Origin of the sequence: Sporosarcina sp. FSL K6-6792, from assembly GCF_038004885.1 — a bacterium.
GTDB classification, from domain to species: domain Bacteria; phylum Bacillota; class Bacilli; order Bacillales_A; family Planococcaceae; genus Sporosarcina; species Sporosarcina psychrophila.
In genome coordinates this window covers 2,425,001-2,482,671 of the sequence record NZ_JBBOSA010000001.1, presented here as the reverse complement: position 1 = coordinate 2,482,671, position 57,671 = coordinate 2,425,001, and the positions used below count along the sequence as shown (strand labels likewise).

The 57,671-nt window shown below is 39.6% G+C and carries 47 protein-coding genes and 5 riboswitches (2 of these 52 running past the window's edge); of the genes, 30 read left to right on the top strand and 17 right to left on the bottom strand.

Annotated features, from left to right (window positions below; all coding sequences use genetic code 11):
• The 3 genes from MKZ26_RS12045 to MKZ26_RS12035 all read left to right on the top strand — a co-directional run.
• Positions 1-1,449, top strand: the 3' portion of a protein-coding gene (locus MKZ26_RS12045) for an ABC transporter ATP-binding protein (RefSeq protein WP_340767649.1). The gene continues 243 nt to the left of window position 1, outside the view; 1,449 of the gene's 1,692 nt are visible here — the last part of the coding sequence; its start codon lies beyond the left edge, outside the window; the stop codon is at positions 1,447-1,449.
• Positions 1,450-2,067: 618 nt separating this feature from the next.
• Positions 2,068-4,296, top strand: coding sequence for an S-layer homology domain-containing protein (locus MKZ26_RS12040; RefSeq protein ID WP_340766344.1), 2,229 nt, complete (start codon positions 2,068-2,070; stop codon positions 4,294-4,296).
• Between the two features lie 432 nt (positions 4,297-4,728).
• Positions 4,729-6,056, top strand: a protein-coding gene (locus tag MKZ26_RS12035; protein WP_445683419.1) for an IS3 family transposase whose coding sequence is annotated in 2 segments (ribosomal slippage) — positions 4,729-5,101 and positions 5,101-6,056 — 1,329 coding nt in all. Because the reading frame shifts where the segments join, the coding sequence is not laid out codon by codon here.
• Between the two features lie 294 nt (positions 6,057-6,350).
• Here the strand turns inward: MKZ26_RS12035 and MKZ26_RS12030 are convergent.
• Together MKZ26_RS12030 and MKZ26_RS12025 are read right to left on the bottom strand one after the other, a co-directional pair.
• Complete coding sequence (locus tag MKZ26_RS12030; RefSeq protein WP_340766343.1) at positions 6,351-7,013, bottom strand: exosporium glycoprotein BclB-related protein; 663 nt, start codon at positions 7,011-7,013, stop codon at positions 6,351-6,353.
• A gap of 290 nt (positions 7,014-7,303) precedes the next feature.
• Positions 7,304-8,347: a hypothetical protein gene (locus MKZ26_RS12025; protein ID WP_340766342.1), complete on the bottom strand. Its 1,044-nt coding sequence runs from the start codon at positions 8,345-8,347 to the stop codon at positions 7,304-7,306.
• A gap of 323 nt (positions 8,348-8,670) precedes the next feature.
• On the opposite strand from MKZ26_RS12025, the gene MKZ26_RS12020 reads away from it, so the two are divergent.
• From MKZ26_RS12020 to gntK, 6 genes are all read left to right on the top strand, one after another.
• Positions 8,671-9,354 carry a hypothetical protein gene (locus MKZ26_RS12020; RefSeq protein WP_340766341.1) on the top strand — a complete coding sequence of 228 codons (684 nt, stop codon included), beginning with the start codon at positions 8,671-8,673 and terminating at the stop codon, positions 9,352-9,354.
• 187 nt (positions 9,355-9,541) lie between these two features.
• Complete coding sequence (locus tag MKZ26_RS12015) at positions 9,542-10,117, top strand: hypothetical protein (RefSeq protein ID WP_340766340.1); 576 nt, start codon at positions 9,542-9,544, stop codon at positions 10,115-10,117.
• A complete protein-coding gene (locus tag MKZ26_RS12010) occupies positions 10,110-10,406 on the top strand; it encodes a hypothetical protein (RefSeq protein ID WP_067205462.1) in 297 nt (98 codons plus the stop codon). Before MKZ26_RS12015 ends, MKZ26_RS12010 begins: the two co-directional genes overlap by 8 nt.
• A gap of 54 nt (positions 10,407-10,460) precedes the next feature.
• Positions 10,461-11,933: a hypothetical protein gene (locus MKZ26_RS12005; protein WP_340766339.1), complete on the top strand. Its 1,473-nt coding sequence runs from the start codon at positions 10,461-10,463 to the stop codon at positions 11,931-11,933.
• Between the two features lie 320 nt (positions 11,934-12,253).
• Positions 12,254-12,976 (top strand): GntR family transcriptional regulator, encoded by a 723-nt coding sequence (locus MKZ26_RS12000; RefSeq protein WP_340766338.1) that lies wholly within the window; start codon positions 12,254-12,256, stop codon positions 12,974-12,976.
• 2 nt (positions 12,977-12,978) lie between these two features.
• Positions 12,979-14,523, top strand: a complete 1,545-nt coding sequence (gene gntK, locus MKZ26_RS11995) for a gluconokinase (RefSeq protein WP_340766337.1) — start codon at positions 12,979-12,981, stop codon at positions 14,521-14,523.
• A gap of 564 nt (positions 14,524-15,087) precedes the next feature.
• On the opposite strand, the gene MKZ26_RS11990 is transcribed toward gntK, so the two are convergent.
• Both MKZ26_RS11990 and MKZ26_RS11985 read right to left on the bottom strand, forming a co-directional pair.
• Entirely contained in the window at positions 15,088-16,140 is a 1,053-nt protein-coding gene (locus tag MKZ26_RS11990; protein ID WP_187046579.1) for a FecCD family ABC transporter permease, read from the bottom strand.
• Complete coding sequence (locus MKZ26_RS11985; RefSeq protein WP_067205474.1) at positions 16,137-17,135, bottom strand: FecCD family ABC transporter permease; 999 nt, start codon at positions 17,133-17,135, stop codon at positions 16,137-16,139. Before MKZ26_RS11985 ends, MKZ26_RS11990 begins: the two co-directional genes overlap by 4 nt.
• 112 nt (positions 17,136-17,247) lie before the next feature.
• On the opposite strand from MKZ26_RS11985, the gene MKZ26_RS11980 reads away from it, so the two are divergent.
• Positions 17,248-18,204, top strand: coding sequence for an ABC transporter substrate-binding protein (locus MKZ26_RS11980; RefSeq protein WP_340766336.1), 957 nt, complete (start codon positions 17,248-17,250; stop codon positions 18,202-18,204).
• Between the two features lie 88 nt (positions 18,205-18,292).
• On the opposite strand, the gene MKZ26_RS11975 is transcribed toward MKZ26_RS11980, so the two are convergent.
• Positions 18,293-19,471, bottom strand: coding sequence for a YhgE/Pip domain-containing protein (locus MKZ26_RS11975; protein ID WP_340766335.1), 1,179 nt, complete (start codon positions 19,469-19,471; stop codon positions 18,293-18,295).
• Between the two features lie 164 nt (positions 19,472-19,635).
• On the opposite strand from MKZ26_RS11975, the gene MKZ26_RS11970 reads away from it, so the two are divergent.
• Positions 19,636-20,253: a TetR/AcrR family transcriptional regulator gene (locus MKZ26_RS11970; protein ID WP_340766334.1), complete on the top strand. Its 618-nt coding sequence runs from the start codon at positions 19,636-19,638 to the stop codon at positions 20,251-20,253.
• 171 nt (positions 20,254-20,424) lie between these two features.
• Here the strand turns inward: MKZ26_RS11970 and MKZ26_RS11965 are convergent, their stop codons facing one another.
• A complete protein-coding gene (locus MKZ26_RS11965) occupies positions 20,425-20,622 on the bottom strand; it encodes a hypothetical protein (protein ID WP_197485359.1) in 198 nt (65 codons plus the stop codon).
• A gap of 439 nt (positions 20,623-21,061) precedes the next feature.
• Positions 21,062-21,170: riboswitch (SAM riboswitch) on the top strand.
• Between the two features lie 159 nt (positions 21,171-21,329).
• Between MKZ26_RS11965 and MKZ26_RS11960 the strand changes: the two genes are divergently transcribed.
• The 3 genes from MKZ26_RS11960 to MKZ26_RS11950 all read left to right on the top strand — a co-directional run bounded on the left by MKZ26_RS11960 (position 21,330) and on the right by MKZ26_RS11950 (position 27,162).
• Positions 21,330-23,201 (top strand): bifunctional homocysteine S-methyltransferase/methylenetetrahydrofolate reductase, encoded by a 1,872-nt coding sequence (locus MKZ26_RS11960; RefSeq protein ID WP_340766333.1) that lies wholly within the window; start codon positions 21,330-21,332, stop codon positions 23,199-23,201.
• Positions 23,202-23,246: 45 nt separating this feature from the next.
• The gene (gene metE, locus MKZ26_RS11955) at positions 23,247-25,541 is read left to right on the top strand and encodes a 5-methyltetrahydropteroyltriglutamate--homocysteine S-methyltransferase (RefSeq protein ID WP_340766332.1); all 2,295 of its coding nucleotides are present in this window, start codon (positions 23,247-23,249) and stop codon (positions 25,539-25,541) included.
• A 1,054-nt stretch (positions 25,542-26,595) separates the two neighbouring features.
• Positions 26,596-27,162, top strand: a complete 567-nt coding sequence (locus tag MKZ26_RS11950) for an NADPH-dependent FMN reductase (RefSeq protein WP_340766331.1) — start codon at positions 26,596-26,598, stop codon at positions 27,160-27,162.
• 61 nt (positions 27,163-27,223) lie between these two features.
• Here the strand turns inward: MKZ26_RS11950 and MKZ26_RS11945 are convergent, their stop codons facing one another.
• Positions 27,224-27,583 (bottom strand): winged helix-turn-helix transcriptional regulator, encoded by a 360-nt coding sequence (locus MKZ26_RS11945; RefSeq protein WP_187046581.1) that lies wholly within the window; start codon positions 27,581-27,583, stop codon positions 27,224-27,226.
• Positions 27,584-27,866: 283 nt separating this feature from the next.
• On the opposite strand from MKZ26_RS11945, the gene MKZ26_RS11940 reads away from it, so the two are divergent.
• Together MKZ26_RS11940 and MKZ26_RS11935 are read left to right on the top strand one after the other, a co-directional pair.
• Positions 27,867-28,709 (top strand): pirin family protein, encoded by an 843-nt coding sequence (locus tag MKZ26_RS11940; protein ID WP_340766330.1) that lies wholly within the window; start codon positions 27,867-27,869, stop codon positions 28,707-28,709.
• 98 nt (positions 28,710-28,807) lie between these two features.
• Positions 28,808-29,305 carry a flavin reductase family protein gene (locus MKZ26_RS11935; RefSeq protein ID WP_255428568.1) on the top strand — a complete coding sequence of 166 codons (498 nt, stop codon included), beginning with the start codon at positions 28,808-28,810 and terminating at the stop codon, positions 29,303-29,305.
• Between the two features lie 221 nt (positions 29,306-29,526).
• Here the strand turns inward: MKZ26_RS11935 and MKZ26_RS11930 are convergent, their stop codons facing one another.
• From MKZ26_RS11930 to MKZ26_RS11905, 6 genes are all read right to left on the bottom strand, one after another.
• Positions 29,527-30,984: an MFS transporter gene (locus MKZ26_RS11930; RefSeq protein WP_340766329.1), complete on the bottom strand. Its 1,458-nt coding sequence runs from the start codon at positions 30,982-30,984 to the stop codon at positions 29,527-29,529.
• Between the two features lie 82 nt (positions 30,985-31,066).
• Positions 31,067-31,177, bottom strand: a riboswitch (SAM riboswitch).
• Between the two features lie 28 nt (positions 31,178-31,205).
• On the bottom strand, positions 31,206-32,324 hold the full coding sequence (locus MKZ26_RS11925; protein WP_340766328.1) for a 5-methyltetrahydropteroyltriglutamate--homocysteine S-methyltransferase: 1,119 nt from the start codon (positions 32,322-32,324) through the stop codon (positions 31,206-31,208).
• A 46-nt stretch (positions 32,325-32,370) separates the two neighbouring features.
• Positions 32,371-33,555: a cystathionine beta-lyase gene (metC, locus tag MKZ26_RS11920; protein WP_340766327.1), complete on the bottom strand. Its 1,185-nt coding sequence runs from the start codon at positions 33,553-33,555 to the stop codon at positions 32,371-32,373.
• Complete coding sequence (locus MKZ26_RS11915; RefSeq protein WP_340766326.1) at positions 33,552-34,673, bottom strand: methionine biosynthesis PLP-dependent protein; 1,122 nt, start codon at positions 34,671-34,673, stop codon at positions 33,552-33,554. The genes metC and MKZ26_RS11915 overlap by 4 nt, the downstream gene beginning before the upstream one ends.
• A 77-nt stretch (positions 34,674-34,750) precedes the next feature.
• Positions 34,751-34,857, bottom strand: a riboswitch (SAM riboswitch).
• Positions 34,858-34,934: 77 nt separating this feature from the next.
• Positions 34,935-35,690 (bottom strand): ABC transporter permease, encoded by a 756-nt coding sequence (locus MKZ26_RS11910; protein WP_067205503.1) that lies wholly within the window; start codon positions 35,688-35,690, stop codon positions 34,935-34,937.
• Complete coding sequence (locus tag MKZ26_RS11905) at positions 35,687-36,418, bottom strand: ABC transporter ATP-binding protein (protein ID WP_340766325.1); 732 nt, start codon at positions 36,416-36,418, stop codon at positions 35,687-35,689. Before MKZ26_RS11905 ends, MKZ26_RS11910 begins: the two co-directional genes overlap by 4 nt.
• A gap of 149 nt (positions 36,419-36,567) precedes the next feature.
• Here MKZ26_RS11905 and MKZ26_RS11900 point away from each other — a divergent pair, with 149 nt between their 5' ends.
• Both MKZ26_RS11900 and MKZ26_RS11895 read left to right on the top strand, forming a co-directional pair.
• Positions 36,568-36,915, top strand: coding sequence for a PadR family transcriptional regulator (locus MKZ26_RS11900; RefSeq protein WP_340766324.1), 348 nt, complete (start codon positions 36,568-36,570; stop codon positions 36,913-36,915).
• On the top strand, positions 36,905-37,405 hold the full coding sequence (locus tag MKZ26_RS11895) for a DUF2812 domain-containing protein (protein WP_340766323.1): 501 nt from the start codon (positions 36,905-36,907) through the stop codon (positions 37,403-37,405). The genes MKZ26_RS11900 and MKZ26_RS11895 overlap by 11 nt, the downstream gene beginning before the upstream one ends.
• Positions 37,406-37,661: 256 nt before the next feature.
• On the opposite strand, the gene MKZ26_RS11890 is transcribed toward MKZ26_RS11895, so the two are convergent.
• On the bottom strand, positions 37,662-38,573 hold the full coding sequence (locus MKZ26_RS11890; RefSeq protein WP_340766322.1) for a DNA-3-methyladenine glycosylase family protein: 912 nt from the start codon (positions 38,571-38,573) through the stop codon (positions 37,662-37,664).
• Between the two features lie 338 nt (positions 38,574-38,911).
• On the opposite strand from MKZ26_RS11890, the gene MKZ26_RS11885 reads away from it, so the two are divergent.
• Positions 38,912-39,505: a bifunctional transcriptional activator/DNA repair enzyme AdaA gene (locus tag MKZ26_RS11885; RefSeq protein ID WP_340766321.1), complete on the top strand. Its 594-nt coding sequence runs from the start codon at positions 38,912-38,914 to the stop codon at positions 39,503-39,505.
• Positions 39,489-40,001: a methylated-DNA--[protein]-cysteine S-methyltransferase gene (locus MKZ26_RS11880; RefSeq protein WP_445683418.1), complete on the top strand. Its 513-nt coding sequence runs from the start codon at positions 39,489-39,491 to the stop codon at positions 39,999-40,001. The genes MKZ26_RS11885 and MKZ26_RS11880 overlap by 17 nt, the downstream gene beginning before the upstream one ends.
• Positions 40,002-40,038: 37 nt before the next feature.
• Here MKZ26_RS11880 and MKZ26_RS11875 read toward each other — a convergent pair whose 3' ends face one another.
• Positions 40,039-41,082 (bottom strand): AI-2E family transporter, encoded by a 1,044-nt coding sequence (locus MKZ26_RS11875; RefSeq protein WP_340766320.1) that lies wholly within the window; start codon positions 41,080-41,082, stop codon positions 40,039-40,041.
• A 240-nt stretch (positions 41,083-41,322) separates the two neighbouring features.
• Complete coding sequence (locus tag MKZ26_RS11870) at positions 41,323-43,062, bottom strand: ABC transporter ATP-binding protein (protein WP_340766319.1); 1,740 nt, start codon at positions 43,060-43,062, stop codon at positions 41,323-41,325.
• A 127-nt stretch (positions 43,063-43,189) separates the two neighbouring features.
• Between MKZ26_RS11870 and MKZ26_RS11865 the strand changes: the two genes are divergently transcribed.
• The 3 genes from MKZ26_RS11865 to MKZ26_RS11855 are packed head-to-tail and all read left to right on the top strand — an operon-like array spanning position 43,190 to position 47,993.
• Positions 43,190-44,635: an ABC transporter permease gene (locus MKZ26_RS11865; RefSeq protein ID WP_340766318.1), complete on the top strand. Its 1,446-nt coding sequence runs from the start codon at positions 43,190-43,192 to the stop codon at positions 44,633-44,635.
• A gap of 13 nt (positions 44,636-44,648) precedes the next feature.
• Positions 44,649-46,145 carry an ABC transporter permease gene (locus MKZ26_RS11860; RefSeq protein WP_340766317.1) on the top strand — a complete coding sequence of 499 codons (1,497 nt, stop codon included), beginning with the start codon at positions 44,649-44,651 and terminating at the stop codon, positions 46,143-46,145.
• Between the two features lie 36 nt (positions 46,146-46,181).
• Positions 46,182-47,993: an ABC transporter substrate-binding protein gene (locus MKZ26_RS11855; protein ID WP_340766316.1), complete on the top strand. Its 1,812-nt coding sequence runs from the start codon at positions 46,182-46,184 to the stop codon at positions 47,991-47,993.
• 78 nt (positions 47,994-48,071) lie between these two features.
• Here the strand turns inward: MKZ26_RS11855 and MKZ26_RS11850 are convergent, their stop codons facing one another.
• Positions 48,072-48,242 carry a hypothetical protein gene (locus MKZ26_RS11850; protein WP_187046592.1) on the bottom strand — a complete coding sequence of 57 codons (171 nt, stop codon included), beginning with the start codon at positions 48,240-48,242 and terminating at the stop codon, positions 48,072-48,074.
• Positions 48,243-48,417: 175 nt separating this feature from the next.
• Here MKZ26_RS11850 and MKZ26_RS11845 point away from each other — a divergent pair, with 175 nt between their 5' ends.
• The 7 genes from MKZ26_RS11845 to MKZ26_RS11815 form a co-directional block, all read left to right on the top strand.
• Complete coding sequence (locus MKZ26_RS11845) at positions 48,418-49,887, top strand: nicotinate phosphoribosyltransferase (protein ID WP_067205531.1); 1,470 nt, start codon at positions 48,418-48,420, stop codon at positions 49,885-49,887.
• Positions 49,888-49,902: 15 nt separating this feature from the next.
• Positions 49,903-50,727, top strand: coding sequence for an ammonia-dependent NAD(+) synthetase (nadE, locus tag MKZ26_RS11840; RefSeq protein WP_340766315.1), 825 nt, complete (start codon positions 49,903-49,905; stop codon positions 50,725-50,727).
• 143 nt (positions 50,728-50,870) lie between these two features.
• Positions 50,871-51,821: an AAA family ATPase gene (locus MKZ26_RS11835; RefSeq protein ID WP_067205537.1), complete on the top strand. Its 951-nt coding sequence runs from the start codon at positions 50,871-50,873 to the stop codon at positions 51,819-51,821.
• Positions 51,818-53,023 (top strand): DUF58 domain-containing protein, encoded by a 1,206-nt coding sequence (locus tag MKZ26_RS11830; protein ID WP_340766314.1) that lies wholly within the window; start codon positions 51,818-51,820, stop codon positions 53,021-53,023. Before MKZ26_RS11835 ends, MKZ26_RS11830 begins: the two co-directional genes overlap by 4 nt.
• Positions 53,020-55,206: a DUF4129 domain-containing transglutaminase family protein gene (locus MKZ26_RS11825; RefSeq protein WP_340766313.1), complete on the top strand. Its 2,187-nt coding sequence runs from the start codon at positions 53,020-53,022 to the stop codon at positions 55,204-55,206. Before MKZ26_RS11830 ends, MKZ26_RS11825 begins: the two co-directional genes overlap by 4 nt.
• A 31-nt stretch (positions 55,207-55,237) precedes the next feature.
• Positions 55,238-55,338, top strand: a riboswitch (purine riboswitch).
• 187 nt (positions 55,339-55,525) lie between these two features.
• On the top strand, positions 55,526-56,833 hold the full coding sequence (gene guaA / locus MKZ26_RS11820) for a glutamine-hydrolyzing GMP synthase (RefSeq protein ID WP_340767647.1): 1,308 nt from the start codon (positions 55,526-55,528) through the stop codon (positions 56,831-56,833).
• Positions 56,825-56,926, top strand: a riboswitch (purine riboswitch). (Overlaps the previous gene by 9 nt.)
• Before the next feature lie 95 nt (positions 56,927-57,021).
• Positions 57,022-57,671 carry the start of an NCS2 family permease gene (locus tag MKZ26_RS11815; protein WP_067205559.1) on the top strand. It continues 685 nt past the right edge of the window, so the window shows 650 of its 1,335 coding nt (coding positions 1-650); it begins with the start codon at positions 57,022-57,024; its stop codon lies off the right edge, out of view.

Here is a 57,671-nt window from a genome sequence, read left to right as displayed (position 1 = left end):
CGTCAAGATCTATTTGATAAGTTCCAAACATTGTCGTTGCGCTTTTTTGATAAACGTACGCATGGTGACTTAATGAGCCGAGTGACGAATGATATTGAAAGCTTAAACAATGCACTTAGTCAAAGTGTCATCCAAATTTTTTCATCTATTTTAATGGTGTCAGGTGTTGCGATTGCGATGTTTCTATTGAATTGGATGCTTGCAATTGTCTCGCTACTCATTATTCCATTGATCGTTTTTACGACGAAAAAGATTATTAAATATAGTAGCAGTAATTTTATCAAAAGACAGCGTGATTTAGGCGAGTTGAATGGCTTTATCGAAGAAGCCATTTCAGGAAACGAAGTGATTTCACTTTTCGGTCAAGAGGAAACGACGTTCAAGAAATTTGATGTGGTCAATGAAAGACTACGGCAATCGGCAACTGCAGCTGACACTGTTTCGGGATTTCTCGGACCAATCAATAACTTCATTAACAACCTTGGACTGGCATTGATTATTGGCGTAGGGGCACTTATGACGGTGGAAGGTTTGGCTACAGTCGGGATCATCGCTGCTTTTGTTACGTATTCGCGACAATTTTTCCGACCCATCAATCAGTTATCCAATTTATTGAATACTTTTCAGTCTGCGATTGCTGGTGCAGAGCGGGTATTTGAAATTATGGATGAGCCATCAGATCTACAAGATAAAAAGAATACGACTTCAATTGATTCCTTTAAAGGGGATGTTGCATTCTCCAATGTAAACTTTTCGTATGAGGATGATAAACCAGTTTTGAAAAATATTAGCTTCCGCGCAAAAGCGGGTGAGAAAGTTGCATTGGTAGGTCCGACTGGTTCAGGAAAAACGACAATGATCAATCTATTAATGAGGTTTTATGATATAGACTCTGGGGAAATTAATATTGATGGTCGGAGTATTCAGGACTATGAAATTAACCAGTTGCGTGAGAAAATTGGCATTGTGCTTCAAGACACTTTTCTATTTTCAGGGACGATTATGGAAAACATTCGTTACGGTCGTCTAGAAGCAACGGATGAAGAAGTCATTGCTGCGGCTCAAATGGCTTCCGCACACGGGTTTATCAAACATTTGCCTGGGCAATATGAAACGCACATCATGTTTGGAGGCTCCAGTTTAAGTCAAGGTCAGCGTCAACTACTCGCCATTGCTCGAGCAATTTTAGCAGATTCTGATATATTGATTTTGGATGAAGCGACATCGAGCATTGATACGAAAACGGAAATTGAAATCCAACGGGGGCTAGATCAATTATTGAAAGGTCGAACGAGCTTCGTCATTGCTCACCGTTTAAAAACAATCGAAAGCGCTGATCGAATTTTAGTCATCCATCATGGGGAGCTCATTGAATCCGGCACGCACGAAGAGCTATTAGCAATGCAAGGCTTTTATCATGAACTATATGAAAGTCAGTTTACAATTTGAATTTAAAAGATTGCGTACAATAAAAACTATGAATCCCCATTGTATCAAGGGGTAATCCATGTTTCATTATACAAAGGCCGCTCATCAATTCGCTGAATTGGTGAGCGGCCTTATTTTCTAATCCTCGTGGTAAGAAACAGCGTATACATTGAAGTATCTGCAATGGATGACAAGAAGTGATTAGAAAAGATGTAGCTAGATATGAATTGAATCCAACAGATTTTGCAGTATTAGAATTACTCTTATACGGAACTGGACGATGTAAAAAAACAGCCATTCGGTAACTCCTGTGATTTAATGGCGTGTGGAATCGTGAAATGAAAATATTGCATTACGACGAACACCTTTTTTACGGGGATGAAACCGTGAAAAGGTGTTTTTTTCAATGTATTCGAGCCTGAGACAGATAACAAAGTAGGTATGTTCTCATGACAGCAATCATAACATCAATAGAATTGTCTACAATTACCAATAGGGAAGGCGGAGAGTGAATTTCAGTGTTGTAAGAGAAAAGGCGGGCTGGTATCTACAAACAGAGTATTTGAAGAAAACTCTTGTTCACAATTAACCGAATCTATTGTACAATTTATAGACTACTAATTTTGGAGGGAAATTTTGGTGAAATTTAAAAAAATTGGGGTCATATTAAGCTCTTCTGCTTTAACATTTGGGATGTTCGCGTCTGTTGCCACTGCTTCAACCACAACGATTGGACAACCTACCAAAGTACAAATTCAAGTTGCTTCAACGGAAACAGTTTTTTCGAAAAATGATTTAATTAAGAGGTTTCGTACTTTGTTCCCCGATCAGTTTGATTTTTTATCGAATAGTGATTTTCGTGTGGAAAGTAGTTTCTTTTATCCTGAAGATGATACGTTACGTTATGGCCTATCCTTCTTTAAGACAATTGATGGTAAGCAAGTAAATGGTAATATTGGATTTGTCGGAGAGAATTTAGAAATTGAGCAATTTTATTATCAACCTTCGAATGAAGCAGAAGCTTTATTTCCCGCCAAGGTCTCAAAAGAGGAGGCTAAGAAAATAGCCACTAATTTTATCAAGAATATTCTGGATGGAGATGATTTTCAATTAGAAACGGATATCTATAACTATTATCCAAATCAAATGCTAACTGAACCAATACGTTACTCATTCTCTTTTGCCCGGACGGAAAATCAAGTATCCATATCTAATCAAACAATAGGAGTATCTGTTCTTGGCAATGGTGAAGTTGTTAGTTTTCACAGAATTCCTGTGGAGTTGGAAACGTCAACCTTTGATGATCTAAAACAAGTACTTGATAAAAATGAAGTTTTAAAGAAAGTAAAAGAAAATCTTGCCGTAGATTTGCAATATCATATTGATACGGATTATCGAACGGATGATCGCCAAGTTCAGCTTGTTTACCAGCCAACAACAAAATTACAAGGGGTTAACGCACTATCAGGTAAGTGGTTGACTACAGACGGGTACTCAGCGGATTTTCCAGGGAAAACGAAAATTGAAAAAATTACAGCTGATTCACTACCGGCAAAACAGAATGGAATTACTTTAGAAGAAGCAAAGAAAATTGCTGAACAATTACTTGCCATAAAATCAGATAAGGTTAAGCTAAATATTCAATCTATCGATGAAATAGAAAACCAAAACGGACAGGCAGTTATTAGCATTCAGTATATGTATGAATATGCGAATGGTGGAACTGGAACGAATTTGGAATTAGATAAAAATACGGGTGAGATTATACAATACAGTGATATAAAAAGTGACATGCTAGAACGAACTGAAGGCAAACCTGAAAAAGAGAAAGCTTTGTCCCAGAAGGAAGCCCTCGCTCAAGCAGTGAAATATATTAAGGAATGGGCTCCGTCTAATGCACATCACTATGCTATGCCTATAGAGGAAGCACATTTTGTAGAGAGACAAGGTACTTATTACTTTTCTTTCCCGAGAATTGTAAATGGAATCACAGTGATGGGTGATCAAATTGGTGTAAGTATAGCCAGCGATGGTTCTTTAAATAGTCTTAATGTCAGTTATCAAGAGATGGAAAAATGGCCATCAATTAATGAAGTTATTACTGAAGAAGATGCGATTGCTACCTTGAAAGAAGCACTAAGCCTAAAACTTAATTATATGAAACAAGGGAACAACAAAGATAATCATCACTATGATTTAGTCTATTCACCTGTTTTTAATGATGCAGACCTTAGTTTTTTAAATGCTAAGACGGGAGAATGGGGTAGCTTGTATGGTGGCGGAAATTCAACCGTCATTTCACATCCTTGGGCAGAAGAGGAACTTAATTATCTTATTAATGCCAAAATCTTAGACATTAAAGATACTAAAAACTTTAATGGTGATGCCTCTGTATCAAAAGGGGAAGCGATAAAAATCATCATGAGTTCACTTACTTATATTTATTCCGGCAGCTATTATGGAGGAAATGAAAACACGAGTCAGACTTTTGATAATATAGATGCCAAACACCCGCTCTATCAATCGGTCGAACGTGCCGTTGAAATGGGCATTATTAAAGGAGACAGTCAGAGCTTTGATATGGATGCACCCGTCAAAAGAGAAGAATTGGCAGCTTGGTATATACGCGCTCTAGGTCTTGAGCAAGCAGCTAAGCAAAGCAGTATCTATAAACTTGATATTGTTGATGCAAATAAGGTGCAAAAAGAATACACAGGCTATGTAGCTTTGGCAACATCACTGGGATTATTAAAGACTGACCAAAATCACTTTAACCCTGAACGAGAAGCGACGTATGCCGAGTTAGCAGTTTCAATTATTAAGCTAGCTCGAGAAATAACTGAAAAAGGCAGGGGCCTGAATTATTGAAATGTAAGGATATAACTATTTAATAACCCTCCACCGTATGAGAACTCAAACGGTGGAGGGGTTTAGTTTGTCTAATCTATTACCAATTTTTTCAGTTGGTAACACCTGTTTTAAATGAATGTATATCACCGATTACGAATTATCTCCGACTAAAATCGTAGCAACCATCGTATTGGTTACTCTCCTAATTATGGAAATACTATTATCATTCTGATTTGCCAACATCGATGTAAGAAAGCCTTTTATCTATCAAATTTTTAGATAGCTACAAGGTCAATCGTGATCATATTCCTTATTAAAAAGCGATCCTACCTTTAATTTTGAACTGAACCCCAAATGGTAGACACTTTAAAAAAGTGACACCATTTGGGGTTTTTTCTGTCTAAAAGCTTAGGTATACTGAAGATAAATATCCTGACAGGAGTGTTTTCAATGAGTAAAATACTTTTTAATGAACACCAGCGTAGATTATTAGAAGCGAATCCTAATGTGAACTCAGTTTCAGATCGCTCTATCCAATATAAACCTGAATTTAAAGTATTAGCTGTCAAAGAGAATCAGAGCGGTAAAGGTCCTTCTCAAGTTTTTATTGAAAATGGATTTGACTTAGAAATGATTGGTACGAAGAAAGCGAAAGAGTCACTTAGTCGTTGGAGAAAATCCTATCAGCTTCATGGAGAAGAAGGATTCTTTGAGGAGCGTCGCGGAAAAGGAAGTCCTGGTCGTCCATCAACTGAAGGATTATCTCCTGAGAAAAAACTTGAAAAAGCTGAAGCACGTATTAAATATCTTGAAGCCGAGGTCGAATTGTTAAAAAAGCTCGAGGAACTAGAGAGGTAGGTGAAAAAATAATACTAACATCAGCCGAAAAATATCAGGTGATTAATGAAGTGATTCGTAAATTTCAATTACATAGGTTCACAGATCACCTATGTAAAGTCGCAAAAGTACATAGAAGTGGCTACTATGCATGGCTCGAAAAAACTGAGGTCCATGCTATACGTGAGGAAAATGATTATCAAGACTACCTTTTACTTAAATGTGTTTATGATGCGTTCAAAGGGAAAATCGGATATCGTGGGCTTTACATGGCGTTAGTGGAATTACTTGAGATCCCCATGAATCACAAAAAGATTCTTCGTTTAATGCGCAAATTTAATCTCTTTGCTAAAATACGTAGAAAAAACCCTTATAAGAATATAGCTAAGGCTACCCAAGAACACCATACGGTGCCAAACCTCTTAAATCGGCAATTCACTCAAGATGAACCTGGCAAAGTTTTTGTTACCGACATTACTTATCTTCAAATGAAAACTGGACAGACTGCTTATCTTTCTTGTGTGAAGGATGTAGCTAGCCGTGAAATTATCGCTTACGAACTTTCGGTTAGCTTAAGTATGGGTATTGTCTATCGAACTTTGAGGAAGCTTAGCGAAGCACTAGCAGGAAATGTACATCCAGAAGCGATGATTCACTCTGATCAAGGTTTTCATTATACGCACCCCGAATACCAGACACGTGTTAAAGCGATGCAGCTCACACAGTCAATGTCCCGAAGGGGAAATTGTTTGGATAACGCACCTATCGAATCATTTTTCGGTCATTTTAAAGACGATGTAGACTACAAGGAAGCATCCAATCTCTTAGAGTTAAAAAAAATGGTAGATGAATACATGGAACACTACAACTGTACGCGTAAGCAATGGGATTTAAAAAAGATGACTCCGGCTCAATACCGAAGTCATCTCATAGCAGCATAGACTAAAACGTCACTTTTTTTAAACTGTCCATTAAATGGGGCTCAGTTCATTTGCAAAGGTAGGATCGTTTTTTTGCTTCAACTATTATCGAAAGCGTAAAAATCAATTGCTTGATCCATTAAGGCTATAAACTATTTGACTTTCGTCGCATAATCGCTCTTTGGATCGAGTTTTTAGTGTGTTTATATTCTGATGGAAATAAAAACCCCTTTACATTGTTGAAATGAAAGGGGCTACAGCAAAAACAATTGTTTTGTACTCTTCCTTTTGACCTTAGTTTCTACGGTCAGTTGTTTACGAAATAGTTATACCAGCACTTGCAGTACCTATAACAGTGGCGGCCAAAGGAGCACCAGATACTGAGAATACCATTAGCAATCGATCGCCTACCGATACCGGTACGGGTGCGAAACTCGCTGATCCACTAAGTGTAGTGCCTACTGTCAAGAGATCTGTTAGGGTTGGGGCTAAATCTACACTTATACCTGTTGGACTGAAGGTATTACTTCCAGCAGGTGCGCGATAGACTTGTGCATTTACAGTTGCAGTTGTTGCAACACTCAATGCAGTAGTTATTGTGTAAGCAGCGGAAATAGCCGTTAAGCTACCTGCCCGTGGAACTGAAAAGGCTTCATTTATCAAACCTGTCAAGTCTATCGTGGTGCCAAGAACGACAGGGCTCGGAATGGCAGTGCCAAATCCAATGAAAAAGGGGATACCAGCTAATCCACCTACGAGAGAAGTCAATGCAACAGGTACTAGTCCAGAAGCGAATGGAATAATCGAACCAGTGTCAACTGGTGGGATTATACAGGCTGCATCAATAGCTCTGAATGGTCCCAGATTACAATTGACGTGCCCAGTATCGACCCGGAAGCAACCAGAACTTCCGTGACGAGATCCACCAGATCCACCACATCCACTACATCCATGAAGTTTAAAATTATTAGAATTCATTTTAACACCTCCTTTCTCTGTTATCCTATTCAAAACAATTGCAGGGCGGACGGGCAATTAACTAATCGTTAATAATAGTTTTTAACTCATCCTAGCGTAATGTAGATTATTTGGATCAACTGTGTAGCTTTCGAAGTGCTACAGCTAGCTAAATTCCGCTGACCTTCTCATTAGATTTAAAAAAATAGCCATTCTGACACTAAGTCAGAATGGCTATTTTAAATGGGGTATATAATATGCCGAATACAGGAAGTTAATCTGACTAGCAATTATTTTTCAGTAGCTCTAAATTATTGCTTCTTCCGAAAAATATTGAACAGCGATAATGTTTCTTTGTTTTTATGTTGTTGTCGTTTCATTTCATTCGAAATTTCAATTGGGGCTTTGGCCTCCTCAATTGTAGTTGCATTATGCACTTCCTCAGGTTCCGGCGTTACCGTTTCGATAATCTTCGGCTCGCTAGCCGTGAGTAACATATCAGGATCCGGCATCACTGTTTCATTAATTTCAAGCTCGCTAGTCGTGAGTATGGAAGCCGGATTAGGTGTCACTGATTCGTTAATTTCCGGCTCGCTGGTTGTTACTAACAAAGCCGGATCTGAATTCTCGTTTACGTTCATTGGAATCGCTTGTTGTTTCACAACGTTAGTCAGATGAATGGTCAATGGCCTATTTACATTTTTGTACAGCCTATTATGGATTTGCCCAGAATGAATGCCAGTATACGGAAAACTTTGCTTACCGAATTGCTGCTCTGCTGGATATTCCTTTTGAATATCCATACTTACTATAGGTGTTGTATCACTCGAAACTTCTTGGATGTTATTAGCTTTTCCTACCAGATTTTGCAGTTGCCTATAAGATGGTGGGCGATTAGATTTTCTCATGGAAGTATTTGATGTAGTTTCTTCTATATGGACCACTTCTTTTCCCTCAATATTATTGGCAATACTTATAGATCTTGGTACATCAACTGGAGAAATTACTTTTTCTATAAGATCCTTGCTATCATCTTTTATTAATTTATTCTTGACTAAGGAAAAGTTTTGATTCAACTCCTCGATTGTTTGATTAAGGGAGTCCATTTGTACTGAAAAACTTTTAATTTGTTGCTCATACTCCTCCAGTTGTAAACTTTGCTTTTCATTCATTAGTTCCATTACACCTTCTAATTTTGAGACTTTTGTTTTGAAACCATTCGCTTCGATCTTCAAGGCAAGATAATCGTCAACCGGATTTCCAATTTTTAATGTGGTTAGGGTATCTTTGTAAGTCGCGATTTTCTGCTTTAATTTTTCAATGTCCTCAGCGGAGTATAACTTAGAGTCTCCCATCAATTTTCACCCCTTTGCAGTACATTACTATTCTATTAATGATGTTTTCATTGCGTGACAAATTCTTTCCTGTTAGACGTAAAGTTACTCAGTGATAAATTATTTGTCACTTTCAGCCTCGGTTCTATATATGATGAAGAAATGGATTCTCAGGGGACGATATCCTTTCTGAACTACTAAATTAGTATTAATTACTTTCTTCCTCCATCCTTTTTGTGTCTAAGTTAATAAATATCTCGATAAATCATTTCTTTGCCCATACACTGATTTTTCCACATCATATGCTACGAACGAAAGATAAAAAATTTGGAGGTGTCTGCAACATGCAAGGAAAAGATCATTGTGATGGGAAAGAACTAATTTGTATAAATGTCGACAAGGTGTACGACTGGATTGTGAAAGAAAATTCGTTTGATTTTGCACTTCCAACGGGACCAATTGCTTTTACTCCAACGGGTTCAGTACCAACTTCAGCAACTGCAGGACTGCTTACTGGTGCGACAGTTACATGTGAAGTGAGCCCTGCTATTGCGTTTCCAATCGAGATTCTAAGTCGTGAGAATCGCCCGTTTTGTATTGATGGAAAGACTGTTCTTCTTCAACAGCTTCACATTCGTAAGAACTTTGTGGTAACAATTGTCGTGACTTTAACAAACGGAACGGTGCTGAGAAGTGCGGCTATTCCGCTTACCCGTTGTGAACAAGTTACCTTATGTGCACCTGAAGGAACAGACGTTGTAATTACGTACACGGACCTAGACTGTTTCGTGTGTTCTCCTGGGACACTCACTGTTCCAGCGGGTACTGCTGCTGGTTCAATCGTAATTACTGGCTTAAATCTCTCTGTAGCTACTTGCCAAAGCATTCAATCGACATTCCCGGTAACTGTTGAATTTTTAGCTGATTACTGTGAACCAAGAGATGATTTACCAACTGCGTGCCCTCCACCATTGCGCCCGCAACAATGCTCTGTTGTTTTCCCTGATACCGGACATTGCTGCCACTAATGTCGGCTAATGGTGATAACGAGTAAGCCTCAAACATATAATGAAGGGAGGATATTCCTCCCTTCATTTTTTTGTAACGTCAAAAAATATAAGCTCATGAATAACCTTATTAAGCCAATTAGGGCTCTGCTGTCACCTAAAGGCTCGGTAATAGTCGAGTTTTCTAATGGAAAAGGGGGAGAGAATAATGAGTAATAATCACAAAGATTTGGAAACAAAGATTACGCAGCTTCAGCATCAAACAAAATCATATGTATATGAAATTAAAAAGCTGGTAGATAATCTCAATGATTCCGCCAGAATGAATATAATTAGCTATTTTACTTATTCATTAAACATTTCTCACGATCCTGAACAGGAGAGCTTATGCCTAGGAACTTACCATGTACATAATATGGGGAATCAGCCAATCACAAATCCTTATTTGTGTATAAAAATTCCTGAAGAATCTCCATTTTCATTTTCCGGGCGATATGTTTATGAAAACTTCAAACAGTCATTGAAGAATGCCGGTGGATGGGAACGAATAAATGATAAAACGAATCAAGAGGAATTTTGGCTAAAACCTTTGGGTAAAACATCCCTTGAACCTAATGAGACCATTTCATTTTCAAACTTCCAGATAAAATGGTTACCAGTAGAATCATATGCAGGTACTATTATGGGATTTACGTATAGTGATCAACTGAAAGATGGAATAGCCGTGATTAATCCCATCAATCTCAATGGAACTGTACGTCTAGAGGGGGTAGAGAATGAGTAAAACAGATGAAATAGAATTAATAATGAAGCATATAATACGTCAAATTATGAAAGATCAGTTTAACGAACAAACAGAAGATAAACAGGAAAACAACAATAGTTTTGTCTATTTAGAGAAAAGTACATTGAATATGTTGATTATGTATATGTTGATGAATGGTGAGCGTCGGCCTGATAAAGAGGCAAAAGGAGATTCTGACGTGAAGATTTTAGAGGAACTTGAACAGGCAATTATGGCCAACAAAGAGGACTTTGAGGAAATCATCACTCTACTTAAAGAAAGAATCTAAATTCATTTGATACAGCCTTTTGCTTGGAAAATAGCTGCGATAGGAGGGAATGACGTGAATAGTGAGAACGTCAAAAATAACGATCCCTTACAACTTCAACAAATAATCATCTTTTTAAAGGCGGAATTAGCTAAATATAAATACGAAGTTAAAAAGTATCAAGATAGCTATCACTATTCATTAGTAGAAAACCTTGAGCAAGAAAATATACAATTGACTAACGAAAAAAAAGAACTGGCTGAGGAGTTAGTTAAGTTAAATCAAGAATTTGAAAAAAGGGCTATCGATTATAAAGGATCTGTCCAATTGCAAGGATTACAAGGGAAAAGATACATCACTTCTATTGATTCCTTTCAGAAAACAAAAACAGATCTACTACCAATTAGCAAACAGCTAACTGAAGTTATTAATAAATTGAAAGACGGAGCTAATACCGATCAACATAGATACAAAAAACATGACAGGCAAGTTACTTCTCTTCATAAAAAACTTGCTAATAATAAAACGACTATAGAACAGCTCGAATACAAACTTGGTGATCTCATTCAAGAAAAAAATAAACAAGTACACTCGCAACTGGAGAAGTTAGACATAGCCAACAAAGAGCGTACCCAGTCCGAGAAAGTGAGACAACGATTATTAATAGAACTAGAAGAAAAAAATACTACTATAGGAAAACTCCAACATGAAATAGTGAATTTAAAAGAACAACATGAAAAGCACATTGATGCTATTGCAATAGAAGAAAAAAATCTAACTAATAAAACGACTATAGAGCAGCTCGAATATAAGCTCGTGGATCTCATTCAAGGAGAAAATAAACAAGTACACTCGCAACTGGAGAAGTTAGCCATAGCTAACAAAGAGCATACCCAGTTCGAAAAAGTGAGACAACAATACCTACTAGAACTAGAAGAAAAAAATACTACTATAGGAAAACTCCAACATGAAATAGTGAATTTAAAAGAACAACATGAAAAGCACATTGATGCTATTGCAATAGAAGAAAAAAATCTAACTAATAAAACGACTATAGAGCAGCTTGAATATAAGCTCGTGGATCTCATTCAAGGAGAAAATAAACAAGTACACACGCAACTGGAGAAGTTAGCCATAGCCAACAAAGAGCATACCCAGTTCGAAAAAGTGAGACAACAATACCTACTAGAACTAGAAGAAAAAAATACTACTATAGGAAAACTCCAACATGAAATAGTGAATTTAAAAGAACAACATGAAAAGCATAATGAAGCTTTTACAATGCTAGAAATAAAATTGAACCAGAAGAATGATAGTCAAGCAGGGATGGACCATCATTCTTCTACACCTACTATTGATGCTGAAACACTTATCTACTTAGACCATCAAATAAAAGAGGTAGTAGCCAAAACGTTGGATTACGAAGAGAAATTAGATGCGAAGTTGCTTGTTGTTAATAATTTGGAACAAAAATTAGATCAACTTACTGATGAAATTGACGGAATAAAAATTTTTAGTATAGAGGGGAGGGTTTTAAAAGAATTTTGACGATTATTGGTGTGTAATAGGATGGTAGCGAGTAAAGTAGATTGCATTTTGGTATTCTATATTTACCTGAAACTCAATAGGATTACCCATAAGGCTCAACCTTTTCCCGAAAAGTTCTGAGCCTTTTTTGTTATGTTCTATTATAGAGTATGGACATAGCGACTATTAAGCTATCACTAATCCATCTTTTGTAAAAGTAACACCCGCAAAAAAAATGAACCCTCTTTGTTAATCCTTAATCTAAGCGTTTACATTTCGTCACAATTGACCTATCATACTTGTATACAAGTATATCGGGCATCGAGTAGGGAAGTGAAACCATGAGTGAATACAAGGATTTTCTATATCCTGAAAAATGGATTGCGAATGCTTCCATGGGAGTGCGTTTAGCGTGTGAGCTTAGAATGCGGATTATTTCTGGCATGATAGAAAAAGGTACTGTTTTATCGGAAAATAAATTAGCGTTGGAATTTGAATTAAGTCGTTCTCCTATTCGGGAAGCACTAAAAGTATTAGCATCAGAAAATATTATTCGATTAGAAAGAATGGGTGCAGTTGTAGTTGGGTTAACTGAGAAGGATATCAAGGAAATTTACGATGTTCGTTTACTGATAGAAACCTTCGTTTATGAACGGATTGTTAAAATAGATACAAGTGAATTAGTGAAAGAACTTAGTAAAATACTTGAATTGATGGAAGTCGCCATTAAATACGGAGATGCAGATGAATTTTCTTATCAAGATGTTTTATTTCATGAAACGATTATTCGTTCAATTGACCATTCATACATCATGTTGATTTGGAATAATACGAAACCTGTGATGGAAAGTTTAATTCTTTTATCGATGCGAGTGCGTTTAAAGAAGAATTACGATGATTTTTCGCGTGTCTTGAAAAATCATGAAATCTACATTAAAGCCATAAATGTAAAGGATAGAGATGTCATGATTCAAGCATTGCATCAAAACTTCGATGATGTTCAAAGCAAAGTAGCAGACCAATGGATGTCGCAACAAATGCTCGCAAAAGGAAGGGAGCGATAAATATGACGAACTATATGTTAGGTGTAGATATAGGTACAACGAGTACTAAAGCGGTTTTATTTACAGAAAAAGGTGGAATTATTCAACAGGAGAATATTGGTTACCCTCTTTACACACCAGATATTTCGACAGCTGAACAGAATCCAGAAGAAATATATCAAGCTGTAGTACAAGCAATTTCAATTATAATGGAGAAATCTCGAATCTCTCCGGAACAGTTACTGTTCATTTCGTTTAGTAGTGCTATGCATAGCGTTATCGCAATGGATGAAAATGATGAGCCCCTGACGCAGTGTATAACCTGGGCAGATAATCGAAGTGAAGCCTGGACACGTAAAATAAAAGAAGAGCTAAATGGGCATGAAGTGTACAGACGGACTGGAACACCTATTCACCCAATGTCCCCTTTAAGCAAAATTGCTTGGATTGTGCATGATCGCCCTGAAATAGCGTTGAAAGCTAAAAAATATATAGGCATTAAAGAATATATTTTCAAGAAATTCTTTGGGCGCTATGTTGTAGATCATTCTCTGGCTTCAGCAATGGGAATGATGAATCTGGAAAAATTGAATTGGGATGAAGAAGCATTGGAAATAGCGGGTGTCACACCGGAGCAGCTATCTGAACTTGTACCGACAACCGAGATTTTTAACAATTGTAACGTAGAAATTGCAAGTAAGCTTGGCATCAATCCGCAAACTTCATTTGTTATTGGTGCAAGTGATGGGGTGCTTTCTAATATAGGCGTGAATGCAATCGGTAAAGGTGAAGTGGCGGTAACGATTGGGACAAGTGGCGCAATACGAACAGTCATTGATCGGCCTCAAACAGACGAAAAAGGGCGGATATTTTGCTATGCGTTAACTGAGAAGCATTGGGTCATTGGTGGGCCCGTAAACAATGGTGGAATGGTACTTCGCTGGATTAGAGATGAATTTGCATCATCAGAAGTAGAAACAGCAAAAAGACTTGGGATTGATCCTTATGAAGTATTAACGAAGATTGCTGAACGTGTAAGACCGGGATCTGATGGGTTGTTATTCCATCCATACCTAGCAGGTGAACGTGCACCATTGTGGAATCCTGATGTGCGTGGCTCATTTTTCGGTTTAACAATGACCCATAAAAAAGAACATATGATTCGGGCGGCCCTTGAAGGCGTGATTTACAATTTGTACACAGTATTTTTAGCACTAATTGAAGTCATGGACACACCAGTTACCCGAATTCAAGCGACCGGTGGCTTCGCAAGATCAGATGTTTGGCGCCAAATGATGGCCGACATATTCGATTTGGAAGTAATTGTCCCGGAAAGTTATGAGAGCTCTTGTCTAGGTGCTTGCATTTTAGGGCTTTATGCTACAGGGAAAATCGAGTCATTTGACGTAGTATCTGAAATGATTGGTAGTACTTATAAGCACACACCTGTGAATTCTGATGTACAAGAATATAGAAAACTATTACCGATATTCATAAATTTATCGAGAGTATTGGAAAAGGAATACACAAGCATAGCGGATTATCAGAGAAGTTTAAGTAAAAAGTAACAAAAAAGTTTGACCCTAAAAGAAAAAATGTAACATGGACGGTGCTTGAAACGATTATTTCGGAGCAAAAAAAGACTATTAATTAGGTTTGAGAAAAGTTGTATGGCATGTCATTTCCATCTTTAATTAAGTAATAAAAAATGATCTTTCATGAGTTCACATTGAACTTACGAAAGATCATTTTTTATTGTTTATTGCATATCAAAGCTGCCCTATTGAACGAAGAAGAGATGGTGGAGCCAAAAACAAAAACGTGAAGTCCGCTAGCCCCAAACATCCCATGTAGCCTCCATGGACCATTGCCACAATTCTAGCGCACTCTGTATTGTATTCCAGACTGGAAATAGGCATAGGTGAAAATCGCTGCCAACAAACCAATACGTTTTCCGAATATAGAGTTAGTGACAGCTAGATTTGAATTATCTAGAACTTCTTTCATATCTACTAAAGTGTCTTGTCTTGTCATGGAAATAAAAAAATCTTTAACATGGAAAGCGACATGATCTATGTGCAGAATCGTCGTATGCGTTATTTGGAAATTGTCTAAACTTACTTGTCCTCTTTCTATCGACTTCTTTGTTTGATAAGCAAATAGATAAAGTAAGGTGCCCCTATTACGGCTGTCCATACACCTGCAGGCACTTCAATCGGTGCAAAGGCAACACGAGCAATCCAGTCTGCAACAACAACGAGAATTGCTCCAATGATTGCGGATAAACCTACCATTGAACCAAAGGTAGGGCCGACAATTCTTTTTGCAATATGTGGTGCGATTAACCCAACAAACCCAATACCGCCGGCAAAAGAAACGGAGGCACCCGTCAAGGCGGCACAAAGTAAAAGGAAAATAATTCGGTTCTTTTGAACTGGGGATCCAGCACTTTTCGCCAAGTCATCACCAAGTTCTAAAACGTTCATCTCCCTCGTCATGGCAAGCGTGATGAAAAAAAGAATAGTAATCCATATCGCAATCATTCGAACTTCAGTCCAATTTGAACCGTAGATACTTCCAGTGATCCAAATATTCGCTTGGCTCGCCTGATGGATTGGTCCAACAAGCATAAGTACGGTTGTTCCAGCATGCATAAATGCTGAAATTCCAATCCCTATAAGTAACATTCGGAAGGGGGCAATGCCGTTTTTCCAAGATAACGTGAACACAATCGCGGCTGTAATCATCGCACCACCGAAAGCAAATAACGGCATCCAATCTTGACTCACTGTTAGCGCATTACTTTCATTTGAAAACAATGCTAAAAATAATACAACTGCAAATGAAGCTCCTGCCGTAATCCCAATGATATCTGGGGAACCAAGAGGATTTCTAGATACACTTTGCAAAATGGCGCCCGCCGTCGCTAAGCCGATTCCAACTAAAATGGCCATCATAATACGAGGTAGCCGAAATTCAAAGATAATCGTTTGATCAAACGATTCTCCAATCCCTAAAATAACTTTTAAGACATTTAAAGGTGAAATGAAAAACTCACCAGAACTCATTGATAGAATAGCTACTAACCCTAAAAGCAACGTTGCAATCATCGTTGTAAACAAAGATTTCTTATCTAAAATAAACGAAGCAACATTTCCTATTCGAACTGTCACTTTATTTTTCATGCCCCAAATCTCCTTCTTGCCACATAAATAAAGAATGGAACACCGATTAATGCAGTCATGACTCCAACCGGCACTTCCTTGGGCATTATAATGTATCGGGCTGCAATATCAGATACGAGTAAGAGAATTCCACCGTATAATGCACAAAATGGAAATACCCACTGGTGTTGGATCCCGATGAATGATCGAACGATATGAGGAATAATGATTCCGATGAAGCCGATAGGACCCGCAATTGCTACAGAAATACCTGCTAATACAACTACAATAAGAGAAAAAACAAATTTTAATAGCACTACATTCTGACCTAATCCAGACGCAACATCGTCACCCATTGCTAGTAGGTTCATTTGCTTCGCCAAAACAAAGGCTACCAGCAATCCAATCACCATATAAGGCAATCCTGTAATTAATAGACCGATAGGCCGATTGGCTACGGAACCTGCGAGCCAAAATAATACTTGATCGAGTGCTGTTTCATTAATTGTTAGGAATCCTTGTGTCATGGATGAGAATAAAGCGGAAACTGCTGCTCCTGCTAATATAAGCTTCATTGGCGTTAACCCTTCTCTGCCAATACTACTTAAAACAAAGACAATCCCGAAGGAAACGGCCGCTCCGACTAATCCGAACATCATATAAGATTGAAGGCTTTGTACTTGGAAGAACACAACCCCAATTACGACAAAGAAAACAGCACCAGCATTAATACCTAGAATACTTGGAGAGGCTAATGGATTTTTCGTTATGGATTGCATAATTGCACCTGAAGTGGCTAAACAAGCTCCAACAGCTGCAGCAATTAATGCACGTGGTAAGCGTACATTTTGAATGACAAGATGTTCAGTTGATCCGTCATTTTCTTTAAATGCGGAAAAGGCAGTGGACCAGCTTGTATCTGTATAGCCGTATACAATACTAGAAAAAAAACAAAGAATGAAAACTAAACTACTTACGATAAGGGCAATCCACTTACCCCTTGATGTATGTATCATGACTTCCTCACTTCATTGAGAATTATTTTCAATTCACTGTTGACATGAAATATATTAGCATATAGCATACTAAGTGTAAATGATTTTCATTCTCAATTAACAGGAGGAAATAATGTACATGCGAAAAATATCATCCCTCATACTTATTATGAGTATTCTTGTATTAGCGGCTTGTGGGGCTACTAAGGAGTCAAAAGATTCAGGTGAAAGTGCACAACCAACTGATGTGGAAACATATACTGTCGATCATGCAATGGGAAGTACAGATGTAAAAGGAACACCAAAACGCATTGTAGTCTTAACAAACGAAGGTGCTGAAGCCCTTCTATCAATAGGAATTCAACCTGTAGGTGCAGTTCAATCACCCGCTGAGAAAATTTGGTATGATCATATGGACATGACAGGTACTGAATCTGTGGGTATTGAATCAGAACCAAGTTTAGAAAAGATAGCATCTTTAAAACCAGATCTGATCATTGGGAATAAAATGCGTCACGAAGCAGTTTACGAACAGTTAAGCAAAATTGCCCCAACTGTTTTTGCAGAAACACTTCGCGGGGATTGGCAGGAAAACTTTAAATTATATGCGAAAGCAGTAAATCAAGAAGAAAAAGGTAATGAAGTATTAGGAGAATACAATAATCGCATTGAAACAATAAAGGCTGATTTAGGAGACCAAAAGAAGAAAAAGATATCAATGGTTCGCTTTATGGCGGGAGATGTACGCATTTACCATAAGGATTCCTTCTCGGGTGTGATTCTAGATCAACTTGGATTTGCGCGCGCAGATGGACAAGATGTGGACGATTTTGCTGAAAAAGGCCTCACGAAAGAACGTATTCCAGCTATGGATGGCGATGTGCTCTTTTACTTCACTTATGAAACTGGAGATAACGAAGCAACGAAGCTTACAAACGACTGGATTGAGGATCCATTATTTAAAAATCTAAATGTCGCGAAAAGTGGAAATGTCTCACAAGTAAATGACATCATTTGGAACACTGCTGGTGGTGTATTAGCAGCGAACTTAATGCTAGATGATATTGAGGAGTATTTCTTGAAAAAGTAATTTAAATGGAATGAAATAATAAAAAGCTGAAAACAGCCCGATGATGCGATATTTACTCGCTTCACTGGGCTGTTTTTGTATACATAATTTACTGTTCAGCTGCGTCTTCTTTAGGTCCTTTTTTAAATACAGAACCGAATAATACAACAATACTTCCGAGACCTATCCATGTCAGCATTTGAACTGAATGACTCCAGCCAAATCCTTTGCCAAAGAAGAACAGTTCACGAAGACCTTCAATCATATGGCGCATTGGAAGCCAAGAGTTAATCCAATCGCGATAGAAGGAAGACATGAACTCTGGTGGCATCGCTAGAAGTGGCGCTCCGAAGAACAGCATAATGACGAAAATAGGAATGCCTTTGATCCCAAGCCACATGAGAACTGCTGAAATCATTAGGAAGAAAGTGAAGTAGGTGAGTGATAGAAATAGGCCGGTATCACCAAACTTCGGAATGTTCAAGCCTAGCATCGTACTAGCTAGCCACGTTAACCCAAATCCAGCGATCAGCGCAAGAACTGCACCTAGTAATACCTGGATCGAAACGCCTACCAACTTATCTTTACGGTTTCTAAATACGGTCTTGCTAATTGTCATGAAAATAATAGCCGCTCCGGCAATGCTACCCATCCAAATTGGCTGAAACATTGTGACAGGGGCATTCCCATTCGCGCTTTTTGTTCCGATTTCGTTAACATTGATGACCGTTTTCGTAATTGGGGAGACAAGAAGAGCCGCCTGCTCTGTTGTAATCGTCCCGCCCTGCATTTCGAAACCTTCCAATAGCTGTGTTCGGACATTAGCATTTATTCCATCGACCATTCCATTTAATACCTGTCCTGCCGTATTAGCCGCCAACGGGTTCATGCCCTGATTCAAGAAAATCTGGATTTCAGGTGAAACCGGCTCCGGCGTTTGAAGGGAAACCTGATTTTTACTGAAGTCCGATGGAATCATTAATGCAGCATAGTATTTCTTTTCATTCAATCCTTTTTGAACTTCAGCAAAGCTATTCACTTCAATCCATTTGATTGGTGAATCTTGACCGGGGATGGCTTGTGAACGAATATTTTCGATAATTGTGTTGCCCATGTTCATATCTGTCTTATTCGGAAGAGTAGCACCTTGGTCTTCGTTGACTATTGCAACGGGCATTTCTTTAGGTGCTGGACTAATGGAAGGAATAAGCGTTAATGAAAAAATGAAAATAATGGCGATTACAGCAATGGGTGAAATAAATGTCAATTTATTTTTTAAGACATTCATTGTAAAACCTCCTTTTAATGAACACGTTGTTGATTAGTGACCTACGTGTATATTATAATTGAATTACTAATAACATCAATAATCAATTGACTGAGGTCTGTTTATTAATCAACAAATAGAAGAAATACGTTCAATATCAGCTTGAAAAAAGGAGAGTGATTGTCATGGAAGGGAAGAAAATGGATCGGAGAATCATCCGAACCAGGCGGATGATTCGAGACACGTTTACACAATTGATGGAGGAAAAAGGATTTGAGGCAATAACGGTAAGTGATTTGACGGAAAAAGCTAACATCAACAGAGGGACATTCTATCTACATTACAAAGATAAGTATGATTTATTGGAACAAAGTGAAGAGGAAATTTTTGTGGAACTGGATAGAATTGCAGAAGAAGCTTGGAATGCAGTGAACCAAAATTATGCAAACGATGTTAAAGTTGAGGAGCCACTTCCATTTGTAATCAAGTTATTTGAATTCCTCGAAGAGAATTTTGAATTTATGAAGGTTATTTTAGGACCGAATGGGAATCCCTCTTTTCAAGTTCGATTAAAGGGATTCATAAAAAAGAAAATGCTTCATAAGTTTAGTGATTTCTTGAATGAGGAAAATATGGTGGTTCCACTTGATTATTTAGTAGCTTACGTAAGTTCAGCGCATCTAGGAGTCATTCAATGTTGGCTGGAGAGTGGAATGGATAGATCACCACAAGAAATGGCACATATTTTATCACAAACGACGTTTTGGGGCCCTGCTCATGTGGCTGGATTAAAAAAAGGCTAACTACATTAAGCTTAAATAAAGAATCCCTTCAAATTTGCTACGGCGTCTTCGCCTAGTAACTATAGGTATTCATTTGTTCAATATATAGTAAATCGTAAGCATACAAATCAAATAAAAAAGGTATGTATGGTAGGAGCCCAAACATACCTTGAAGTATCATTAATTATCCGGCTACTGGAACATCGTGATTAATAATACGATGGCTCCAAGCAGGATTGAAATCCATGCCAATGCTTTTTGTGGAGAAGCTAAACAGACTAAGCCTAAAACGAGTGCGCCACCACCTAACCAATAAGGAGCATAAAAGAACCCTATAGCCGCTAAAATTATTGCTAACCAACCAATCCAGATGCCCAAGGAAGTTTTCAAGTCAATGACCTCCCTTCAATTTGATGGGAACAACAACTGAGTAAACGGGTCGTTCGTTATTGTTCTTATAGTTTATTATATGCAGGGTTACAGAGGGGACAGTGGTTAATGGACTCATTATTAATATTATTATTATGTGCATTTAGCTCACTTAGGATGGGGGAGTAAGAGCGGTGGGTTATGCAATCAATTCTGGAAAAGGATCAATTGACAAAAGTGACTTATTGGTACCTTGATTGACCTTTTTAAGCTAAGAGGGACGTAAGAATTTAAATGAAGGATGGCGAAAGGCTGTTTAGCAACTATGTTGTTTAAAGTGATAAGCAATAGTCTGAATCTGTAAAATAAATTAATTACTTTCCAAAAAGGTGTTGCTAATTTTCCAACAATGATGTAAAGTCTGTAATAACGTAACTAAGCAAATCCAATTTAATAGTTTTTCTTATCTAGAGAGGTATAGGGACTGGCCCGATGACACCTCAGCAACCGCCATTTTATGGCATGGTGCTAATTCCAGCAAGTTGATAACACGACTTGGTAGATGAGGAGAAGACTTATTCAGATTTAGAGTCTACTTCCTTTATTCAACATAGGAAGAGGCTCTTTTTATTTTAACTAATTTTCCCATTAAGTAACATATTTTGAAGAATGATGAAGAGTATTTCCGGAACGGGACTTTGGGAAAGTGAAAGGAGCAAGTGATAGTCGTGAATTTACTAGATACTATGAAAGAACGAATTTTGATCGGTGATGGTGCAATGGGAACTCTACTTTATTCACACGGTGTGGATCTTTGTTTTGAAGAGCTGAACTTGACACATCCAGATCAAGTGCTTCGCATCCACCAAGCCTATATAGAGGCAGGTGCGGATATTATTCAAACTAATACGTATGGTGCGAATTATATCAAGTTAGCACGTCATGGGTTAGAGGACAGTGTAAAAAAGATAAATAAAGCCGCAGTTCAAATTGCAAAAAAAGCAGCGGGTAAAAATACGTTCGTCCTTGGAACTATCGGGGGTATTCATGGATCTCGAACATCCATTGGAACAAAGGATGAAATCAAGCGCAGTTTTAGGGAACAACTATATTGCTTACTTCTTGAGGGAGTGGACGGCCTACTTTTAGAAACTTATTACGATTTTGATGAATTAACAACCGTGCTCAAAATTGCACGTGAGGAGACAGATATCCCAATTATTACGAACGTTTCAATGCATGAAGCGGGGGTGCTCCAAAATGGAATAGAGCTCATAGATGCTTTACAGCAGTTGGAAGATTTAGGTGCAGATATAGTAGGCATTAACTGTCGCCTTGGCCCTCACCACATGCTGAAGTCATTAGAAACTGTGCCGTTGATGAAGCGTGCTTTACTCTCGGTGTATCCGAATGCTAGTTATCCAGGATATAAGGATGGGAAACTTTTTTACGAAAATGAGCCTGAATATTTCGAGAAGTTCGCGCTGAGTTTTCGGAAGGCAGGAGTTAGTTTAATAGGAGGATGTTGTGGGACGACGCCAGAACATATTAGGGCCCTAGTGAAAGGACTTACAATTCGGGAACCAATTCAAGAAAAGCTTGTTAAGAAGAAGGAGGTAAAGACAGAGGTTGTGGAGTCTGAATTGAAGGAATCTCAACCGCCAACATTGCTTGAGACAGTGAGAAAAAGACATTCGATAATTGTTGAACTTGATGCGCCCAAACATTTAAACACGGGCAAGTTCTTTGAGGGGGCTCAGGCGTTAAAGGATGCAGGCGTGGATGCCATTACACTGGCCGATAATTCCCTAGCGACGCCGAGAATTTGCAACGCTTCAATGGCTTCGCTTGTTAAACAAAAGATTGGTGCAACACCTTTGGTCCATATTACATGCCGAGATCGCAATCTAATTGGATTACAGTCGCATCTCATGGGATTACACACACTGGGTATTACTGAATTGCTAGCGATTACGGGGGACCCTACGAAAATTGGAGATTTCCCCGGAGCAACATCCGTTTTCGATGTGACATCCTTTGAATTGATTCAACTCATAAAGCAATTCAATGAGGGCATTTCAAAGTCTGGAAAGTCATTGCAACAGAAAACATCCTTTACTGTGGCAGCGGCCTTTAATCCGAACGTGCGTCATTTAGATCGCGCTGTGGAGAGATTAGAGAAAAAAATAGAAGCAGGAGCCGACTATTTTATTACCCAGCCTATCTATAGCACGGAGAAGATAATAGAAGTATACGAGGCAACAAAACATATTGAGACGCCAATTTACATCGGAATTATGCCGCTGACTTCATCGCAAAACGCCGAATTTCTACACAATGAGGTACCAGGCATTAAGTTGACGGATCAAGTACGTGCAAGAATGGCTTTATCTGATGGTAATCGTGAGCAGTCTACGAAAGAAGGCTTACAGGTTTCGAAAGAATTGATCGATGTGGCGCTGGAGCATTTTCATGGCATCTATTTAATCACTCCCTTTATGCGCTATGACATGACCGTGAATTTGACGGAGTATATACACAGTAAAGTGGATGTGATTGTAGCAAGGGAGGTGGTCCAAACCGAGAGTATCGTGTATTAAAACAGATTGAAAAAATACTATAAAAAATAAAGGGGCTAACATACAATGGTAAAAGTACAAAGTTCAACTAGTGGATATCCAAGAATCGGTGGAAAACGTGAATGGAAAAGGGCGTTGGAAAGTTTTTGGAATGGGGCAACATCAGAAGAACAGCTACTGAAAACAACGGAAACGCTTCGTTTAGAAAGTCTACAGAAACAAAAAGAATTCGGTGTTGACCTTATCCCGGTTGGAGATTTTTCATTATACGACCATGTGCTGGACACATCTATTATGTTTGGTGTCGTACCAAAACGCTTCGAGTATGCGGGTGGTAAAGTACCTTTGGAAACATACTTTGCAATTGCGCGTGGAACTAAAGATGCGGTTGCCTCAGAGATGACAAAATGGTTTAATACAAATTATCACTATATTGTTCCGGAACTAGAAGGTGTAACGCCGCAATTAGTAGAGAACCGCCCGCTCGCTTTTTATAAGGAAGCAAAAGAAAAGCTGGGTATTGATGGCAAGCCGGTTATCCTAGGCCCAGTTACATATATTAAACTGGCAAAATCTTTTGGCGAAGAGAATTTTTCTACTTTATTGCAACAGTTTACGCCGTTGTACATTGAAGTATTGAAAGAGCTTGTAGTGGCAGGCGTTGAGTGGGTTCAGATTGATGAGCCGATTCTTACAAGTAAGTTGACAGAAGAGGATTTCCAACATGTGCAACAGGCATACGCAGCAATTCATGAAGCAGTGCCACAATTAAAGATTATCATACAAACTTATTTTGAAAAAGTAGCTAATTATGAAGCGGTTGTTGCGCTGCCGGTACACGGATTTGGTTTAGACTTTGTTCATGGCGATTCGCTTGAATTGCTACAAAAATATGGTTTTCCTCAAGACAAAGTACTTGCGGCGGGTGTCATTGACGGTCGAAATGTGTGGCGTGCGGATCTGGATAAAAAAGTAACGCTATTAGAAGAAATTCAGTTACATGTTGATAAAAGCCGTTTGATTGTTCAACCTTCCTCTTCACTTCTTCATGTTCCTGTCAGTACGGAAACTGAAGAGAAATTGGATCCGATTATTAAAGGGGGTCTGTCATTCGCTGATCAGAAGCTTGCTGAAATTGTGCTCCTTAGTCGGGGGATTCACGATGGCACTGAAACGATTGCGACAGGACTTGAGGAGAGCAGGAACGCACTTGCTCGTCTAAATAACTCGAAGTATCGGCAAAACGTTGAAGTGAAAGAAACGATTGAAAATCTAACTGAGCAAGATGTAAATCGCTCATTGCCATTTGCGAAACGAATTATCGAGCAGCAAAAACGTTTTAATTTGCCTCTTCTGCCGACAACGACAATCGGGAGTTTACCGCAGACGTCAGAAGTAAGACAGACAAGATCTAAATGGCGTAAAGGGGAAATTACAAACGAGGCCTACGAGCAATTTATCAAAGATCAGATTGACAAATGGATTGAAATTCAAGAAGACATCGGCATTGATGTTTTGGTCCATGGTGAATTTGAAAGAACAGATATGGTTGAATACTTCGGTGAAAAGTTCGAAGGATTTGCAGTATCACAGTTTGGCTGGGTTCAGTCTTATGGTTCGCGTTGCGTCAAGCCACCACTCATTTTAGGTGATGTTGCGTTTAGTGAACCAATTACTGTGAAAGAAAGTGTCTATGCTCAAACGTTAACAACGAAGCCTGTAAAAGGTATGCTGACGGGCCCTGTAACGATTTTGAATTGGTCGTTTGTCCGAGATGACATTCCTCGTTTTGACGTATTGAACCAAATTGCATTTGCACTTCGTAAAGAAATTGAAGAGCTTGAAAAGAACGGTATTCGCATGATTCAGGTAGATGAACCTGCGCTTCGAGAAGGTCTACCGTTGGATCAAGATAAACGCGAAAGTTACTTAGATGCTGCTGTCTATGCATTCAAATTGGCAACTTCTTCTGTTGAAAACGACACGCAAATTCATACGCATATGTGTTACTCGGAATTCAGCGGTATTATCAAATCCATTAGTGCATTGGATGCGGATGTTATTTCAATCGAAACGTCAAGAAGTCATGGCGAAATTATCGCTGCATTTGAGAACAATACGTATGATAAAGAAATTGGCTTAGGCGTTTATGACATCCACAGCCCACGTGTTCCAAGCAAGGAAGAAATGAAACAAAATATTAATCGTGCACTCAAAACAATTAATCCAAAACAATTTTGGATTAACCCGGATTGTGGCTTGAAAACAAGAAAAGAAGAAGAGACAATTGGCGCTTTGAAAATCATGGTTGAAGCGGCGAAAGAAGTTAGAGAAAGTCAATTAGCTACGCTTAAGAATTAATTATTTAAGTTGAAATAAAGATTCCTTTCAAATCCGCTTAGGCTATCCCAGTAAGGCACCATTGCTTTGTTAGTACATGTATTCATATGTTCAAAATAAAAAAGGTATCTTCCCGTGCATGAATGACGGGGAGATACCTTTTTATTGTGGTCGGGGGATTATTGGTTTGCGAAGTATATGCTCGGTTGCGTGAGGGATATGATCGGTCGTGTGAAGTATATGCTTGGTTGACGGGATATATGATTGGTCGAGAGAAGTATATGCTTGGTTTACGGAGGATATGATCGGTCGCTTGAAGTATATGCTCGGTTGTCGTAGGATATGATCGGTCGGGAGAAGTATATGCTTGGTTGGCGGAGGATATGATCGGTCGCGTGAAGTATATGCTCGGTTGACGGGGTATTTGATCGGTCGCGTGAAGAATATGCTCGGTTGTCAGAGTATATGATTGGTTGCGTGAAGGATATGCTCGGTTGGTGAGGGATATGATTGGTCGGGCGAAGAATATGCTCGGTTGGCGGTATATGCTTGGTTGGTGAGAGATATGATCGGTCGTGTGAAGGATATGCTCGGTTTGCGGGGTATATGATTGGTCGGGAGAAGTATATGCTCGGTTGTCGGAGGATATGATCGGTTGCGTGAAGTATATGCTTGGTTGGCGAGGGATATGATCGGTCGGGGGAAGTATATGCTTGGTTGTCGGGGGATATGATCGGTTGGCGGTATATGCTTGGTCGGGTGAAGTATATGCCTGGTTTGTGAGGGATATGATGGGTCGCGTGAAGAATATGCTTGGTTGACGGGGTATTTGATCGGTCGCGTGAAGAATATGCTCGGTTGGCAAGGGAAATGATCGGTCGCGCGAAGAATATGCTCGGTTACGCAGGAAAATATGATGAGCTTAGGTCAGCAATTTCACTTTTGTTCTAGTGGTATCCTTTCATATACTATGGCACTTTGAAGTGCGTACTACCTAATTTGATTTACTTGTGTATAATTAGTATAGGAAGCTGAATTACAATCACAATTATATATAATAGAGGAGTTTTACATCATGGCAATTAAAGTTAAGGCAATTATCGGTAGTACAAGTTCAACTTCATTCAACTTAAAAATAGTTGAACATATGAGAAGTCGTTATGCAGATCAATTAGACATTACACCTGTCTTTATCAATGATCTTGATATGTTTTCAATTGATATAGAAAGCAACCCATCTGCAAACGTAGTTGATTTTAAAAATAATGTAAAAGATTCAGATGCTGTATTATTTGCAGTTCCTGAATATAACTTCTCTATTCCAGGCGCAATGAAAAATGCTATCGACTGGTTATCACGTGGTGGCGATTTCACACTTAAAAACAAACCTGGCTTCATCGTAGGATCATCTATGGGAGCATTCGGAAGTATCCGTGCGCAACTCCACTTAAGAGAAATCCTGTCAAACCCAGCGTTAGCTCCTGTCTTACTGCCAGGTAACGAAGTATACATCGGTTCAGTTCATGAGAAAATGAACGAAGCTGGCGAACTTACTGATAAAGCTACGATTGATTTCTTGGATTCAGTAGTCTTTAACTTTATTGAGTTCTATAACAAAACAAATACTACAGTTAAAGCTTAAGAAATCTCCTGATCATCAAAAACAGACACTCCCTGGAGAGTGTCTGTTTTTGATTTATCCATTATAGTGCGTCGCTGGTATTCTGGCTAATTCTTTTCTTTTCAATATGTGTGGCATGACCGGTGCCCCATTCGTGCATAATTGCTAAGATGGGCTGTAAGCTTTTTCCGTAATCCGAGATAGAATACTCAACTTTCGGTGGGACCTGTGGATAGATGACTCTGTTAATAATATCTTCATCTTCCAATTCCCTTAATTGCTTGGTCAACATTTTTTGGGTAATCCCTGGCATTAATCTTTTTAATTCACTAAACCTCTGTGTTCCTTCAGTAAATAAATGCAGTAAAATGATTGGTTTCCATTTACCTACCAAGATACCTAAAGCTTCGTCAACTTTACATAGTTCAGGCTTTATCCCCATAATAACCTCCATTAGTATCTTTTTGTATACTATAGCACTTTCAAGTGTGTACTTCACATTTTGGTGAATTTATTCCATAATAACATATATAGTGATTCATTACTATTCGGTAAAATTTAGCTATATATGCTGAACAAATGAACAGCTTTCTAAACTTAGCGAAAGCACCTTACAAGGGGCAGCCGAAGCATGTCTTAGGACGGGGCATTCCTTAGCACCGTAGCAAATACAATGGGATCTTTTAATTCAACATATATATCCAAAACAGAAGGAGGAATTTAATATGAATAATAAATCGGTCTTTTCAAGGGGAATCAGAAGTGTAAGGGATGTCGTTTATCAGGAACACTCGCCAACTCATAAAGTAGGATTGGTCATTGAACCGGGAAACTGGGAAGAAGTCGATCCATTTCTATTGATGGCTGAAGACTTTTTCGTGCGTGGAACATTTGGTATGCATCCTCACCGTGGTATTGAAACTGTTACGTACGTCATTGATGGGACGCTAGAACACTTTGACAATAAGACTGGGGGAGGGGAACTACACCCTGGAGACGTTCAATGGATGACAGCGGGTAAAGGGATCATTCATACAGAGGATCCGGCTGTTGGGGAAACGGTCCAATCCTTGCAACTGTGGGTCAATCTTCCAAGTGATAAAAAAATGACGGAACCGCGTTACCAGAACATGCGTGCACAAGATATGTCGGTCCGTCATGAAGACGGCGCTACGATACGTGTCTTTTCCGGTTCATCGGAAGGTGTTACGGCTGACACGAAAAATCACGTGCCTGTTACGATGGTTGAATTGATCATTGAACCCGGTACCACTGTTACACAGGACCTTCCCGGCAGTTACAATGGATTTCTGTATATAATAGAAGGAATAGGGTCATTTGGCAGTGAAAGCGTGGAGGGGAAGAAGGGGCAGGTTCTCTGGTTGGAACGTGGAACAGATGAAGAACAAACTGAAGTGAAGATTCACGCAGAAGAGAAACTGCATATCATGTTATATGCAGGTAAGCCTGTCGGAGAAAAAGTAGTAGCTCGCGGCCCGTTTGTGATGAATTCAGAAGAAGAGATTATGCAGGCCTATAAAGATTACAGAGAAGGAAGATTCGAGTGAACATGTATCAGTGAATTTAGTGCGGAATCACAAAGTATGAAATATTCTAATAGATTTGATATGATTTTAAGTGAAATAAGAAAATGGGAGTTGCTGATATGGGAAGTAAGATAGAGCAGGTAGCGAGTTTTAAAGAAGCAATGGGGAATTACCCGACGGGAGTCACTGTCGTTACAGCATTTGATGCAGATAAAAAACCGATGGGATTAACGGTCAATTCATTTGCATCGGTATCATTAGAGCCTTTACTAATTTTATGGTCCATTGATAAAAGAGTATCCACTTATAGTGACTTTCTAGATGCTGAAAAATTTTCGGTGAATATTTTGGCAGCAGATCAAAGTGAGTTATGTACGTTATTCTCAAGCAGGGTTGCTGATCGATTTAGTCAATGTGATTGGAAAGAATCGGATTTAAACCTACCAGTACTTTCAAATTCGCTTGCGGTTTTACAATGTAAGACGGTGCAACAAATTGAGGCTGGAGATCATACGATATTAATAGGCGAAGTATTAGATATTCAGAATGAAAGTAAAGAACCACTTTTGTATCACCGTAGAACTATAGGTGCAATTCCAGAAGAATTTTATAGCTGACAGTGTCTATACAATCTACAGTGTAAAAAGGCGTGTCATCAGTTTAATCTACTGATGACACGCCTTTTTTTCTTGAAAAAGAGGCTCTGTTAAAGTTTAATGTTGATATAGGAAAAAATTAGAACTTCCAATTATCCGGAAGTTCTAATTCGTAGTACACTCTTCTTCTACCGTTGATTGACGTATGCCTGTTGCATCTTAAAGGGTATCTTGCGCTTTTCTCAAGCCAAGGATACAACGTTCTTGCGGACCGCCTTACTGGAGATGGCTAGCACTAGAACTAGGCCCGCCGCCATTAATACACCATCGAGTAGAAGTGGCAAGCCCCAGCTACCGGTGTTATCTCGAATGACTCCGGAGACGACAGGTGAGAGAACTGCTCCGATTTCTCCAATCAAATTGAGCATTCCAAACATGGATCCTCTGCTTTTTTCGGGCGTCAAATCGGAAGCCAGAGCATGTGCCACCGGTTGCAATGCAAAAAAGAATAATCCGGAGACAAACAAAATGACAGACATAACGATGGGGTTGTTATTACCCATCATGACATAGACTGCAAATATAAAAATAGTTACAGTCAGTACAGCGGTTAGTACAGCAAGGACGTTACGTCGCCCATTTGGACGATTGGCCACTATGTCAGAAATTTTGCCGCCAAGAGGAAAACCAATGATTCCGGCCAAACCATTAAACGATGCAATCAAAGCGGCAGCCATTAACGCACCGCCACCGAAATCTTTGACGATAGAGACGGACCAAAATCCGTAAAACCATAGATGCCACATGATAGGGATAAAGAATAAGTACAATAAGAAAAGATTCTTATTCGCTATTAACGGTTTTATTTCAGACTTCTTCGTTGTGTATAAATAAAGTATTAAGAGCGGACAAAGTGCAACAAGAATGACCGCAATCGCGATAGAGGACAGACCTAGTTTGACGGAAAAATAATAGATGCCCATCACTATGACAAGAAAAACGGCGGAGTACATGGACATGTACAATAGCCCTTTGCCAAACTGTGCTTTAATACCAGGTGAAGATAAATCTACAGAAGCACTTGAATCGTTTTTGGGCTTCATATATTTAAATAGTAGGAGTGCAATAATGAGTGTAATTGTTCCGGTCACGAAAAAAGGAAAGCGCCAAGCCCCTTCACCCATAAATGGTTCTGCGACTGTAATAAGATAAGGGACGCCAAGTGTGCCCGCTGTCAGACCAACAGAAAGTCCGGTAAGCGCCACGCCCATTCCTAATCCAACTTTTTCAGGAGGTGTATGATAGGCAATATAAGAGCGGTCATTCGAATAAAAAACGCCTTCGCCTAGCCCGAGTAGGACTCGGAAAAGAATAAATGCAACAAGGCCCCCCACCAAACCTGTTAATAAAGTGGCGATTCCAGCCCAAACAATACTTAAAATGATAATAGCACGATAGCCAAACCTGTCCCCAAAGTAGCCACCAGGAAATTGCATTAACATAAAACCGGCAAAAAATAAACTACCAATCAATCCGCCAATTCCATGGGGGTTTGCCACGTCTGCAAAAAAAGAAACTTCATTTTCAATCATATATGTAATAATCGGCCCAGTTGCAACCCGGTCAACGTAAGAAACAAACCAACCTAAAAATAACAAGCCCCAAATCGTATGATATCTTTGCAAGCCTTCCTTTTTCATTCCTCACACATCCAATTCTATTGTTAATAAAACAAAATGCCCCTCCACTGTGTTAGTAGAGAGGCATTCGAGAGAAAATACCCTCTCATTTTCCAAAGCATAGTGCTTTGCAGGAATTAGCACCTTATCAACATGATTGTTGAATGGTTGCCGGGTTTCATAGGGCCAGCCCCTCCACCGCTCTTCATAAGAGTTTTATTAGCCTATTTAATTAGTAAAGGTTACTGCCAAACGTCTTGCGCGATAGTTACAACATGACGAACTTTTTCCCATTGTTGTTCTTCAGTTAACTGATTACCTTCTTCTGTTGATGCGAAGCCGCATTGTGGGCTTAAGCATAGTTGATCTAAAGGAACATACTTTGTGGCCTCTGCTATTCTTGCTTTAAGCTGTTCAGGGGCCTCTAATTCGCCGAATTTAGAGGTGATCAAGCCTAATACGACGAAAAGGTCAGGGCGATTGACATGGCGCAACGGTTCAAAACTGCCGGAGCGTTCGTCGTCAAACTCAAGGAAAAGACCGTCAACATCTAATCCGCCGAAAATTGTTTCGGATACATCCTCGTAGCCACCACTAGAAAAATAGGTCGATTTGAAGTTGCCACGGCAAATATGCATCGTCACGAGCAAGTCGGCTGGCCTTTTCGCGATGGATTCATTGATGGCCCGTGCGGATAGTTGTACAAGTTTGTCAGGATCTTGCCCCTTTGCTATCAATGTTTCCCTTCCTTCTTCCGATAAGAAGGAAGCCCATGACGTGTCATCGATTTGAAGATAACGACAGCCCTCATCGTACAGTGCTTGAATTACATCTTGATAGGCAGTAACCAAGTCATCAAATAATTCTTCGTCATTTGCATAGATGCCTTCTTCGAATGTTGCTCTGTGGATCAGCATATTCGGGCTTGGAATCGTGAACTTTGCGACTGCATCACCTGCGATGCTTTTCAGGAACTTGAAGTGTTCAATCATGTAATGGTCGCTAAACCCAATTTTTCCTGTCACTTTAATGCCGTGTGCTTTTGTTACAATACCGTTGAATTGGAGCCCTTTATCTGTTTCGAAAAACTCAACGCCGTCAAAGCCGGAAAGGAAGTCAAAGTGCCACCATTTACGGCGGAATTCTCCGTCTGTCACAGAATTTAGTCCAGCTTCTTTTTGTTTTTCAACGAGCTTTGTAATTTCTTCGTCTTCGATTATGCGTAATTCTTCGGCAGTGATTTCACCGGTTTCTCTTTGCAAACGGGCCTGCTTTAGGCGTTCTGGTCTTAAAAAGCTCCCGACGTGATCTGCTTTAAATGGTGCTTTCGTCAAAGTTTGTACGGCTATAGGTTTTGTCAATTTAAATTCCTTCTTTCCAATATAATAATGTTTTCTTTAATGGTAGTTAATTAGGTATGGAAATTTTTTCATTTGTTTTGATCAAGGCTTGATCAAAATCGGCAATCAAGTCATTGACATGCTCGAGTCCAACAGAAAAACGTAGCAGCCCATCGGTAATACCACGTTTCTCCCGTTGTTCTTTAGGCATGGCGGCATGGGACATCGTTGCAGGATAGGAGAGAATTGATTCAACTCCGCCTAGACTTACTGCGAAAACGGGTATCCGAACGTTTTCAACAAAGGCCTTTGCTGCATCTCTGTTTGGCAAACGGAAAGATAAGACAGCGCCTGGACTTGTCGATTGTTTCGCGTGGATTGCGTGTCTTGGATGACTTGCCAACCCTGGATAAAACACTTCCTCTACTAACGGGTGGTCGTTCAAGTACGAGGCTATTTTACGTGCCGATTCAGATGACTGTGTTAAACGGGCACCTAATGTTTTGATTCCTTGAATTAATGCGTAAGAATCTTGTGCGCCTAGAATAGAGCCGAAAGAGTTTTGAATGAATGCCAATCGATTGCCAAGTTCTTCACCCTTTGTAACCGCTAGCCCAGCAATGATATCGCTATGCCCCGATAAAAACTTGGTAGCACTATGAACAACGATATCAACTCCAAGATCTAGTGGACGCTGGTAAAGTGGCGACATGAATGTGTTGTCGAGAAACGTCAGACAGTCATTCAATTTTGCAAGGTCAACTATCGCTTCAATATCTGTAATGCCCAAACGCGGGTTGGATGGTGTTTCAATATAGATCACTTTTGTATTTGGACGGATTGCACGTGCGGTTTCATCTACATTCGCTAGATCTACAAAAGTATGGTCGATACCGAATTTCGGTAATACCTCGGTTACGAATCGGTATGTGCCACCGTAGACATCTTCGGTAACCACGATATGGTCACCCGAAGAAAGGAGCATAAATGTAGCCGAGATGGCAGCCATTCCGGAAGCGAAGGCCAATCCGCGCGAACCGCCTTCTAGTGAGGCAATCGTTTTTTCCAACGCATCCCTCGTTGGATTGCCCGAACGGCTATAATCATACGGCCCGAATGCATCGAAGCTTTCCTGATGGAACGTTGAAGATAAGTAGATAGGAACGTTGACAGCACCTGTTTTTTGTTCGTAATCTCCGCGGGTCGAAGCATGGATAATAGTCGTTTCCAACCGTTCTTTATTCAAACTCATCGTTGTAGCACCCCGCTATTCAAAGTTGCAAACACTTGCTTCAAATCTGCGATCAAATCGTCAGCTTCCTCGACTCCGACAGAGAAACGTAAAAGTCGGTCGCAGACGCCACGTCGTATTCGTTCTTCACGAGGAATATCGGCATGTGTTTGCGTTGCTGGATAAGTAATGAAACTTTCCACTCCGCCTAGACTTTCCGCAAATGTAATGAGCTGCAGATTTTCAAGGAATGGCCCGACCAATTCACTATCGTTCAGCCGAAATGATAGCATTCCGCCTTTCCCTGGATAGAGAACGTCCGTAACAAGTGGTTCATCTTTCAAATAATTGACGATTATTTTCGCGTTTTCATCATGCTGTTTCATTCTTAAATGCAGTGTTTTCAGCCCTCTGATGATTAGCCAAGAATCGGAAGGGGAGAGGACTGCACCGATAGCATTATGGTTGGCGGCAAGTTGTTCGCAAATTTTTTCACCTTTTGCAACGACAAGTCCCGCGAGGACATCGTTATGTCCACCGATATATTTCGTTGCGCTGTGCATGACAATGTCAGCGCCGAGTTCAATCGGTCTCTGAAAATAAGGCGTTAAAAATGTATTGTCGACAATCAACAGTAAATCATGCTTTTGAGCCAGTTCTGCATACTGCCGAATATCAAATTCTTGCATGAGTGGATTGGTCGGTGTTTCTATGAAGAGCGCTTTTGTCTTCGAAGTGATCAACTTTTCGGTCTCGTTCACATCGGCGAAACTCGTATACGTTGTACCGATTGAATAAACGTCGGAATACTGTTCGAGCAAGCGATATGTGCCACCATAAATATCTTCTGGAACAATCAATTCATCTCCAGGACGGAACAGCGTTAAGATAAGCTGAATCGCCGCCATACCAGAACTGCATGCATACCCTGCATCACCGCTCTCTAAGTTTGCAATTCCATCTTCCAATATGGAGCGGGTTGGATTTTTTGTCCGTGTGTAGTCGTAGCCAGTCGATTGACCGAGCCCCTTATGTTTGTACGCAGTTGATAAATAAATCGGAGGGTTGACAGCGCCCGTCTTCGGATCACTGTTGTTGCCTAATTGGACTAGGATTGTATTCAAACTTTGTTTTGTCATTGTAGTCACCCTTTTCTTTTAGATTACAAAAGGGGACCCTCTATAAGAAGAGGGTCCCCGAAATATCGTAGACTATCTTCTTATCTTCTAGGGAAATGAACACCTAAAGGAATTAGCACCGTACCTGAACAGGCTGGTTGCTGAGACGTCATAGGGCCAATCCCTCGGTCTCTCTTGATAAGAATCAAATTATGGAATTATGTGAAAAGAACAATTTCAATAACTTTATCATGACATAGAAAATAAAACAAGAGCGAATTATTAAAATCTGTCTTTCAGCAGCTGCATCCGTTGATTGAATAGACTTGGATATGATAAAAAGCCAAGCAATACACTTGTCACTGCAGCGGTCGTCAATAATAGGAATATGATGAGCAATTGGAACTGAACCGCTTGGATGGGGTCCGCACCTGCGATGATTTGACCACTCATCATACCTGGAAGTTGAACCAAGCCCATTGTCTTCTGACTTTCGATTGTCGGGATCATGCTTGCCTTGATTGCGTTGATGAGTTGTCTATGAATGGCCTGTTTTGGCGTTCCACCGAGAGAAAGGATGAGTTCGGTTTCATCACGATGCGTTTCAATCTCAGCTGTGAACCGGTTAAGGAATAGGATTGATAGCACCATTGAGTTGCCAATCACCATGCCGCTAATTGAAATGATGTATTGTGCGGTTGGCGGTACGATTTGAAAGCCTAGTAGAATACTCTGGGTTAGTACTTCTACAAAAAGTAATGTGACCGCTATTTTCCAAGTGATTCCTTTGATTGCTTTTCCTTTCTTACGGGTGTTTTGTGTTGCCGCTGCAATCATTAATGTAACCATTAACAAAATGTACAATATGTTTTCAGAATCGAAGACAAATTTAAGAATATAGCCGACCATAAGCAATTGGATAATGGACCGAATTGTCGCAATGATTGTGTCTTTTTCCAAATCTAAACGTAGAGTCTTTGATAGTAGTAAGGGGATGATTACAAATATAAGTGTAATGGATAACGTAAGATAACTCATTCTACGCCTCCTTGCACAAACTGCTTCACAAATTCATTTGTTGGTGATTTCAATAAGTCACTTTCGCCAGTTTCAATGACTTGACCATTCATTAGAACCCAAGTGTAATCTCCAATTGATAAGGCTTGTTCTAAATTATGTGTTATCCAGATGATGGTTGTGCCATACACCCGGTTAATTTTGACGATTAATTCTTCGATTTCATGTAAAGATGTTCGGTCTAAGGCGGATGTGATTTCATCCAGTAATAGGATTTCAGAGCGGTTGATTAGTGTGCGAGCAATGGATACTTTTTGACGCTGTCCACCGGATAATTCATTGGTTTTACGATGTAAAAATTGCACATCTAATCCGACGTCTTCTAGAATTTTAATGGCATCCTGTTCAGGCAATTTTTTACCTTGAAGTTCCATAGGGAGAGCTAAGTTATGATAGACGGTGCCTTTAATCATTGGTGCGCTTTGAAGTGCGATCCCGACATGGCGGCGTAGTTCAACGGGTTCATATGTAGAAATGAGTTTATCGTGAATGAAAATATCTCCTGAAGTAGATGAAATCAGCCCGTTACATAATTTAAGCAATGTTGTTTTTCCTGCTCCAGAAGGGCCGACGAGCGTTGTGATTTTCCCTTCCGGAAAGGAGCCCGTAATATTTTTTAAAATATGTACTTCACCAATGGAATAATTGACGTCATGAAAATGTAGGGCGGGTTTATAAAAATTGGACATTACATTCTCTCCTACCAGTTTCTTATTTATAATAATTCTAATCTGGGTAGTTTTGTCATGCAAGGAAAATCTATTGCAATTCCAAAAAATGTTTGTTATTATATCGTTAATCGATATAGCGATAAGCGATATAGTGAGAAGGTGAAAGAATGATAAAACAGCCAGAAAGTTTTTTACCATTGTCGCAGGCAACATATTATATTTTACTGTCCTTAAGGGAAATACGTCATGGATATGCCATTATGCAGGACGTAGAAAAAATAAGTCGGGGGGAAGTTACAATGGGTCCCGGTACATTATATGGAGCACTAGGAAAATTAGAAAAGCAGAAAATCATTCAAAAAGTAGACATAGATGATGCAGAACGCCGCAAGTATAATCAGCTGACACCCTTAGGTAAAGAAGTGCTTCAGCTTGAGTTTAAGAGGCTTGAATCACTTGTGAAAAACGCCAGGAGCATCATAAAAGAAATGGAGGGCGAAGAAGATGACTGTTAAAAGGTTCAAGATTTTTCTTGCTTCGAGTGTTGATAAAGAAGAGCAGTGGCTGACGGATATGTCACGCCAAGGATTTCATTTTAAAAAGTATGGATTATTTACCTATACCTTCGATGAAAATCCTAATGTATCATATGTCTATCAAATTGATTTCCGGGATGCGAATGAAGAGTATATGCAACTATGTAAAGATGCCGGTTGGCAATATGTAGACAGCGCTCTAAAGCAATTTCATTATTTTCGTACAGAAGCAAATGAGTCAGGGGTAAAAAAGATTTATTCCGATGGTGAGTCAGTAAAAGAAACGTTTCAGCGGATGATGAAATTTTATCTGGTATTCTTTATAATCTTGTTAACATCGCAAATTGGATTGTTTTTGACGTGGAAAGGTCAGTTGTCTCAAATAATTCTGACGGTTATCATTATGCTTGTTATTCTTTTATACTTTTACATTTTTATTTCCTTGAAGAGAAAAATTGATTTTTATTGACTAATAAATGACGCTTATTCTAGCAAGTACTATTTGAAATTCATTCATCAATCGTCATTACAACCTTGATTGTAACCGCTGCTTTAGCAATATTCTTTCTATATATATAATTGGATTATCGAATGAAGATAAACCCCCTAGGTAAATAAAGCGAGATGATTTAATGAAGAAGTGGAGGGCAAACAATTTAAGTTTGCCCTTCTATTTTATCTCCAAGGGGAGGTGATTGAATAACCAATCATGAAATTGCTTGATCTTAGTAAAGAAAACGCCACAAGTAAAACGTCGCATAGGATTCCCAGTTCACCCATGGTTCAGCCAACTTCAAAATTTCTTCTTTCGTCGGTTTTTCTTCTGCTCCTGTTACTTGTTTGATGGCGTTATGAAGTCCGACGTCAGCAATTGGAAATGCGTTTGGGAAACGCAAACAGCGCATTAAGACATAGTTTGCAGTCCAGGGCCCAATTCCGCGGATTTTGATAAGCATGTTTTCCGCTTCCTTAAAGTTCCCAGTTCCCAATACCTGAGCTTTGGATAGGTTTCCATCTGCGATAAGCTGTGCAACCCCAATTAGGTACTCACATTTTTTTACGGTCATTTTTAAAGACGATAAATCCTCGACTGTAAGCTTCGCAATGTACTCTGGTTCAGGGAATATCCAATATGACTGTCCTTCCCATTCAATCGAATTTCCGAACGTCTCCACAAAGCGCCTTTTCAACGTATACGCGTATGTCAGATTGATTTGCTGTCCAAGAATTCCCCAACATAACGCTTCAAACAAGTCAGGGATGCCGATGTTTCGCAATCCGTAAAACTCACTTACTGCTTGTTGAAGCAATGGATCTCTTTTTGCCATCTCATAATAAGGTTTCAAATCAGTATCGAGATCGAACCAATCACGTACATAATGGACGACCATATTTCGAACGCTTTCGCTAGACGGTGTATATTTTTCTATAAACCGAACCAGAAGGTTACCCTCTGTGTTTTCGCTGACTTCGACTAATAGAATCTCATTCCCAACCGGAATTGCCTTGATCACTTTACCATCACGGATTTCAAACATACACTCATTGTTTGACCTGGACATATAGCTGATATTTTCTTTGAAATCGAACTCTTTCGGAACGGTTATGATCAAATGATCTTGTTGATTAACTAGCATTTTAAAAACCTCCTCTGCATCTTATCTATATGTTTAGTTGTACCATAATCCCAGATGGAAAAGTTTCGCTATCTTGCTGTTATGTCCTGAAAAGCATTTATCTTTATTCAGCAGAAGACTCTCACCTCCATAGGTGGGAGGTGAATGCTGTTTTGTTTACCTGTTCAGCGGTTTCCAAATGCCCGCTGAACAAAGATAAAGCCTCCGGCGGATGTCGCAGATTTTGAAAGGAGTCAATCGAGCAAGCTCGATTCAAAATCTGGACGCAATTACGCCGAGGCGTAATTGTTTTTGGAAATAGAGGAGGTATACTTAAGGTAAGAGAAAGAGGTGATTCCGTGAGCGATCATCAACAAGTCAGGCAGTTGACTGACGAACAGTGGCAAGCAATTAGACATAACGACTCAAGGTTTGATGAAATCTTCATTTATGCCGTGAAATCAACGGGTATCTTTTGCCGACCATCTTGTAAATCAAGAGATCCAAAAAAAGAGAATGTCCGTATTTTCAATGATGCAGCGGAAGCGCTAGCGGATGGATTCCGACCTTGCAAACGCTGTAAGCCGGGTGGGCTGCGTTTACCTGATGAAGAATGGACTATCCAAATTGGAGAATATATAAACGAGCATTTTCAGGAGCCATTGACGTTAGAAATCCTGGCAGACATGTGCCATGGAAGTCCTTATCACCTACAGCGAACATTTAAAAGAATCACGGGGCTAACGCCTGTTGAATATATCCAAAAGATCAGAATAACGAAAGCGATGTCTGAACTTACTACAACCGATAAATCCATTGCTGAAATTGGGGTAAGCGTGGGGCTTCGTAATCCGTCCTATTTCATCACGCTATTCAAAATGAAAACTGGACAAACACCAAAACAATATCGAAAACTAGTGAAGGAGGTAGAGGTTAGTGGAAAAGAACAGTAAAAACAACGTGTATTGGACATTGCTTAATCACTCACAATGGAATATGTATATAGCTGCGACGACAGAGGGGCTTTGCTATATAGGTACCCCGAATGCACCATTCGGGGAACTGGAAGCGTGGGTGAACAAACGACTTCCAAGTTATGTTCTGATGGAAGAAGCGGACATCTTACAGCCACACGCAGTTGAGTTAATGGGTTATTTGAAAGAGCGACGTAGGGATTTTGCTTTGCCAATCGATCTTCACGGTACTCCTTTTCAACAAATTGTATGGAAGGCCTTGCAAGAAATTCCGTACGGACGGACTGTTTCATATTCGGAAATTGCCGAACGGATTGAAAAGCCAAATGCGGTACGAGCTGTTGGAACCGCTATTGGTGCCAATCCGGTCTTAATTATTGTTCCTTGTCATCGTGTCATTGCGAAAAGTGGTAAGTTAGGTGGTTTCAGGGCCGGTTTAGAGATGAAAGAGCAACTTCTAGAACTGGAAAGATAGTGTTTCGACATAAAAAAAGACAAGGGAGAAGTTAATCTCACCTTGTCTTTTTGCTTTTTGGAACAGGTATGTGATTCGCAGGTTCTTTATTCGTGACATCAAGTATATCAAGTAGGAAGACAAACACGGGAATACCGATAATGAGTCCCCAGACGCCAAAGAAGTTTTGTGAGAAAATCAGTACGATAAACGTGTAAAAAACGGGTAAATCTGTTTTGGAGGACATCAGTTTTGGATTTAAGATATATGCTTCAATGCCATGAATAATCATAACTGCAATGAGTACATAAACAACCTTCAGGAATCCTCCGATTGTAAAAGCAATTATCGTCAGAGGGACAAGTGAAATGATGACCCCGGCAACGGGAATGAGTCCTAAAAAGAAAATCATAATTGCCAAACCGATTATTTGTGGGAATCCGAGTATGAGTAATACGATCACGGACAAGATTGTATTAACAATTGCAATGATAAATTGGGCTTCAATCACTTTTCCAAATGTACGCGTGAACTTTTTACCAAAGAACTCAATTTCGAAGTAAAAAGGAGCAATCTTACTATCTTTAAATTTGTTTGTAAACTCTATTAACCGTGGTTTTTCTAGCAGGAAAAATAAGCTTAATACGAGGGCAAGTATGACTTGAATACTTGTTTTACTAATATCAGAGAAATATTTTAACAAAAATGAAAAACCATTTTCCAAATAGGCTGCAATTTGATTACTAGAGATGACGGATTCTAAGTAGGTGAGCAGTACACTATCATGAGGTGTGGAATAGAAGTTTGTAATTCTTACAATGATCTGACTGATTTCCATTGTGATTATAGGCAAATACTTAACAACACCAACTGTCAGTAAACCAACAATCACTGTATACAGGAGAATGACTAGCAGCTTGCGGTTAAAATGTACACGTTTGAGCGTAAACTCAATAAGTCGATCCAACAAAAAAGCGAAAATGAAGGTAAGCAATATAATATTCATCATACTTTTGACGCTGTAAAGAATTAAAATAATCAAAGCGAAAATAAGAATACGCCGTGGTCCCTTTTTCTCGAAAATGTCTAATAACCCATTCATATGACTTTAGCTCCTTCATAAATAATTACAAGTGAAAACGAGAAATGAGACCTTTCATTGTTAGTATTGCCATGATTTGTAGAGATTATAAATTAGAAAATCTCTTTTAAAAAATAGCTTACGAACGAATATGCAGCACTAGCTGTGAAAAAGGAGTTATACACCGGAAATGGTTATATCTCCTCAGCTCATGTTTTATTATATTATAGTTGTTGCAATAAATGAAGTTTGAAACATATTTTAATTGATAGGGATGGCTACCCAATGTCCTTTTGAAATCTCGATTAGCTCAGATTGCAATAGTTGATATTTATCCTCCTCAATTTGATCTTCCATTAGCGTTCGTTTTTTCTTCGATTCTATTTTGGGGTCAGGAATTGGAATCGCTGAGAGTAACGATTTTGTATAGGGGTGTTGTGGGTTAGAGTACAACTCTTCGCTTTCGGCAAGCTCAACAATTTTCCCCGCATACATAACTGCGACTCGGTCACTAATGTGCTTAACCATAGACAAGTCGTGCGCAATGAACAGATAGGTGAGTCCAAGCCGATGCTGAAGATCTTCCAGTAATTCCACAATTTGCGACTGGATAGAAACATCGAGTGCGGATAACGGTTCGTCGCATACGATGAAGTCAGGTTCTACGGCAAGTGCACGTGCAATACCAATTCTTTGGCGCTGTCCACCGGAAAATTCATGTGGATAGCGCATTGCATGGGAAGGATCAAGTCCGACCATAACAAGCAACTCTTCTACCCTCTTTTTTCGCTCCTCTTTATTTTTACTTAGCCGATGAATGTCTAATGCTTGACCGATAATATCAAGCACTTTAAAACGTGGATTAAGTGAAGAGTACGGATCCTGAAAGATCATCTGCATATGGCGCCGCATCGTTTTCATTTCATTTTTCGAAAGCCGGTTAATGGCCATCCCTTGATACAAGACATCTCCGTCTGTCGGTTCGTGAAGGCGTAAAATGGCACGGCCGGTCGTTGACTTACCTGATCCCGACTCGCCGACAAGACCGAGCGTCTCTCCGGGTTTGATATGAAAACTGATATCGTCCACGGCTTTCACTATATTGCCTTTCCCAACGTCGAAATGCTGCTTTAGTGATTTCACTTCTAGCAGGGGTTTCCCTTTTTCTATACCAATGGTACGTAAAGGAGTGCGTTTAGGCTTCTTTTTCTCATCAAGGCGAGGAAGGGCATTGAGCAGTTTCTTTGTATAGGAATGTTTTGGGTTATCAAAAATTTCTTCCGTCGTTCCGGTCTCCACAATTTCCCCGTCTTTCATGACAGCAACGCGATCACACATGCCGGCAACAACACCTAGGTCATGGGTAATCAATATGATGGATGTTCCAAAACGTTGCTGCATATCTTTCATCAAATTTAAGATTTGGGCTTGTATTGTCACATCAAGTGCAGTCGTGGGTTCATCCGCAATCAGTAGTGTCGGACGGCAAGCGAGTGCAATCGCAATCATGACACGCTGCCGCATTCCACCTGAAAATTCGTGCGGATATTGGCTAAAACGATCCTCACTATTACGGATACCTACAAGTTTCAAAAGTTCAATGGTACGGTTTTTCGCATCTCTTTTAGATAAGTTCTGATGTTTGATTAAACTTTCCGCAATTTGTTTGCCGATTTGAATTGTTGGATTTAATGAAGTCATCGGATCTTGAAAAATCATGCTTATATCACGACCACGGATACTCTCCATCTCTTTTTCCGTTTTTTGCACGAGATCTTCACCTTGAAATTCAATCTCTCCATCTTTCAGATAAGAAGGGGGAGAAGGGAGGAGGCGCATAATTGAGCGGGCTGTCACGCTTTTTCCACTTCCTGATTCACCTACAATACCAAGCGTCTCACCTTTCTTCACTTCAAAACTGACACCACGGACTGCTTCAAATTCCTTGTCGTGGCCCAAAAACGAGACGCGTAGATCACTTACCTTTAATACTGTTTCCAATAAAAACACCTGCCTATTATCTGAAATTATATTTAACTAAAAATTACATTGACTTAAATAGTTACCGAATCTATACTTTACTATACCAATAGGAATTAAACAATATCGGGAAGGAGGAATTGCTTCAATGGGAGTGAATAAAGAAGCGACATCCTATTTTAGATTATCAGATGTTCTCCGATATACGTTTGGCAAAATGGGAAGACGACCGACTTATAAGTATTTGCTACTAATTTTAGGTTTGCCGGTTCATGTTATTGTATTTCTATTCTATCTGTCGAAAAGAGGAGACAATACATACTCTTCAATTTATGAAGAGGTAAGGGCATCATTGACAGCATCAGGTTATAAAGAAGCGTCGATGCTTGATTTTAAAGAACAATTACTACGGAAACAATCATTCTTCAATAAAGAAGTAAATGATCGAGAAATAGATAGGCAAGTGGAGGAGCTTGCCGAAGAACAATTTAGAAAAACGCTAACGAAAAAAACAAATCAGCTAGCGGAACAGAAAGGTGTTCAACAAGTTACGTATTCAACTTACTTTCAATCATTGCTTGGAAAACCGTTGTTCTTGCTTGCTTCATTCATTCCAGGCATCTTTATGTATCTACTTATTCTTTTGTTCAGCAATCCGTACATCAAGTTTATAGTTGAACGATTGATTATGAGTATCTTTGTTATTGCTGGCGTTGCAGTTCTTGTGTTCACGATACTTTACTTATCGCCGTTTGATCCTGCCGCGAATATTCTTGGCGAGGCGGCGACGAAGGAACAAATCGCATCATTCAATAAATTACATGGTTTGGATTTATCATATCTTTCACAACTATGGAATGCGCTAAAAGGAATCGCGACGTTTGATTTGGGTGCATCTTATGCTGGCAATGAGGATGTCGCAGCAAGTATAGCGAATAAATTCCCAATCACATTAACGATTGCGGTTTTATCATTACTGATGGCAGTTGTCATCGCTATCCCAGTAGGCATCATTTCTGCGACAAGGACGAATTCATTTTTGGACTATTCATTCATGTTTATTGCATTGATTGGATTATCGATTCCGAACTTTTGGCAAGGATTACTATTTATTTTGAACTTCTCTATTAAATTACAATGGTTACCGGCCACATATAGTCCTCAAAACTGGCTTTCTATCATCATGCCTGTTGTTGTGCTTGGAACTGCATTGACTGCATCTGTCGCGAGGATGACACGTTCTTCGATGTTGGAAATCATCAATGAGGACTACATCATTACCGCTAAAGCGAAGGGCCTCAATCGGCTTCAAGTACTTTGGAAACATGCGATTGGCAATGCAATGATACCAATTATTACAGTCATTGGTCTGCTATTCGGGGGAATGCTCGGGGGAGCGGCGGTGACTGAGAAAGTATTTAACATTAGCGGAATCGGAAGCTACATCGTAGACAAGCAGTTCATTCCCGATATTCCCGCTATTATGGGTGGAGTTATCTATATTGCAATAACGATTTCGTTAGTCAATGTGCTCATCGACATTTTGTATGCGTTTTTCGATCCTCGCATCCGTTCGAAGATGAAGCAATCGTAGAGCAGGAGAAGGTGTGAAGGTGAATCTAAATAAAAAACATGCATTGAAATTATCGAGGGAATATACACAAGCAAATTTCACATGGATTATTTCTTTAATCCTGACAGTCGTCTTGCTACTGAACAGTTTCAATTTCAAAGAAGGGGAGTTGAAAAGTTCGGTCTTCAGCTTATTTGCGGCTTATGCGTTGTTCACTATCTTTCAAATGATTCTTACGTGGATGGTGAAGCGAGACCTTCTGACAATAGGGGAAATTCGAAGTTCGACAAGAAAGCTCGGCTACATACAGCTGTTTAGTATAATGACGGGGAATATTTTCACTGTAGCATTTGCATTTAATCTTATTAAAAAGAAGAAGACACCTGAATATACGTTTGCCGTTTATATGCTGCTTACTCAGGTTTTTATCATCGCGATATCATCCCTTAATTTATTCAAGTCATATGTGGCGGATTCATTTTTAACGGCAATGATTATCTTGCTAGGAATAATGATTTTTCAAGTCGTGACACTTGTTCTCACAGCGAAATATGTTGAGGAAGAAAGTGCGCCAGCTTGGATGATGATTGTTGCCATATTACTTCTGTTTACCGCATTGACGGGTAATGTTTTTGCACTATTGCTTGGCTATAGCTTGATTTTAAAGGTTCGCAGTCATGATCAGTCTAGGATTTCGAAGTGGAATACGATGTGGGAGAAGATAACCCGCAATTCAACGGCGATACTTGGTTTGTTTTTCATTATTCTCATGTTCTCCATATCCGTTTGCAGTATATTTACGTTTGACTACGATATGGCCGTTGAAAATGATTATGGTGCAATACTTCAAAAACCGAGTCTTGCTTATCCGTTTGGCACTGATAATTTCGGACGGGATTTGTTTTCAAGAATCATCTTTGGTGCAAGAATTTCGCTTCTTGTAGGGTTTGCTTCAACGGCCATTCCGGTTGTTATTGGCGGATTCCTAGGAGCATTAGCCGGGTATTACAGTCAGCGGACGGACAATATCATTATGCGACTGCTTGATGTACTATATGCTGTTCCTGGAATTTTATTGGCAATTTCTATCATTGCGGCATTTGGAGCAAATACGACGAATCTTATTTTAGCGCTTAGTGTGGGGTCCATCCCAACCTATGCCCGAACGATGCGTGCGAATGTCATGATGGTGTCGAACTATGAATTTGTCGATTCAGCACGTGCGCTCGGTTCATCGGACTTCTCTATTATCTTTAGACAGATAGTGCCGAATTCGCTCGCGCCGATGATTGTCAAGGCGACACTGACAATCGGGGGCGCTGTCATCGCGACGAGTAGCTTGAGTTTCTTAGGACTCGGTGTGGAACCGCATATTCCAGAATGGGGAAATATTTTAAAAATCGGTAGCACATACTTGGAATCGCATTCCTATTTAGCTATTATCCCGGGGCTTGCGATTATCTTACTTGTATTATCGTTTAACTTTTTGGGAGATGGATTGCGTGATGCATTTGATCCAAGAATGGATTGAACATAAATACCAAACAATAATAAGGGGGAATTAATAATGAAGAAGAGTTTAATGACGATTTTAATCGCAATTATGGTGGTGTTGGCCGGATGTGTAAGTACGAAGTCGGATGTTTCCGATAAAAAGAATGACAATACAGAACCAAAGACGGATAACAGTAAAGTAGTCATCGAACTTCTGGGTATGGGTTCTGGGGAAGAAGATATGAATATTGTACGAGATCAGCTTATAAAAAATGGCTTTGATGTGAAATTGAATATTCAGCCTGATTACGGAAGCTTCACTGCACAGAAAGATGCAGGGAATTATGATGTCGCATTATCTAGCTGGACGACAGTTACGGGGAACCCCGATTATGCTGTTCGAGCACTGTTCAAATCAGACGGTGATAACAGTATTATGGCTGATGATGAAGTTGATGCATTGATTGAAAAGGCAAGTACAGAAACGTCTGATGAGTTTGCAGAGACATACAAGCAATTAGAACAGCGTCTAGTGTTTGACAAAGCTTATATTGCACCTCTTTATAATTCATTTAAAGCACAGGGAGTTAATAAAGACATTCTAGACGTAGACACAGTTAGGCTTGCTAAATCACGTGCAATTGCCTGGGAACCTATTGATTTCATTGACAAATCAAAAAGAGATACGGATCCATTAATCATTCAGCAAGCTATTGGAACTTTGACGTCCCTCGATCCTATTAAAGGGAACGATGGATCTATCAACACATTGAATACAAATATGTATGTGCGTCTCGTCAACTTGACAGATGATGACGTTGTTGTTTCAGACGGCTCATTATCTTATAATCACAGCATCGCAGAGGGTAATTCAGATTATTACTTCCTTCTTCGTGATGATATCAATTTTGCGTCAATTACAGACGGAAAAGCTGTAGATACTGGTGAACGCGTAGGAGCGGACGATGTCATCTTCTCGATGAATCGTGCAAAAGACCCGAATTCAGTACCGGATCACCGTACGTATAGTTTACATGAACATATTAACGAAGTGGAAGTAGTCACAGATCTATCTGATCTCGATATTTTGCAATCAGGAAGCGATGCAACAGTCAGAGAAGGGCTTGAGAAGAACTTGGATGTGAAAATCGGGGAGCTTGTTTCTGATAAAAAAGAAGCCGATAACGCGACTGGGAAATATCAAGTGGTAAAAATGACAACAACAGCTCCATTCCCACAAGTACTGAACTATTTAGCTCACCAATCTGCTGGAATTGTCTCGAAAAAACAAGTTGAGAGTATTAATACGTATGATGTTTCTTCGTTCGATGTGAGTAAAGACATTCCTTACGGAGATCAGAACACAGTCACAGAGGGTGCTAAATACAACAATACATTGTACGCGAGTGGCCCATATATTTTGTCACACAAAAATGATTACGAAGGTATTTTCTATAAAAACCCTGCTTATATGGTGGGGACAGAGCACGAACCGAAAATTTCAAATGTAACAGTTCGCTTCATCCAAGATCCGGACAGCACGCTTTCAGCTTTACGCAATGGTGAAATCCATATTTTCAACGGAGTCCCAGAAACAAAATACGACGTGGTTGAAGGTGACAGCAAACTATTCTTGCAAAAAAATGATAGTAATGCTGTAAGTTACTTGCTTTTCAATACAAAAAATCGTGAAGTATCAACGAGTGAAGAGTTAAGAAAAGCCGTTCTTTACTCTATCAACCAAGATGAAATTCTGAATTTCTATCAAGGGAACAAGAAGAAGGCTGTTTCTACGGTCAGCCCACTGGTAGACACAGGGAATGAATTGAAGGCAGACCCAGCTAAAGTTCAAGAGTTTCTGAATGATTATAAAGCGGGTAACTAATATCTATTCGTATTATTAATGAAGTGAGACTAAATCCGTTGTTACTAGGATTTAGTCTCACATTTTTTTATTCATATTTTACTTTTCTGTCGACCGATAAAAATCAATCATCGCTTTTTTTCGGTCACCGAGGGTTGCGAACTCACGGGATAATTCTTCATGAATACCGTTTTGATCGATCGTTCTTTTTTTTATTTTTTCGGATAAGGTCTCGTTTTTGTTTGCATCTCGTTCATTGTCTTGTTTCATTAAAATACCTCCTCGTATATTAGAATTAGTTCTTTTTAATATGGCTCGGGAGGACAAATTCATTCATAATTGTGAAAAGGCTATAAAAGGATATGTCACATCATGTTATGTTAAGTCGAATATAGGGTAAATAGTGTATACTTGAACCATTAGAATGCGGAAGAAGGAGATTGACATGAGTTCGAAATATGCGGATGACAGCTTGGCTTTACATACGGATTTATACCAAATCAATATGGCGGAATCATACTGGGCGGATGGAATACATGAACGAAAAGCGGTTTTTGAACTTTTTTTCAGAAATTTGCCGTTCGGTAATGGCTATGCGTTATTTGCGGGGCTTGAGCGAGTTCTCGATTATTTAAGAGGGTTTCATTTTAGTGAAAGTGATCTTGCTTACTTAAAGGATGATCTCGGCTATGAAGACGACTTCACCTCTTATCTAAAGGAGCTACGTTTCACAGGCACTGTTTATTCCATGGCTGAAGGGGAGCTGGTTTTTGCGAATGAACCTATTATTCGCGTGGAATCGACACTTATCGAAGCACAGCTGATTGAGACCGCTCTACTTAATATCGTTAATTATCAGACGCTTATTGCGACGAAAGCAAGCCGCATCAAACAAGTCGTCAAAGACGAAATAGTGATGGAATTTGGCAGTCGGCGTGCACACGAGATGGATGCGGCGATATGGGGTGCACGTGCTACGTTCATTGGCGGCGTTGAAGCGACAAGTAATGTCCGCGCTGGGAAAAGATTCGATATTCCTGTAGCGGGAACGCATGCTCATTCAATGATTCAGGCTTATAAAAGTGAATACGAAGCATTCCATTCATACGCTAAACGTCATAAGGACTGTGTTTTCCTTGTCGATACGTATAATACAGTAAAAATAGGCATTCCGACGGCAATCCAAGTAGCTAAAGAACTTGGTGATAAAATCAATTTCATCGGCGTTCGTTTAGATAGCGGTGATATTTCATTCCTATCCAAGGAAGCGCGCCGTATGTTGGATGAAGCTGGATTCTTGGATGCGAAAGTTTTCGTTTCAAATGACTTGGATGAATATACAATTCTCAACTTAAAAGCACAAGGTGCAAGGGTAGACGTATGGGGAATTGGAACGAAATTGATCACAGCGTACGACCAGCCTGCACTTGGGGCCGTCTATAAAATTGTTTCCATAGAAAACGATGCCGGTGAAATGGAAGATACGATTAAAATTTCGTCGACAACCGAAAAAGTAACGACGCCTGGACGTAAAAAGTTATACAGAATTATTGACCGAGAAAATGGTAAGGCAGAAGGGGATTATATTACGATGTATGATGAAAATCCCGCATCCGAGAAACGCATCAAAATGTTCCACCCCGTCCATACATTCATCTCGAAGTTTGTTACGAATTTTGAAGCGAAGGACTTACACGTCAAAGTCGTGGAACAAGGGGTTATCATCTATAATAATCCGACTCTTCAACAAATGCGTGATTACGCAAAAGACAACTTGGAGTTATTATGGGATGAATATAAACGATCCCTTAATCCAGAAGAGTATCCGGTCGACTTAAGCCAAAAATGTTGGGACAATAAGATGCGCAATATCCAGGAAGTCCAGGAAATGGTGGAAGACTTTATTAATGGCTAAGGAGGTTTGTTGAAGTTGACATTACAAGATAGAATTATCGCTGAGTTAAAGGCGCAGCCAATCATTGAACCTAAAGAGGAAATTCGGAAATCGATCGACTTCATGAAGGAATATGTAAGGGAAAACCCGTTTTTAAATGGCTTTGTTCTTGGAATTTCAGGTGGGCAAGACTCGACGCTTGTCGGGAAACTTGCTCAACTCGCTGTTGATGAATTAAATGATGAAGAGGAGACTAAGCGATTTAAATTCATTGCGATCCGGTTGCCTTATGGTTCTCAGTTTGACGAGGAGGATTGCCAGGATGCATTGGAATTCATTAAGCCATCTCTAATCTACACGATTAACATAAAAGAAGCTGTCGATGCGAGTGAACGTGCATTGACAGCAGGTGGCGTTACATTGACCGATTTTGCTAAAGGAAATGAAAAAGCACGGGAACGTATGAAGGTTCAATACTCAGTTGCGGCCATGCACGATTGTATTGTTCTCGGGAGTGATCATGCGGCGGAAGCCATTACCGGATTTTATACGAAATTCGGGGATGGCGGTGCGGACCTTATGCCGATCTACAGACTGAACAAACGGCAAGGGAAACAACTACTTAAGGAACTTGGCTGCCCTGAACATCTCTACTTGAAAGTTCCGACAGCGGATCTTGAAGAAAATAGGCCGGCTATTCCTGATGAAGTAGCGCTCGGTGTCACCTATGACGATATCGATAATTATCTTGAAGGTAAAAAGTTGCCGGAGGGACCCCGTACAGCAATCGAGAATCATTTTCTCCGTTCAAAGCATAAACGGCATATGCCGATTACAATTTTTGATGATTTTTGGAAATGACTTCAGGGGGCTCCTTATTGGGGCTCCTTTTTATTTTCTAATCAGTGCTTAAGTTGTGTGAGAATTAGATATCCTGTATTATAAAGGTATGTTTTGTTAATTTTCGGACAAATTTAGCGTAATAGACAATTGGGGGAATTGAAATGACACATAAAGAGATGATTGAGAAAGTCTTAACCAATATCGAAAAAGTGATGATTGGGAAAAGAGATATCGCCGAATTAAGTGTTACCGCACTTCTTGCCCGAGGGCATGTCCTACTTGAAGACGTGCCAGGTGTTGGGAAAACGATGATGGTAAAAGCATTGGCTAAGTCAATTGGGGCAGATTTTAAGCGGATTCAATTTACACCGGACTTACTTCCTTCCGATGTTCTAGGCGTTTCAATTTATAACCCTAAAGAAATGGAATTTGAATTTAGGCCAGGACCCATCATGGGGAATATTATTCTAGCCGATGAAATTAATAGGACTTCGCCAAAGACGCAATCCTCTCTATTGGAAGGGATGGAAGAGTCCACCGTGACGATAGATGGAGAAACGATGCGAATTCCGCAACCCTTTTTTGTCATGGCAACACAAAATCCGATTGAATATGAAGGTACATACCCGCTACCTGAAGCGCAACTTGACCGTTTTCTATTTAAACTGAAGATGGGTTATCCGACGAAAATGGAAGAGATTGAAGTACTTGATCGTGCGGAGAAGGCCGTTCCAATTGACACATTAGAAACCGTAGTATCACTTGAAGAATTAATCGAACTCCAAAAGGCTGTAACAGAAGTTAAAGTCGATAATACTATTAAGTCCTATATCGTAGAATGTGCTTCGCAGACGCGTGATAATCCCTATGTCTATTTAGGTGTAAGTCCCCGAGGATCTCTTGCGCTTATGAAGGCATGTCAGGCGTATGCGATGATAAAAGGGAGAACTTACGTTACTCCGGATGATGTCCAGTACTTGTCGCCATTCGTATTTGGACATCGCATGATTTTACGTCCTGAAGCTAAGTATGAAGGGATTTCCACTTCGGAAATTATAGAACGAATTTTGATGAAAGTACGTGTACCTGTAGATAAGGTTCAGCTGAAATGACAACTGTTAGGAAAATGATTGATATTTCGAGCCGGTTACTATTTGTTTTGTTCGTCTTGGTTTCTACATTTGTTTTTGCCATGTTCCAAGGCGGCATGGTCAGTTGGACTATTTTTTATATTATATTGCCTTTTATAATCTATTCTCTGTTACTATTTTTCTATCCAATGTCGAAAATGACTGTGGAACGTACCATTCGGACACCTCATGTGCAAAATGGTGAGAAGTTGATTGTTTCTTTATCTATTAAACGTAAAGATCGATTTCCCTTACTTTATACCGTTGCAAGTGAACAGTGGGCAGAGCCTGAAATAGTTATTTTGGCAGGTGAAAAGTTAAAACGCCTGTTTGTTTTTGGATTCCGTCAAGAAGTTGAGTGGGAATACGAAATTGAAAAAATGCCCAGGGGTGAACATATACTTCAAGGGGTGAAAGTTGAGATTTCTGACTTTTTTGGTTGGCTTCGAAAAACAAGATTTATTGAAGTGGAGAATATGATTCTAGTGTTTCCTAAAATGACTGGTATTCATTATGTTCCATTTAATACACAATATGACCAAGGTACGATGGCCTCGCCATTAAATATTGTCAAAGATACGACGATGGCAACAGGTGTGCGCAATTACCAGTCAGGTGATCGGGTGACATGGATTCATTGGAAGTCGTTTGCTAGAACGCAGACCTTGATGACAAAGGAGTTTGAAGATAGACGATCACAAGAGTTATTTATAATCATGGATAGCAGAGAGTCGAAAATGTTTGAGGAGCTAGTAGAACTTACTGCTTCGATATTGAAAGAAGCATCAAGTCATCAGGCAGATCTTGCCTTGATGACGACGGGCCCTAAACCCTCCTTATTCCCATTTATACAGTCGGAAGAGCAACTTCATATGGCGTTGGTTCACTTGGCAAAGATTAAGCCTGCGAATGAAGCATCATTAGCTGACTTTGGAACCACGTTTCAACACGGGGGCAGTATTGTATTGATCACGGGGAACCCCGATGGGCCTTTCATACAATCAGTTATGCTAAGTGTGGAAAACGTTGAATCTATCATTTGCATGGTCGTAGTGAAACGTGATGATCCAGCATTGCAAAGAATTGAAGAGGATATTAGACTTGCAAAATCGAAGGGAATTACCGTGCATTTATTAGAACAGAAGCAGTTTTCAGATGCTTTTAAAGAGGCGGTGCGATTATGACTGGAGCGCGAATTGATAGGCAACTGCTACTAATTCTTTATATACTGGCATTGATCCTTTTAAGGGAATGGCTAATTCCAGTTATTGAATTGACCAATTCAGATCATTTAACACTGTTTTTATTATTTGTGGCGCTATCATTTTTTTTGGCCTTAATTAAAGCAAAGTGGTGGATAGTCGTTCCTACAAAAATTATTTTCATTGTAGTAGCGACCCATTATGTATTTTTTGAAAAGGTACTATTTACAAAGGAAACACTAGTATACGTATCAGGGGACTTCCTTTCGAATGCCCCAATTATCATGAATGGTGACTGGGAAAGTATTACGAATCCATTTAGAACTGTGTTGTTTTTCGCGCTACTGTGGATGACGACCTATCTGATCCGTCATTGGATTGAAGTAAGGAAAAGTATTTTGCTATTTTATATCATGACTATTCTATTTATAGCGTTCATTGATACGTTCGGTGGATATGCTGCAGGTGGCGCTATTTTCCGAATTATGGTGACGGGGTTATTACTTCTTGGTTTACTTGCGATTACTAGGCTTGCGGAGAAGCACAACACATCAGTTCCAACAGGTGCATTCCTAGCGATATCCGTTCCACTTCTTTTCGCAGTTGTTGTGAGTGGAACGCTTGCCAACATTCTTCCGAAACAAGATCCCATCTGGCCAGATCCGCTACCTTATTTTGAGTCATTTGTACAAGGGAGTGGGGAAGGTGGGGTGGCTAAAAGTGGATACGATACGAATGATTCCACATTGGGTGGTTCGTTTGTGCAGGATTCTACATTAGTCATTGAAGCAAAAGTAGCTAATGAACAATACTGGAAAATTGAAACGAAAAACACATACACCTCAAAAGGCTGGGAACAGGTATCTGTTGACGATTCCCAGACTAGTTATACTCCTGGTATGGAGATAGGGGAAATTGCGAGTCAAGGAAATGTGGACGCTGCAGCCCAACAACTTGCGGATTTGAAGGTGTCAGAAGACTTTTCTTTCATCGTTTATCCTTATGGGATGAATAAAGTATACGCAACAAAGGATGTTGTTTTTCAATACTTGGAAGGGGCAGGAAAGTACAGTACAGAAATTGAGGGCAAGGAAGGGGTCCTAGATTCGTATCAAGTCGAATTCACAGAGCCTGATTACAGCTTGAAAAAGTTAAGGGCTACTAGGATGGAAGATTTTTCGGAGGTAGCTGAAGATTTAACTCAGTACCTACAACTTCCAGAGCAATTACCTGAACGCGTGGAGGAACTTGCAAAAAACATAACAGAAAATCAGGAAAGTGTTTACGAGAAGACGAAGGCAATCGAAAAGTACTTTGGAAGAAATGGCTTTGTTTATACTCAGCAAGGTGTCGCTATTCCAAAAGCAGGCGATGATTATGTAGATCAGTTCCTCTTTGATACCAAACAGGGATACTGCGATAACTTTTCGACGTCTATGGTTGTCATGTTACGCTCAATTGATATTCCAGCACGTTGGGTAAAAGGTTTTGCTCCCGGAGAATTTGTCTTAAATGACGAGGGGGAGAAAGTTTATCAAATTACGAATAATGAGGCGCATTCATGGGTTGAAGCATATATGCCTGGTATTGGCTGGATGCCATACGAACCGACAATTGGATTTAGTAGCTTAACGGATATTGAATATGATATCGAGTTGAACCTTGATGATACACTAACACCGGAAGTGAAAAAGCCTGAACAACCAAAGAAAGAGCAGGCTGAAAAAACGGTTAAAGCAGATAGGAACTTCAAAAATAGTGAGATTTTCAAAACTATGGGTACTTGGATCCGGAATAATATGTGGATAATAGGTGTGATAGGGTTAATAGTTATTTTTGCCGGCTGGCGAATATTCGTTAGTAGGGGAAAGTGGCTGCCTAAAGTGCTAGTTTATGTCCATCGTACTAAACAAGAAGATTGGTTAACATTTACAAAGCGCTATAACAGTTTATTGAAGCAACTGGATCGTTCTGGTTTGAAGCGGGCAACTGGTATGACATTATCTGATTATGCAACGAGTGTTGACAACTACTTCGGTGGAGAAAGAATGAAAATGCTTACAACTGCATATGAAAAGGGTTTTTACGGTGGAAATATAACTGAACACGAATGGGTAGTGTTGCGGGAAATATGGGAAGATTTAATCAATAGGTCTTCGGGTTGATTTTTGTCGTAAATAGAAGTAAGATGAAAAAAGAACAAGCCCAAGGTGCCCTCATATATATCCGATAATACGGTTCGGATGTTTCTACAAGTTACCGAAAATGACTTGGCTATGAAGGTGGATTTAGCTCATTGATATATGAGCTTTGTTCGCTTTTTTATAGATGATGAGACGCGCAGAAAGCTGGACTTTCTGACGCGTTTTTCTCTATTTGAAAAGGCCTTGTGGAACGTTTGGAATATAGTTATGTTGCACGATGAAAAAATTGGTAAAATAGCCGGAAAAGGCTGGAATAATAAAATTAAAAGGAGGTTGTATCATCTTGAAGCAGGACAATATTTTAGTATTGGATTTAGGTAGTAGTGAGAATACGACAATAGCCCGTTGGATTCGTGATTTAGGTGTATATAGTGAGATTCACCCTCATGATATTACATCACAAACGATTGAAGGTTTAAAAACGGTAAAAGGAATTATTTTAAATGGTGGTGAAAATAATATCGTTGATGGTGAAGCGATTGACGTATTAGATGAAATATTCGCTTTAAACATTCCGGTAATTAGTGTGGGTCATCCTTCTACAAAAGCACTTAAAACATTCGAGCAATGGCCAAGTGAAAAGGAAACGAAAGTACTGTTAAAAGATTTCGTGTTCCATACATGTAAGGCAGAAGCTAACTGGAATATGAAAAATTTCATTGATGATCAAGTTGCTTTAATCCGTAAACAGGTAGGCGATAAGAAAGTATTATTGGCTCTTTCAGGTGGTGTAGATTCGTCTGTTGTTGCGGCATTATTAGTTAAGGCAATCGGCAAGCAATTAATTTGTGTGCACGTAAACCATGGTTTAATGCGTAAAAACGAGTCTGAGGGCGTTGTTCAAATGTTCGAAAAAGACTTGGGGGATAACCTTGTTTACGTGGATGCAAGCGAGCGTTTCTTAGGTAAACTAAAAGGGGTAGACGAGCCAGAAGAGAAGCGTAAAATTATCGGCAATGAATTTATTCGCGTATTTGAAGAAGAAGCGCGTAAACTTGAAGGAATTGACTTCTTAGCACAAGGAACAATCTATCCAGATATCGTAGAATCTGGTACGAAAACGCATAAAGTTGTGAAGTCACATCATAATGTTGGAGGACTTCCAGAAGACTTGCAATTTGAATTAGTGGAGCCGTTATTCCAACTATTCAAAGATGAAGTACGTGCGTGTGGTGTTGAGTTAGGTCTTCCGCACGATATGGTATACCGCCAACCATTCCCAGGACCTGGTCTAGGTGTGCGCGTTTTAGGTGAAATTGAGCCTCATCGTCTTGAAGCAGTACGCGAATCAGATGCTATTTTACGCGAAGAATTTGCACTCGCAGGATTGGATCAGAAAGTTTGGCAATACTTTACAATCATTCCGAACTTCAAGTCTGTCGGTGTATGCAACAACGAGCGTACGTATGAATATCCAATCATTATTCGTGCCGTCAACACAGTAGATGCGATGACAGCGACAGTGGAACAAATCGAATGGCCAATTCTTCTGAAAATCACTGACCGAATCATGAACGAAGTAAAAAATGTAAACCGCGTATGCTATGACCTGTCTCCAAAGCCAGGCGGCACAATCGAGTGGGAATAAAATAGAAGATATCGTATAAAACCGAGGATATGGCTCGGAAGTTTCTACCGGGACACCTTAAATTTCCCGACTACGATTCAAATAGAAGGGGGATAACCCTTCTATTTGAATTTGTTTTAGGGAAGCATGCGAAGTACTATCGCATGCTTTTTTTTATCTAAAAAAACTATTTGAAGAGGAAGTTATACATGAAAAAGTATTTTGAGTTCGATAAGCTCGGAACAAATTATCGCCGAGAAGTTATCGGTGGTCTGACAACGTTTCTTGCAATGGCATATATTCTTATTGTCAATCCGTTAATGTTGTCGCTTGATGGCATAACGGGCATTCCGGACGAAATGCGTATGGACAAAGGCGCTGTATTTGTCGCAACAGCATTGGCCGCAGCAGTAGGTTCTTTATTTATGGGACTTATCGCGAGATATCCAATTGGACTTGCGCCGGGTATGGGATTAAATGCATTCTTCGCATTCAGTGTAGTATTGGGTATGGGGATTCCTTGGCAAACAGCATTAACGGGAGTACTTTTTTCAGGTCTCATATTCATTGTATTATCACTTTCTGGTCTCCGCGAAACGATTATTAATGCAATACCTACACAACTTAAGTATGCAGTTGGTGCCGGTATAGGTCTTTTCATTACATTCCTTGGATTTCAAAATGCCAATATTATTGTTGCTGACCCTAACACGCTTGTAACTTTGGGTGATTTAACGAAGGGGCCGACATTGCTGGCGATTTTTGGTCTTGTTATTACAGTAATTATGATGGTTCGAAAGATTAACGGTGCTATATTTTACGGAATGATAACGACTACTATAGTAGGAATGATTTTCGG

Bases quoted from the DNA above. Each gene is read 5' to 3' on its own strand.
- MKZ26_RS12030 (WP_340766343.1), bottom strand. From the start codon at position 7,013: ATGAATTCTAATAATTTTAAACTTCATGGATGTAGTGGATGTGGTGGA.
- MKZ26_RS12025 (WP_340766342.1), bottom strand. From the start codon at position 8,347: ATGGGAGACTCTAAGTTATACTCCGCTGAGGACATTGAAAAATTAAAG.
- MKZ26_RS12020 (WP_340766341.1), top strand. From the start codon at position 8,671: ATGCAAGGAAAAGATCATTGTGATGGGAAAGAACTAATTTGTATAAAT.
- MKZ26_RS12015 (WP_340766340.1), top strand. From the start codon at position 9,542: ATGAGTAATAATCACAAAGATTTGGAAACAAAGATTACGCAGCTTCAG.
- MKZ26_RS12010 (WP_067205462.1), top strand. From the start codon at position 10,110: ATGAGTAAAACAGATGAAATAGAATTAATAATGAAGCATATAATACGT.
- MKZ26_RS12000 (WP_340766338.1), top strand. From the start codon at position 12,254: ATGAGTGAATACAAGGATTTTCTATATCCTGAAAAATGGATTGCGAAT.
- gntK (WP_340766337.1), top strand. From the start codon at position 12,979: ATGACGAACTATATGTTAGGTGTAGATATAGGTACAACGAGTACTAAA.
- MKZ26_RS11990 (WP_187046579.1), bottom strand. From the start codon at position 16,140: ATGAAAAATAAAGTGACAGTTCGAATAGGAAATGTTGCTTCGTTTATT.
- MKZ26_RS11985 (WP_067205474.1), bottom strand. From the start codon at position 17,135: ATGATACATACATCAAGGGGTAAGTGGATTGCCCTTATCGTAAGTAGT.
- MKZ26_RS11980 (WP_340766336.1), top strand. From the start codon at position 17,248: ATGTACATGCGAAAAATATCATCCCTCATACTTATTATGAGTATTCTT.
- MKZ26_RS11975 (WP_340766335.1), bottom strand. From the start codon at position 19,471: ATGAATGTCTTAAAAAATAAATTGACATTTATTTCACCCATTGCTGTA.
- MKZ26_RS11970 (WP_340766334.1), top strand. From the start codon at position 19,636: ATGGAAGGGAAGAAAATGGATCGGAGAATCATCCGAACCAGGCGGATG.
- metE (WP_340766332.1), top strand. From the start codon at position 23,247: ATGGTAAAAGTACAAAGTTCAACTAGTGGATATCCAAGAATCGGTGGA.
- MKZ26_RS11950 (WP_340766331.1), top strand. From the start codon at position 26,596: ATGGCAATTAAAGTTAAGGCAATTATCGGTAGTACAAGTTCAACTTCA.
- MKZ26_RS11945 (WP_187046581.1), bottom strand. From the start codon at position 27,583: ATGGGGATAAAGCCTGAACTATGTAAAGTTGACGAAGCTTTAGGTATC.
- MKZ26_RS11940 (WP_340766330.1), top strand. From the start codon at position 27,867: ATGAATAATAAATCGGTCTTTTCAAGGGGAATCAGAAGTGTAAGGGAT.
- MKZ26_RS11935 (WP_255428568.1), top strand. From the start codon at position 28,808: ATGGGAAGTAAGATAGAGCAGGTAGCGAGTTTTAAAGAAGCAATGGGG.
- MKZ26_RS11930 (WP_340766329.1), bottom strand. From the start codon at position 30,984: ATGAAAAAGGAAGGCTTGCAAAGATATCATACGATTTGGGGCTTGTTA.
- metC (WP_340766327.1), bottom strand. From the start codon at position 33,555: ATGAGTTTGAATAAAGAACGGTTGGAAACGACTATTATCCATGCTTCG.
- MKZ26_RS11915 (WP_340766326.1), bottom strand. From the start codon at position 34,673: ATGACAAAACAAAGTTTGAATACAATCCTAGTCCAATTAGGCAACAAC.
- MKZ26_RS11910 (WP_067205503.1), bottom strand. From the start codon at position 35,690: ATGAGTTATCTTACGTTATCCATTACACTTATATTTGTAATCATCCCC.
- MKZ26_RS11905 (WP_340766325.1), bottom strand. From the start codon at position 36,418: ATGTCCAATTTTTATAAACCCGCCCTACATTTTCATGACGTCAATTAT.
- MKZ26_RS11900 (WP_340766324.1), top strand. From the start codon at position 36,568: ATGATAAAACAGCCAGAAAGTTTTTTACCATTGTCGCAGGCAACATAT.
- MKZ26_RS11895 (WP_340766323.1), top strand. From the start codon at position 36,905: ATGACTGTTAAAAGGTTCAAGATTTTTCTTGCTTCGAGTGTTGATAAA.
- MKZ26_RS11890 (WP_340766322.1), bottom strand. From the start codon at position 38,573: ATGCTAGTTAATCAACAAGATCATTTGATCATAACCGTTCCGAAAGAG.
- MKZ26_RS11875 (WP_340766320.1), bottom strand. From the start codon at position 41,082: ATGAATGGGTTATTAGACATTTTCGAGAAAAAGGGACCACGGCGTATT.
- MKZ26_RS11865 (WP_340766318.1), top strand. From the start codon at position 43,190: ATGGGAGTGAATAAAGAAGCGACATCCTATTTTAGATTATCAGATGTT.
- MKZ26_RS11855 (WP_340766316.1), top strand. From the start codon at position 46,182: ATGAAGAAGAGTTTAATGACGATTTTAATCGCAATTATGGTGGTGTTG.
- MKZ26_RS11850 (WP_187046592.1), bottom strand. From the start codon at position 48,242: ATGAAACAAGACAATGAACGAGATGCAAACAAAAACGAGACCTTATCC.
- MKZ26_RS11845 (WP_067205531.1), top strand. From the start codon at position 48,418: ATGAGTTCGAAATATGCGGATGACAGCTTGGCTTTACATACGGATTTA.
- MKZ26_RS11835 (WP_067205537.1), top strand. From the start codon at position 50,871: ATGACACATAAAGAGATGATTGAGAAAGTCTTAACCAATATCGAAAAA.
- MKZ26_RS11830 (WP_340766314.1), top strand. From the start codon at position 51,818: ATGACAACTGTTAGGAAAATGATTGATATTTCGAGCCGGTTACTATTT.
- MKZ26_RS11825 (WP_340766313.1), top strand. From the start codon at position 53,020: ATGACTGGAGCGCGAATTGATAGGCAACTGCTACTAATTCTTTATATA.